Origin of the sequence: Bradyrhizobium yuanmingense, from assembly GCF_900094575.1 — a bacterium.
Classification (GTDB): domain Bacteria; phylum Pseudomonadota; class Alphaproteobacteria; order Rhizobiales; family Xanthobacteraceae; genus Bradyrhizobium; species Bradyrhizobium yuanmingense.
The window spans coordinates 110,616-165,848 of the sequence record NZ_FMAE01000006.1; the positions used below are offsets into that span (position 1 = coordinate 110,616).

At 64.9% G+C, this 55,233-nt stretch carries 55 protein-coding genes, 1 pseudogene and 1 riboswitch (1 of these 57 cut by a window edge); of the genes and pseudogenes, 34 read left to right on the forward strand and 22 right to left on the reverse strand.

All coding sequences use genetic code 11. The features are described 5' to 3' along the window. Positions 1-108: 108 nt before the first annotated feature. Positions 109-723, forward strand: coding sequence for a hypothetical protein (locus GA0061099_RS21840; RefSeq protein WP_036027171.1), 615 nt, complete (start codon positions 109-111; stop codon positions 721-723). Positions 724-917: 194 nt separating this feature from the next. After that, positions 918-1,871, forward strand: a complete 954-nt coding sequence (locus GA0061099_RS21845; protein ID WP_036009398.1) for a ribose-phosphate pyrophosphokinase — start codon at positions 918-920, stop codon at positions 1,869-1,871. A 123-nt stretch (positions 1,872-1,994) separates the two neighbouring features. Here GA0061099_RS21845 and GA0061099_RS21850 read toward each other — a convergent pair whose 3' ends face one another. Then, positions 1,995-2,552 carry a 6,7-dimethyl-8-ribityllumazine synthase gene (locus tag GA0061099_RS21850; protein WP_036027167.1) on the reverse strand — a complete coding sequence of 186 codons (558 nt, stop codon included), beginning with the start codon at positions 2,550-2,552 and terminating at the stop codon, positions 1,995-1,997. Between the two features lie 78 nt (positions 2,553-2,630). Further along, positions 2,631-2,789, reverse strand: a riboswitch (FMN riboswitch). Positions 2,790-3,221: 432 nt separating this feature from the next. On the opposite strand from GA0061099_RS21850, the gene GA0061099_RS21855 reads away from it, so the two are divergent. The 3 genes from GA0061099_RS21855 (at position 3,222) to GA0061099_RS21865 (ending at position 6,224) form a co-directional block, all read left to right on the forward strand. Beyond that, positions 3,222-3,722, forward strand: a complete 501-nt coding sequence (locus GA0061099_RS21855; RefSeq protein WP_036009392.1) for a type III secretion system chaperone family protein — start codon at positions 3,222-3,224, stop codon at positions 3,720-3,722. A gap of 248 nt (positions 3,723-3,970) precedes the next feature. Continuing rightward, on the forward strand, positions 3,971-4,795 hold the full coding sequence (gene proC, locus GA0061099_RS21860; RefSeq protein WP_036027164.1) for a pyrroline-5-carboxylate reductase: 825 nt from the start codon (positions 3,971-3,973) through the stop codon (positions 4,793-4,795). A 67-nt stretch (positions 4,796-4,862) separates the two neighbouring features. Further along, positions 4,863-6,224, forward strand: coding sequence for an NAD(P)H-dependent oxidoreductase (locus GA0061099_RS21865; protein ID WP_036027138.1), 1,362 nt, complete (start codon positions 4,863-4,865; stop codon positions 6,222-6,224). 18 nt (positions 6,225-6,242) lie between these two features. Here the strand turns inward: GA0061099_RS21865 and GA0061099_RS21870 are convergent, their stop codons facing one another. The 5 genes from GA0061099_RS21870 to GA0061099_RS21890 form a co-directional block, all read right to left on the reverse strand. After that, the gene (locus GA0061099_RS21870; RefSeq protein ID WP_036009365.1) at positions 6,243-6,635 is read right to left on the reverse strand and encodes a thioesterase family protein; all 393 of its coding nucleotides are present in this window, start codon (positions 6,633-6,635) and stop codon (positions 6,243-6,245) included. Between the two features lie 185 nt (positions 6,636-6,820). Continuing rightward, positions 6,821-7,075, reverse strand: a complete 255-nt coding sequence (locus GA0061099_RS21875; protein WP_275498569.1) for a tautomerase family protein — start codon at positions 7,073-7,075, stop codon at positions 6,821-6,823. A gap of 67 nt (positions 7,076-7,142) precedes the next feature. Beyond that, the gene (gene hisS / locus GA0061099_RS21880; protein ID WP_036027136.1) at positions 7,143-8,663 is read right to left on the reverse strand and encodes a histidine--tRNA ligase; all 1,521 of its coding nucleotides are present in this window, start codon (positions 8,661-8,663) and stop codon (positions 7,143-7,145) included. Between the two features lie 40 nt (positions 8,664-8,703). Then, the gene (locus GA0061099_RS21885) at positions 8,704-9,228 is read right to left on the reverse strand and encodes a YegJ family protein (RefSeq protein WP_036009354.1); all 525 of its coding nucleotides are present in this window, start codon (positions 9,226-9,228) and stop codon (positions 8,704-8,706) included. Positions 9,229-9,533: 305 nt separating this feature from the next. Further along, complete coding sequence (locus GA0061099_RS21890) at positions 9,534-10,616, reverse strand: branched-chain amino acid aminotransferase (RefSeq protein WP_036027134.1); 1,083 nt, start codon at positions 10,614-10,616, stop codon at positions 9,534-9,536. 337 nt (positions 10,617-10,953) lie between these two features. On the opposite strand from GA0061099_RS21890, the gene GA0061099_RS21895 reads away from it, so the two are divergent. Genes GA0061099_RS21895 through GA0061099_RS21905 form a run of 3 tightly spaced genes read left to right on the forward strand, consistent with a single transcriptional unit; the run spans position 10,954 to position 13,633 of the window. Next, positions 10,954-11,496 carry a MarR family winged helix-turn-helix transcriptional regulator gene (locus GA0061099_RS21895; protein ID WP_050991840.1) on the forward strand — a complete coding sequence of 181 codons (543 nt, stop codon included), beginning with the start codon at positions 10,954-10,956 and terminating at the stop codon, positions 11,494-11,496. Further along, the gene (locus tag GA0061099_RS21900; protein WP_036027131.1) at positions 11,493-12,224 is read left to right on the forward strand and encodes a response regulator; all 732 of its coding nucleotides are present in this window, start codon (positions 11,493-11,495) and stop codon (positions 12,222-12,224) included. The genes GA0061099_RS21895 and GA0061099_RS21900 overlap by 4 nt, the downstream gene beginning before the upstream one ends. Positions 12,225-12,244: 20 nt before the next feature. Next, positions 12,245-13,633: an ATP-binding protein gene (locus tag GA0061099_RS21905; RefSeq protein WP_036027128.1), complete on the forward strand. Its 1,389-nt coding sequence runs from the start codon at positions 12,245-12,247 to the stop codon at positions 13,631-13,633. Positions 13,634-13,800: 167 nt separating this feature from the next. Here the strand turns inward: GA0061099_RS21905 and GA0061099_RS21910 are convergent, their stop codons facing one another. Next, positions 13,801-14,331: a DUF3617 domain-containing protein gene (locus GA0061099_RS21910; RefSeq protein WP_036009304.1), complete on the reverse strand. Its 531-nt coding sequence runs from the start codon at positions 14,329-14,331 to the stop codon at positions 13,801-13,803. A gap of 46 nt (positions 14,332-14,377) precedes the next feature. After that, positions 14,378-14,677, reverse strand: a complete 300-nt coding sequence (locus GA0061099_RS21915; RefSeq protein WP_036027125.1) for a hypothetical protein — start codon at positions 14,675-14,677, stop codon at positions 14,378-14,380. A gap of 183 nt (positions 14,678-14,860) precedes the next feature. Between GA0061099_RS21915 and GA0061099_RS21920 the strand changes: the two genes are divergently transcribed. The 4 genes from GA0061099_RS21920 to GA0061099_RS21935 all read left to right on the forward strand — a co-directional run bounded on the left by GA0061099_RS21920 (position 14,861) and on the right by GA0061099_RS21935 (position 17,608). Beyond that, a complete protein-coding gene (locus tag GA0061099_RS21920; RefSeq protein WP_036027123.1) occupies positions 14,861-15,322 on the forward strand; it encodes a hypothetical protein in 462 nt (153 codons plus the stop codon). Between the two features lie 115 nt (positions 15,323-15,437). Then, positions 15,438-16,130, forward strand: coding sequence for a ribonuclease T2 family protein (locus GA0061099_RS21925; protein WP_036027120.1), 693 nt, complete (start codon positions 15,438-15,440; stop codon positions 16,128-16,130). A 123-nt stretch (positions 16,131-16,253) separates the two neighbouring features. Next, positions 16,254-17,114: a 23S rRNA (adenine(2030)-N(6))-methyltransferase RlmJ gene (locus tag GA0061099_RS21930; RefSeq protein WP_036027118.1), complete on the forward strand. Its 861-nt coding sequence runs from the start codon at positions 16,254-16,256 to the stop codon at positions 17,112-17,114. A 278-nt stretch (positions 17,115-17,392) separates the two neighbouring features. Beyond that, positions 17,393-17,608 carry a cold-shock protein gene (locus GA0061099_RS21935; RefSeq protein WP_008544396.1) on the forward strand — a complete coding sequence of 72 codons (216 nt, stop codon included), beginning with the start codon at positions 17,393-17,395 and terminating at the stop codon, positions 17,606-17,608. A gap of 70 nt (positions 17,609-17,678) precedes the next feature. Here GA0061099_RS21935 and GA0061099_RS21940 read toward each other — a convergent pair whose 3' ends face one another. Further along, positions 17,679-18,302, reverse strand: coding sequence for an outer membrane protein (locus GA0061099_RS21940; RefSeq protein ID WP_036009293.1), 624 nt, complete (start codon positions 18,300-18,302; stop codon positions 17,679-17,681). Positions 18,303-18,552: 250 nt separating this feature from the next. On the opposite strand from GA0061099_RS21940, the gene uvrC reads away from it, so the two are divergent. The 7 genes from uvrC to GA0061099_RS21975 all read left to right on the forward strand — a co-directional run bounded on the left by uvrC (position 18,553) and on the right by GA0061099_RS21975 (position 24,819). Continuing rightward, complete coding sequence (gene uvrC / locus GA0061099_RS21945; RefSeq protein ID WP_036027115.1) at positions 18,553-20,619, forward strand: excinuclease ABC subunit UvrC; 2,067 nt, start codon at positions 18,553-18,555, stop codon at positions 20,617-20,619. Positions 20,620-20,716: 97 nt separating this feature from the next. After that, on the forward strand, positions 20,717-21,334 hold the full coding sequence (gene pgsA / locus GA0061099_RS21950; protein WP_036009286.1) for a CDP-diacylglycerol--glycerol-3-phosphate 3-phosphatidyltransferase: 618 nt from the start codon (positions 20,717-20,719) through the stop codon (positions 21,332-21,334). Further along, positions 21,331-21,582: a molybdopterin converting factor subunit 1 gene (gene moaD, locus GA0061099_RS21955; protein ID WP_036009285.1), complete on the forward strand. Its 252-nt coding sequence runs from the start codon at positions 21,331-21,333 to the stop codon at positions 21,580-21,582. Before pgsA ends, moaD begins: the two co-directional genes overlap by 4 nt. Positions 21,583-21,586: 4 nt before the next feature. Then, entirely contained in the window at positions 21,587-22,054 is a 468-nt protein-coding gene (locus GA0061099_RS21960; protein ID WP_036027112.1) for a molybdenum cofactor biosynthesis protein MoaE, read from the forward strand. Next, a complete protein-coding gene (prmB, locus tag GA0061099_RS21965; protein ID WP_036027110.1) occupies positions 22,054-23,013 on the forward strand; it encodes a 50S ribosomal protein L3 N(5)-glutamine methyltransferase in 960 nt (319 codons plus the stop codon). The genes GA0061099_RS21960 and prmB overlap by 1 nt, the downstream gene beginning before the upstream one ends. Before the next feature lie 91 nt (positions 23,014-23,104). Continuing rightward, a complete protein-coding gene (locus GA0061099_RS21970; protein WP_036027108.1) occupies positions 23,105-23,689 on the forward strand; it encodes a phage holin family protein in 585 nt (194 codons plus the stop codon). Further along, positions 23,689-24,819, forward strand: a complete 1,131-nt coding sequence (locus GA0061099_RS21975) for a YihY/virulence factor BrkB family protein (RefSeq protein WP_036027106.1) — start codon at positions 23,689-23,691, stop codon at positions 24,817-24,819. Before GA0061099_RS21970 ends, GA0061099_RS21975 begins: the two co-directional genes overlap by 1 nt. A 48-nt stretch (positions 24,820-24,867) precedes the next feature. On the opposite strand, the gene GA0061099_RS21980 is transcribed toward GA0061099_RS21975, so the two are convergent. After that, the gene (locus tag GA0061099_RS21980; protein WP_036027105.1) at positions 24,868-25,707 is read right to left on the reverse strand and encodes a class I SAM-dependent methyltransferase; all 840 of its coding nucleotides are present in this window, start codon (positions 25,705-25,707) and stop codon (positions 24,868-24,870) included. A 295-nt stretch (positions 25,708-26,002) separates the two neighbouring features. Between GA0061099_RS21980 and GA0061099_RS21985 the strand changes: the two genes are divergently transcribed. After that, positions 26,003-27,481: an EAL domain-containing protein gene (locus tag GA0061099_RS21985; RefSeq protein ID WP_036027102.1), complete on the forward strand. Its 1,479-nt coding sequence runs from the start codon at positions 26,003-26,005 to the stop codon at positions 27,479-27,481. A gap of 15 nt (positions 27,482-27,496) precedes the next feature. Further along, positions 27,497-28,351 carry a TIGR01459 family HAD-type hydrolase gene (locus tag GA0061099_RS21990; protein WP_036009268.1) on the forward strand — a complete coding sequence of 285 codons (855 nt, stop codon included), beginning with the start codon at positions 27,497-27,499 and terminating at the stop codon, positions 28,349-28,351. Between the two features lie 225 nt (positions 28,352-28,576). On the opposite strand, the gene GA0061099_RS21995 is transcribed toward GA0061099_RS21990, so the two are convergent. Then, positions 28,577-28,972, reverse strand: a complete 396-nt coding sequence (locus GA0061099_RS21995; protein WP_008567674.1) for a response regulator — start codon at positions 28,970-28,972, stop codon at positions 28,577-28,579. A gap of 230 nt (positions 28,973-29,202) precedes the next feature. Here GA0061099_RS21995 and GA0061099_RS22000 point away from each other — a divergent pair, with 230 nt between their 5' ends. The 7 genes from GA0061099_RS22000 to arfB all read left to right on the forward strand — a co-directional run bounded on the left by GA0061099_RS22000 (position 29,203) and on the right by arfB (position 38,214). Next, positions 29,203-30,174 carry a bifunctional riboflavin kinase/FAD synthetase gene (locus GA0061099_RS22000; protein ID WP_036027101.1) on the forward strand — a complete coding sequence of 324 codons (972 nt, stop codon included), beginning with the start codon at positions 29,203-29,205 and terminating at the stop codon, positions 30,172-30,174. 202 nt (positions 30,175-30,376) lie between these two features. Continuing rightward, positions 30,377-33,385 (forward strand): isoleucine--tRNA ligase, encoded by a 3,009-nt coding sequence (gene ileS, locus GA0061099_RS22005; protein WP_036027099.1) that lies wholly within the window; start codon positions 30,377-30,379, stop codon positions 33,383-33,385. A gap of 10 nt (positions 33,386-33,395) precedes the next feature. Continuing rightward, positions 33,396-33,890 carry a signal peptidase II gene (lspA, locus tag GA0061099_RS22010; protein ID WP_036027098.1) on the forward strand — a complete coding sequence of 165 codons (495 nt, stop codon included), beginning with the start codon at positions 33,396-33,398 and terminating at the stop codon, positions 33,888-33,890. Between the two features lie 96 nt (positions 33,891-33,986). After that, positions 33,987-34,715 carry a hypothetical protein gene (locus GA0061099_RS22015; protein ID WP_036027096.1) on the forward strand — a complete coding sequence of 243 codons (729 nt, stop codon included), beginning with the start codon at positions 33,987-33,989 and terminating at the stop codon, positions 34,713-34,715. A 204-nt stretch (positions 34,716-34,919) separates the two neighbouring features. Further along, a complete protein-coding gene (locus GA0061099_RS22020; protein WP_420886543.1) occupies positions 34,920-36,314 on the forward strand; it encodes a M16 family metallopeptidase in 1,395 nt (464 codons plus the stop codon). Continuing rightward, entirely contained in the window at positions 36,311-37,678 is a 1,368-nt protein-coding gene (locus GA0061099_RS22025; protein ID WP_036027095.1) for a M16 family metallopeptidase, read from the forward strand. The genes GA0061099_RS22020 and GA0061099_RS22025 overlap by 4 nt, the downstream gene beginning before the upstream one ends. Positions 37,679-37,797: 119 nt before the next feature. Further along, entirely contained in the window at positions 37,798-38,214 is a 417-nt protein-coding gene (gene arfB / locus GA0061099_RS22030) for an alternative ribosome rescue aminoacyl-tRNA hydrolase ArfB (RefSeq protein ID WP_027575820.1), read from the forward strand. A gap of 56 nt (positions 38,215-38,270) precedes the next feature. On the opposite strand, the gene GA0061099_RS22035 is transcribed toward arfB, so the two are convergent. Continuing rightward, a complete protein-coding gene (locus GA0061099_RS22035; protein ID WP_036027161.1) occupies positions 38,271-38,579 on the reverse strand; it encodes a hypothetical protein in 309 nt (102 codons plus the stop codon). A 317-nt stretch (positions 38,580-38,896) separates the two neighbouring features. On the opposite strand from GA0061099_RS22035, the gene mutL reads away from it, so the two are divergent. Next, the gene (mutL, locus tag GA0061099_RS22040) at positions 38,897-40,711 is read left to right on the forward strand and encodes a DNA mismatch repair endonuclease MutL (protein WP_074448042.1); all 1,815 of its coding nucleotides are present in this window, start codon (positions 38,897-38,899) and stop codon (positions 40,709-40,711) included. Between the two features lie 82 nt (positions 40,712-40,793). On the opposite strand, the gene rsmD is transcribed toward mutL, so the two are convergent. Beyond that, the gene (gene rsmD, locus GA0061099_RS22045; protein ID WP_036027091.1) at positions 40,794-41,351 is read right to left on the reverse strand and encodes a 16S rRNA (guanine(966)-N(2))-methyltransferase RsmD; all 558 of its coding nucleotides are present in this window, start codon (positions 41,349-41,351) and stop codon (positions 40,794-40,796) included. A gap of 2 nt (positions 41,352-41,353) precedes the next feature. Further along, positions 41,354-43,369 carry a pseudouridine synthase gene (locus GA0061099_RS22050; RefSeq protein WP_036027090.1) on the reverse strand — a complete coding sequence of 672 codons (2,016 nt, stop codon included), beginning with the start codon at positions 43,367-43,369 and terminating at the stop codon, positions 41,354-41,356. 117 nt (positions 43,370-43,486) lie between these two features. Here GA0061099_RS22050 and tadA point away from each other — a divergent pair, with 117 nt between their 5' ends. Beyond that, entirely contained in the window at positions 43,487-43,945 is a 459-nt protein-coding gene (gene tadA, locus GA0061099_RS22055; RefSeq protein WP_036027087.1) for a tRNA adenosine(34) deaminase TadA, read from the forward strand. A gap of 104 nt (positions 43,946-44,049) precedes the next feature. Here the strand turns inward: tadA and GA0061099_RS22060 are convergent, their stop codons facing one another. The 6 genes and pseudogenes from GA0061099_RS22060 to GA0061099_RS22080 form a co-directional block, all read right to left on the reverse strand. After that, complete coding sequence (locus GA0061099_RS22060) at positions 44,050-44,952, reverse strand: alpha/beta fold hydrolase (RefSeq protein ID WP_036027085.1); 903 nt, start codon at positions 44,950-44,952, stop codon at positions 44,050-44,052. A 204-nt stretch (positions 44,953-45,156) separates the two neighbouring features. Continuing rightward, positions 45,157-46,440 (reverse strand): phosphoribosylamine--glycine ligase, encoded by a 1,284-nt coding sequence (gene purD, locus GA0061099_RS22065; RefSeq protein WP_036027083.1) that lies wholly within the window; start codon positions 46,438-46,440, stop codon positions 45,157-45,159. A 161-nt stretch (positions 46,441-46,601) separates the two neighbouring features. Beyond that, complete coding sequence (locus tag GA0061099_RS40185) at positions 46,602-47,066, reverse strand: hypothetical protein (protein ID WP_141697654.1); 465 nt, start codon at positions 47,064-47,066, stop codon at positions 46,602-46,604. A 189-nt stretch (positions 47,067-47,255) separates the two neighbouring features. Then, the gene (locus tag GA0061099_RS22070) at positions 47,256-48,008 is read right to left on the reverse strand and encodes a DUF5131 family protein (protein WP_036027082.1); all 753 of its coding nucleotides are present in this window, start codon (positions 48,006-48,008) and stop codon (positions 47,256-47,258) included. Then, positions 48,008-48,841, reverse strand: coding sequence for a three-Cys-motif partner protein TcmP (gene tcmP, locus GA0061099_RS22075; RefSeq protein ID WP_036027081.1), 834 nt, complete (start codon positions 48,839-48,841; stop codon positions 48,008-48,010). The genes GA0061099_RS22070 and tcmP overlap by 1 nt, the downstream gene beginning before the upstream one ends. 76 nt (positions 48,842-48,917) lie before the next feature. Further along, positions 48,918-49,170, reverse strand: a pseudogene (locus GA0061099_RS22080) (winged helix-turn-helix domain-containing protein). A 151-nt stretch (positions 49,171-49,321) separates the two neighbouring features. On the opposite strand from GA0061099_RS22080, the gene GA0061099_RS22085 reads away from it, so the two are divergent. The 4 genes from GA0061099_RS22085 (at position 49,322) to GA0061099_RS22100 (ending at position 53,328) form a co-directional block, all read left to right on the forward strand. Continuing rightward, complete coding sequence (locus GA0061099_RS22085; protein WP_036027080.1) at positions 49,322-50,086, forward strand: IclR family transcriptional regulator; 765 nt, start codon at positions 49,322-49,324, stop codon at positions 50,084-50,086. A gap of 425 nt (positions 50,087-50,511) precedes the next feature. After that, entirely contained in the window at positions 50,512-51,450 is a 939-nt protein-coding gene (locus GA0061099_RS22090; RefSeq protein ID WP_420886544.1) for a PhnA-like protein, read from the forward strand. Between the two features lie 455 nt (positions 51,451-51,905). Next, complete coding sequence (locus GA0061099_RS39400) at positions 51,906-52,679, forward strand: YsnF/AvaK domain-containing protein (RefSeq protein WP_157786013.1); 774 nt, start codon at positions 51,906-51,908, stop codon at positions 52,677-52,679. A gap of 379 nt (positions 52,680-53,058) precedes the next feature. Next, complete coding sequence (locus tag GA0061099_RS22100; RefSeq protein WP_081492967.1) at positions 53,059-53,328, forward strand: nuclear transport factor 2 family protein; 270 nt, start codon at positions 53,059-53,061, stop codon at positions 53,326-53,328. On the opposite strand, the gene GA0061099_RS22105 is transcribed toward GA0061099_RS22100, so the two are convergent. Both GA0061099_RS22105 and GA0061099_RS22110 read right to left on the reverse strand, forming a co-directional pair. Further along, the gene (locus GA0061099_RS22105) at positions 53,325-54,080 is read right to left on the reverse strand and encodes an SDR family NAD(P)-dependent oxidoreductase (protein ID WP_036027079.1); all 756 of its coding nucleotides are present in this window, start codon (positions 54,078-54,080) and stop codon (positions 53,325-53,327) included. The genes GA0061099_RS22100 and GA0061099_RS22105 overlap by 4 nt on opposite strands. After that, on the reverse strand, positions 54,077-55,233 hold the 3' portion of the coding sequence (locus GA0061099_RS22110; RefSeq protein ID WP_036027078.1) for an ABC transporter substrate-binding protein. It continues 85 nt past the right edge of the window; 1,157 of the gene's 1,242 nt are visible here — the last part of the coding sequence; the start codon falls outside the window, past its right edge; the stop codon is at positions 54,077-54,079. Before GA0061099_RS22110 ends, GA0061099_RS22105 begins: the two co-directional genes overlap by 4 nt.

Genomic DNA, 55,233 nt, shown 5'->3' on the forward strand with positions numbered 1-55,233 from the left:
AATGGATTCCGGGTTCGATGCTTGCGCATCGCCCCCGGAATGACAGTGGGGATGTGTCGCGCCTGCCCTAGACCTTAATCGATTTTAACGATATCGCTGCCCTCCATAATGAGGGACGCGTCATTCATCTTCCACCGCGCGGGTTCGCGCGTGCTGGCGGTCATGCTGCTGGCAGCGGCGGCCGCGCTGGGCGGCTGCGCCGGCGGCGGCAGTGCCGTCAATTCCTATGCGATGGCGCCGAGCGCCGGCAGCGGGGCCACTATCGCCTTCGAATCGATCGACGGGCCACCTCCGCAAGTGTTCGACCGCATGGTCGGCGTGCTCGACAGCGAATCCAAGCTGCGCAGCCTGTCCGTGGTCTCCCGCGAAGGTACGGCTGCCTATCGCGTGCGCAGCTACCTCTCCGCCCAGGTGGTGCGCGGCAAGACCGTGATCGCCTGGGTCTGGGACGTCTACGACGCCAACCAGCAGCGCGCGCTGCGTCTCTCCGGCGAGGAACCGACCTCGGCCAAGGGCGGGCGCGACGCGTGGTCGGCTGCCGACGACCTCGTGCTGCGGAAGATCGCCCAGGCCGGATTCAGCGGACTTTCCAACATGATCAACGGAACGCCGGATGCACCCGGCGCGGCTCCGGCATTGCGGGGACCGGCGGTGGCCAGCGTCGTCAAGGACGCTCCCGCGCAGGACATGCCGGCATCAGCGCTCGGCTATGCCGAGCAATAACCCCCGCTAAACCACGGCCTCAACTTGCGGCCAAGCCGTTGGCCCGACTCAGGATTTTCGAAGGGAAAACGTAGCATCCCGGGTTGCCATCGCGGCCTTCCGCCTGATATTTCCTCGCCCGTCGTAACCGTGCTGCCAGCGGGTATTCTCAGATGTTGAAGGTCGTATCCAGCAAAGCGCGGGAGGAAGCGTCCATGTCGGCCAAAAACGGCTCCATCAAGCTCGTCGCCGGCAACTCCAATCCGGCCCTCGCCCAGGCGATCGCGCAAGGGCTCGACCTGCCGCTGACCAAGGCGGTGGTGCGGCGCTTCGCCGACATGGAGATCTTCGTCGAGATCCAGGAGAACGTCCGCGGCTCGGATGCCTTCGTCATCCAGTCGACCTCGTTCCCCGCCAACGACCATCTGATGGAATTGCTCATCATCACCGACGCGCTGCGCCGCTCCTCGGCGCGCCGCATCACCGCAGTGCTGCCCTATTTCGGCTACGCCAGGCAGGACCGTAAATCAGGCTCGCGCACGCCGATCTCGGCCAAGCTCGTCGCCAACATGATCACGCAGGCCGGCGTCGACCGCGTCATGACGCTCGACCTGCATGCCGGCCAGATCCAGGGCTTCTTCGACATCCCGACCGACAACCTGTTCGCCGCGCCGCTGATGGTGCGCGACATCAAGGACAAGTTCGACCTGACCAAGACGATGGTGGTCTCGCCCGACGTCGGCGGCGTCGCCCGCGCGCGCGGCCTCGCCAAGCGCATCAACACCCCGCTCGCGATCGTCGACAAGCGCCGCGAGCGGCCGGGCGAGTCCGAGGTCATGAACGTGATCGGCGACGTCTCCGGCCACACCTGCATCCTCGTCGACGACATCGTCGATTCCGGCGGCACGCTGGTGAACGCGGCCGATGCGCTGCTCGCCAAGGGCGCCAAGGACGTCTACGCCTACATCACCCACGGCGTGCTCTCCGGCGGCGCGGCGGCGCGCATCGCCGGCTCCAGGCTGAAGGAGCTGGTGATCACCGATTCGATCCTGCCGACCGACGCGGTGACCAAGGCGCCGAACATCCGCACCCTGCCGATCGCCAGCCTGATCTCGGATGCGATCGCGCGCACGGCGGCGGAAGAATCGGTGTCGAGCCTGTTCGACTGATTTGATCTAGCACCGTCATTCCGGGCGGCGCGTCACCGCCGAACCCGGAATCCATCTTGCAGCAATCCGTGTCGATCAATGGATTCCGGGCTCGCGCTGCGCGCGCCCCGGAATGACCATTGCCTACCCCACGATCCCCGCCGCGACCTGGCCGCGCAGGCGCTCCAGGCCGTGCAACGTCTCCGCGCAGGCGGTCGCGACTTCGACGCCCTTGATCGCAAAGTGCTTGCGGAAGAAATCGTAGTGCACCTCGGTCTCGTGGAATTGCTGCGGCGTCAGCACGGCCGAGAACACCGGCACCTCCGTCCGCAGCTGCACGTCCATTAGCGCCTTGATCACGGTGTCGGCGACGAATTCGTGGCGGTAGATGCCGCCGTCGACGACGAGACCGGCCGCGACGATCGCGGTGTAGCGCCGCGTCTTGGCGAGGACCTGCGCGTGCAGCGGGATCTCGAACGAGCCCGGCACCTCGAACACGTCGACATGGGTGAGGTGGCGGGCTTCCGCCTCCTTCATGAAGGCGATGCGGGCTTCCGCGACCACGTCGCGGTGCCAGCAGGCCTGCACGAAGGCCACCCGCTGCGGCTTCGCGAAGCGCGGATGCGCAGGGGCCGGATCCACGGGAACCGGCGGCGGCGTTTGGGACGTTTCGGTTTGGGGGTCTTGCAGCATCTGATTCATGGCTTTCCTCGGTTTAAGGACCAGAATCAGGGCACACGGAACGACAAACAGCCGCATCGTCTCGATGCGTCTGCCAGCGACCGTTCTCTTTCATCCGGACTTTAACCGTCGGCTTCGGAGTTGCACCGAATCTGCTGACCCTTCCGTTCGGGATAGCCCTCGCGGAAGGCGCTCGCGGGCTTGGGCCGTTCGGCCCTTACCGCCGGTGGGGACTTTCACCCCGCCCTGAGAACATCGGCCGTCCGGGATGAACGGCCTATCAGGAAATATGCCGCCGCCGGGCAGTCGCGGCAAGCATGTTCCGCATGGGCCAAGCGCATGGTCCCATGCCCGCACGGCGGTCCGGCCCTCGCCTCACGGAATTTGCGGCGAGCTTTTTTGCCGAATCCGATTCCGGTTTGTTCTCGTCCGTTAAGAATTGTGGCGGAGATGAGCTGTGGACGAACGAGTCCTGGCTTGTGGACGGACTCGCGACCCCGTTGCGCAGATTCCGCAAATCACATCACTTGATCCGCGACAGGCCTGCGCTGATCCGAGGGATCGCAACAGCGACTCCGAGGGGATTGCAAAGGCTGATCCGAGGGACGCCGCAGCGACGTTTAGGGAGTGCGCGCCGGGCCCAACCGCGTGCGTATCAAAGACAACAAGAAGGCAAGAGGTCGAGACGGCATGTCCCTGCTCGAAGGCACTATCGATTCCAGAAACCATCCGCTCGCGGTGGTCGAGGACATCGCCGCCAGCAACAACTGGCCGTTCGAACGCTCCGGCGAGGACGAGCTCACGATTGTCTCCAAGGGACAATGGACCGACTACCAGCTCTCCTTCACCTGGATGGGCGAGATCGAGGCGCTGCATCTGGCCTGCGCCTTCGACATGAAGATTCCGCCCGCGCGCCGCGGCGAGGTGCAGCGGCTCGTTGCCGCCGTGAACGAACAGCTGTGGGTCGGCCATTTCGACCTGTGGACCACCACCGGCATGGTGATGCACCGCCAGGCCCTGGTGCTGCCGGGGGGCCTCACCGCCTCGCCGGCGCAATGCGAGGTCATGCTTGCCGGCGCCATTCATGCCTGCGAGCGCTACTTCCCCGCGTTCCAGTTCGTGGTGTGGGCCGGCAAGAGCACGGCGGAGGCGATGGACGCGGCAATGTTCGATACGGTGGGCGAGGCGTAGGGCCTCCCAAGGCGCGAGGGCGGCAGCTCCCTCCCCACGTCATCCCGGACAAGCGCGCCCAAAGCGCGCGCCGATCCGGGATCCATACCGCGTGATGGCCACTTGTGGCACGCGGCTTGTTGCCGACACCTCGATCCACTAGAACCGCCTTGTGGTTATGCGACGAGCAATCGCTCGCGCAGGGATCCCCGCCCCCCGTGCGCAATTGCGCACTAGGCGGGGATGACAGCAAACGCGTGGCAACGGCGATGGCAAACAACCCTCTTCAAAACGTCACCGGCACAATCCTGCTTGCCGGCGCCGGCAAGATGGGCGGCGCGATGCTGACCGGATGGCTTTCGGGCGGACTCGATCCGCGCCGCGTCGCGGTGATCGAGCCGCACATTGCGCCCGAGATCTCCGCGCTGGCCGCCAAGGGCGTCGTGCTCAATCCTGATGTGAGCGCCGCCGGCGCCGTCGAGACGCTGGTCGTGGCGGTGAAGCCGCAGATGTTCCGCGAGGCCGGCGCCAGGCTGAAGCCGTTCGTCTCGGACAAGACGTCGGTGGTCTCGATCATGGCGGGCACCACGATCGCCTCGCTCCAAGAGGTCTGTGGCGGCGCCGTGGTGCGCGCGATGCCGAACACGCCGGCAGCGATCGGCCGCGGCATCACCGTCGCTGTTGCCGCGAACAACGTCAGCGCCGCGCAGCGCGCGGTGGCGGATGCGCTGCTGCGCGCCACCGGCTCGGTCGAATGGGTAGAGGACGAAGGATTGATGGACGCGGTCACCGCCGTGTCCGGCTCGGGCCCGGCCTATGTGTTCCTGCTCGCCGAAGAGCTCGCCCGCGCCGGCGTCGAAGCGGGATTGCCGGAGGCGCTGGCGACCAAGCTCGCCCGCGAGACCGTCGCCGGCTCCGGCGAGCTGCTGCACCAGTCGGAGCTGCCGTCCAGCGCCCTGCGCCAGAACGTCACCTCGCCCGGCGGCACCACGGCCGCCGCGCTCAGTGTGCTGATGGGCGAGCCGGGCCTGCGCGAACTCATGATCCGCGCCATCGCCGCGGCCACGCAGCGGTCGAAGGAATTGGCGAAGTAGACGGATCAGAGCGCTTCGGCGGCCGAATGCGCGGCGATCCCGGTCGTTGCCGATAGGGAGAGCAATCGTGAACCTCTACGCGAAACTTCTCGAACGACAGGCCGAGCGGCGCCCCATCAAAATCGGACTGATCGGGGCGGGCAAGTTCGGCGCAATGTATCTCCATCAAGTCCTGCGTACGCCGGGCGTCCATCTCGTTGGAATTGCTGACCTGTCCCCATCGCGTGCCCGCGAAAACCTGTACCGGGTGGGGTGGCGCCCGGAGCAGTTCGCCGCGACCTCACTCGGGGATGCTCTCAAGTACGGCACGACCTTCCTGACCGACGACTGGGAAGCGCTTGTGAAGTGCGAAGGCATCGAGGTGATCGCAGAGTGCACCGGCAATCCTGTCGCGGCGGTCGAGCACTGCCTCGGCGCCTTTTCTGCAGGCAAGGCCGTCATCAACGTGACCGTCGAAGCCGACGCCTTCTGCGGACCGATCCTCGCGCAGAGAGCCAGGCAGGCCGGCGTGATCTACAGCCTGGCCTATGGCGATCAGCCGGCTCTCGCTTGCGACCTCGTAGATTGGGCGAGGGCCTGCGGTTTTCCCGTCGTGGCAGCGGGCCGTGGCCACAAATGGCTGCCGCATTACCGGGAATCGACGCCCGAAACGGTCTGGGATCACTGGGGATTGTCTGCAGAGCAAGCTGCGCGCGGGGGCATGAATCCAAAAATGTTCAACGCGTTCCTCGACGGCTCCAAGCCTGCGATTGAATCTGCCGCGATCGCGAACGCAACCGGCCTGGAGGCGCCCTCGCATGGCCTTGCATTCCCACCGGGATCGGTCGACGACATCCCCACGCTGATGCGCCCCCGTTCGGAGGGCGGCATCCTGGAATCCAAGGGCCAGGTCGAGGTCGTATCCTGCCTGACGGCCGAAGGCAGGCCCATCCCCAACGACATCCGCAAGGGCGTGTGGGTCTGTTTCGAAGGCGACAGCGATTACATCCGCAACTGTTTCCAGGAATACAGCGTCGTCACCGATCCGAGCGGTCGTTACATGAGCTCCTACAAGAAGTGGCATCTCATAGGGCTGGAGCTTGGAATTTCAGTTGCCTCGATCGCTCTGCGCAATGAGGCGACAGGCGTCGCCACGACGTTCAACGCCGATGTTGCTGCCACAGCCAAGAAGGACTTGCGCGAGGGAGACATGCTCGACGGAGAAGGCGGCTACACCGTCTTCGGCAAACTGACGCCCGCCAGCACCTCCCTTGAAAAGCGCTATCTGCCACTCGGGCTTGCGCACAATGTGCGATTGACCAAGGCGGTAGCCAAAGACACGTGCATCACCTGGGCGGATGTGGCGATTGACGAGAGGCTGTCTGCCGTGCGTCTCCGCAGGGAGCAGGAAACGTCGTATTCGTCTCCAAAAGCGCGGAAGGTGGATTAGGCGAAATCCACAGCCGCGTTAAGCCCCGAGCCGCTTGTTGAACATCTCGACATTGACGAGCCCGCGGGCGTGGCGGCCTTCGCCGAGCTTGCGCGGGCCCTCGAATGCCTCAACCTCGAAGCGAATGACGCGGCGCTCGACCGCGACCACCTTTGCAGTGGTCCGCACGGTCGCACCGACGAGCGCGGCGGCAAGATGGCGGATGTCGACCTCGGTACCGACAGTGACCCAGCCCGGCTGAAGCGCTGAGCGGATCGCATCACCCGATGCCATCTCCATCTCCAGGATCATCATCGGCGTCGCGTAGACAAAAGGCATGCCTGACACGAAATGCCCGACGGTGCGCTCCACCGGGACCACCAGCGTGCGCTCGGCGCTCATGCCTGTTGTGATGAAGTCGCGTGCGTCCATGGACCCCTTACACTCAGTGTCGTCCCGGACAAGCGCGCCTTAAGCGCGCGCAGATCCGGGACCCATAACCACAGGATCAAGTTTGGCGAAGGCTCGGAGTTACCAGCTGGCCCAATACCACTCCCTGTGGTTATGGGTCCCCGCCTTCGCGGGGACGACAGCGGTGAATGCAGAACCGTCGACCGCTACTTCTTCGCCGCCGCCGCACGCTCCACGAAGGTCTTGCCGCCCTTCATCTTGTGACGGAGCGGGGCTTCGTTGATCTGGATGACGACGGCATCGGCATCGACGCCGAGATTCTTCACCAGCGCCTGGGTGATGTCGCGCATCATGCCGGCCTTCTGCTCGTCGGTACGGCCCTCGGCCATGCTGATGGTGATCTCAGGCATTGTTCTCTCCCTGCTGCTGTCGTCATGCCCGGGCTTGTCCCGGCCATCCACGTTCTCTTCTATCAAACAAGACGTGGATGCCCGGGACAAGCCCGGGCATGACGCGGCCTGCGAATAGCTAGCCCCACTTCACGTCATGGCGGGCCAGAACCTCGCGCACTTTTGCGACGAGATCGGCTTCGCTGCACGAGAACTGCGCCGGCCGGGTCTCGCGCCATTCCTGATTGGAGGCGATCGCGGCGGCCGCCTTGGCGCCCTCGATCAGGTCCTTGACCTGCACTTCGCCGCGCGCCTTTTCATCCGAGCCCTGGATGATGACGCAAGGTGAGTTGCGGCGATCGGCATATTTGAGCTGGTTGCCCATGTTCTTGGGATTGCCCAGATAGAGCTCGGCGCGGATGCCCGCGGTACGCAAGCTCGCGACCATCTTCTGGTAGTCGGCCACGCGGTCGCGGTCGAACACGGTGACGACGACCGGGCCGAATTCGGGCCGCGTGTCGAGCTTGCCGAGCAGCGTCAGCGCCGCCTGCAGCCGCGACACGCCGATCGAGAATCCGGTTGCCGGCACCGGCTCGCCGCGGAAGCGCGAGACGAGGCCGTCATAACGCCCGCCGCCACCGACCGAGCCGAAGCGCACAGGGCGGCCCTTCTCGTCCTTGGTATCGAGCAGGAGTTCGACCTCGTAGACGGGACCGGTGTAATATTCGAGGCCGCGCACGACCGAGGGATCGATCTTGATACGATCCGCACCATAGCCCGAGGCCGTGACCAGTTTTGCAATCTCTTCCAGCTCGCTGACGCCGGCCTGACCGACTTCGCTCTTGGTGAGATAGGTTTCTGCCGCGGCAATTGCTTCTTTCCAATCTTCGCGCGGCTTGGTGATAGCGAGAACAACATCGGCTTCCGCCGCGCTCAAATTGGCGCCTTTGGTGAAGTCGCCCTTGCCTTCCTCGCCGCCATCCCAGCGTCCGGGACCGAGCAGCTTGCGCACTTCATCGGCGGAAAACTTGTCGAGCTTGTCGATCGCACGCAGCACGGTCAGTCGGCGCGCCGCATTCTCTTCACCCGCGAGGCCAATGGCTTCCAGAACGCCGTCGAGCACCTTGCGATTGTTCACCTTCACCAGGTACTGGCCGCGCGCGATCCCGAGCGCCTCCATCGTGTCCGCCGCCATCATGCAGATCTCGGCGTCCGCCGCTGGCGTCGCCGAGCCGACCGTGTCGGCATCGAACTGCATGAACTGGCGGAAGCGGCCGGGGCCGGGTTTCTCGTTGCGGAAGACGTAGCCAACGCGGTAGCTGCGATAGGGCAGCACCAGACCATCGGTGCCGTAGCGCTCACCGACGTAGCGGGCGAGCGGCGCGGTCAGATCGTAGCGCAGGCTGATCCATTGCTCGTCGTCGTCCTGGAACGAGAACACGCCCTCGTTCGGACGATCCTGATCCGGCAGGAATTTGCCGAGCGCGTCGGTGTATTCCATCGCCGGCGTCTCCACCGGCTCGAAACCGTAGAGCTCGTAGACGGCGCGGATCTTCTCGACCATCTCGCGCGTCGCCCGGATCGCGGCGGGGTCGCGATCCTCGAGCCCGCGCGGCAGACGCGCCTTCAGTTTCTGGGGTTTTTTGGGTTTCTCGGCCATGCGCGGCGTTTACCAGCCGGGGCGCAAGGCGGCAACTGCCCTAGGGCTGCTCCATTCGCGCCCGGAGCGCGTCCGCGTCGGCCTTCGGCAGCGATTTCAGCGTCGGCTTAATAGTCTCGCCGCCCACGATCTTGCCGTTGCGCATGAACATCCAGTCCGAGATGTCGGCCTCCGCGAACTTGACCTTATCGCCGGCTCGCTTGCCCGGCAAATCGCGCGGCTCGTTGGCGAAGACGCCGGTCAAGGTCCCGTCGGGCAGCTTCTTCACCTCACCGATCCAGATGTGCTCCCCGCCCTTGCGGGTCGTAAAGCGCACCTTCAAAGCGTGACCAGACTCGGACGGCTTGGGCGATTCATAGGAGGCCCAGAAAGTCGGCAGCGAGCCGCGGGCGCGAGCGATCGCGGTGTTCATCTCGGGATCGCCGGTGCGCACATCGACGATCGGCGAGCGGTCTTGCGCAGCAACCTCGTGGGTCGGGCCGACGGTCAGGATGCCGAAAACGCAAACGCCGGTGATGGCGGCGAGAACGACCCATTTCATGGGTTGGGAGAGCTTTGTTGCCATGATCGCGATGTCCGGGACGCTTGTTGTGTCCTGGCTTTGTCGCACGTCGGCAGCAGCACGTTCAGTGCGCAATAAGCCACAAACGTTGCGCTTTTTACCCTCCCCTGGCGGGGGCCCGGGACGAGCGTAGCTCGCCCGTGGTCGGCTCGCATCTGAGCGTAGCGAAGATGAGAGACGGGGTGGGGTGAGGGTCTCTCCACATCGAACACTGCCCGTGTTGAGAGATCACCCCACCCCGCTCGCGCTGCGCGCGATCGACCCACGGGCGAGCTACGCTCGTCCCGGACCCCTCCAGGGGAGGGTGATCAAAACACCTTGCGGATCCAGTTGTGGGGATCGTTGGTGCGGCCGTACTGGATGTCGACGAGCTGCTTGCGCAGGCCCATGGCGACGGGGCCGGCGGCGCCGCCCGAGATGTCGAAATCGCCGCTGACCGAGCGCACCTTGCCGATCGGCGAGATCACCGCGGCGGTGCCGCAGGCGAAGGCTTCCTTCAGCCTGCCTGAGGCCGCGTCCTTGCGCCACTGCTCGAGCGTATAGGGTTCTTCGCGCACCGTCTTGCCGGCGTCGCGGGCGAGCGTGATGATGGAGTCGCGGGTGATGCCGGGCAGGATCGTGCCGAGCGGCGGCGTCGACAGCGAGCCGTCCTCAAACACGAAGAATACGTTCATGCCGCCGAGCTCCTCGATGTAGCGGCGCTCGACCGCGTCGAGGAAGACGACCTGGTCGCAGCCGTGCTGGATCGCTTCGGCCTGGGCGCGCAGGCTCGCGGCATAATTGCCGCCGCATTTGACCGCGCCGGTACCGCCGATCGCGGCGCGCGTGTAGTTCTCCGACACCCAGATCGAGACCGGCGCGGGCCCGCCCTTGAAGTAGGAGCCGACCGGCGAGGCGATCACCGCAAAGATGTATTCGGACGATGGCTTGACGCCGAGGAAGGTCTCGCTCGCGATCATGAACGGCCGCAGGTAAAGGCTGCCCTCGCCGCCCGGCATCCAGGCGCGGTCGATGCGCACGACCTGCTCGACCGCCTCGATGAAGACGTCTTCGGGCAGCTGCGCCATCGCCATGCGATCGGCCGAGTCCTTGAAGCGGCGCGCATTGGCGTCGGGACGGAACAGGTTCACCCCGCCGTCGTCGCGCTTGTAGGCCTTCAGGCCTTCGAAGATCTCCTGGGCGTAGTGCAGGACCGCGCCGGCGGGATCGAGCTGGAAGTTGGCGCGCGCCTCGATTTTCGCCTCGTACCAGCCGCCCTTGGCCTGGTTGTAGCGGACGATTGCCATGTGATCGGTGAAGACCCGCCCGAAGCCGGGATCCACCAGCTTGGCGACGCGGTCCTTCTCGGGCGTCGGATTGGATGCGGGCTGGATGTCGAATATCATGCTCATGTCCTTGCCTCCCGCTGCCGGTGGCGGCGCTGTTTCTCGCGCCCGCCTGCCCGTTCGGGCCCGGCTGGCTTGATTGGTTTCTGGCCGGACCGCCGCCAGCCATGTTACGGCCGGTTTCCGCAGCCAGCATGTCATCGAGGACATGCTTTTGCGGAAGGCGGAAGTCCAGTATGTTTTGCCGAAATGCCGCTCGACAATCGCACGGTAGATCTGCTTCGGCCGTCGCCGCCTGTCCGGCTCTCTCCGGCCGTCCTGCTCCGACGCCACCCGGCGCGAAACGATCTAAAATTTCGTGCGGGTCGATCGTTTTGTAACATTGAACCCAAGATACGTCAATATGCCTGACATAAATTTCGCGACTCCTTCTCAAGACGCTGCCGCGCCCCGGCCGGCCGCAGGCGATGGAGGCAATTTGCGCTGGGATATCATCGAGCTGCTGTTCTTCGCCTATCGCGATTTCGTCGGCGATCCCGACCAGGAGCTGGAGGCGTTCGGCTTCGGCCGGGCCCATCACCGGGTCATGCATTTCGTCTACCGCTATCCCGGGCTCAAGGTCGCCGACCTGCTCGACGTCCTGCGCATCACCAAACAGTCGCTCGGCCGGGTGCTGAAGCAGCTCCTGGACGAGGGTTATATCGTGCAGAAGACCGGCGACAACGATCGTCGCCAGCGCCTGCTCTACGCGACGCCGAAGGGCGAGGCGCTGGTGCAGAAGCTCGCCGGGCTGCAGACCACGCGGATCACCAGGGCGCTCGCGGAGATGGGTCCGCAGGACGCCGAGACGGTCAAGCGCTTCCTGCGCGCGATGATCGACCGCGACGATCCGGACAAGGTGCTGGAGACGATCTTCGCTGCCGTCAAACAAGACGCCAAGGAGTGACCGTGCCGCTCGCAGCCACGCTCGCGCGCCCGCCGGTGCAACCGGCCGACGATGCCCCGCATCTCTTGCTGGTCGACGACGACCGCCGCATCCGCGACCTGCTCTCGCGCTTTCTTGCAAGTGAAGGCTACCGCGTCACCACCGCGGCGAGCGCCGGTGATGCGCGCTCGAAGCTGATGGGCCTGCATTTCGATCTCCTGATCCTCGACGTCATGATGCCCGGCGAGACCGGCTTCGACCTCGCCCGCTTCATCCGCACCTCGTCGTCGGTGCCGATCGTGATGCTGACGGCGCGCCACGAGGCGGAAGCCCGCATCGAGGGCCTGCAGATCGGCGCCGACGATTACGTCGCAAAGCCGTTCGAGCCGCGCGAGCTGGCGCTGCGCATCAACAACATTCTCAAGCGCGCCGCGCCGCCGCCGCAGGCCACGACGCTCGAGAAGATCGCCTTCGGCCCCTATGTCTACCATCTCGAACGCGGCGAATTGCGCCAGGGCGAGGAGGTCATCCACCTCACCGACCGCGAGCGCGAGATGCTGCGGATTCTCGCGGAGACGCCGGGCGAGACCGTGCCGCGCAGCGCACTGACCGGCAATGGCAGCGTCAACGAGCGCGCCGTCGACGTGCAGATCAACCGCCTCCGGCGCAAGATCGAGACCGATCCCGCCAATCCGCTGTTCCTGCAGGCGGTGCGCGGCATCGGCTACCGCCTGGTGGCCTCGCCCTGAACCGCAGTGAAGCGCGCCAGATGAGCACGATCGATACCGGCCTGACGCTTCTGAAGAGCGCCGCCGGCCGCGTCTCCGCCGCGAACGGCTGGATGGGCAACGCTTTCAAGGGCTGGATGCCGACCGGCCTCTACGCCCGCGCGCTCCTCATCATGATCGTACCGATGGTGGTGCTGCAATCGGTCGTCGCTTTCGTGTTCATGGAGCGGCACTGGAACACGGTGACGCGCCGCCTGTCGGCCGCGGTGGTTCAGGACATCGCCGCGCTGATCGACGTCTACAAGGGCTATCCGCAGGATAAGGACCGCAACGAGATCCGCCGCATCGCGCAGCAGCGGCTCGGCCTCGTCGTCGATTTCCTGCCTGCCGGCGACATGCCGCCGCCGGGACCAAAACCGTTCTTCTCGCTGCTCGACCAGACGCTGTCGGTGCAGCTCGGCCGCCAGATCGGCCGCTCGTTCTGGATCGACACGGTCGGCCGCTCCAACCTGGTCGAGATCCGCATCCAGCTCGACGACGCCGTGATGCGCGTGTTCGCGCAGCGCAGCGCCGCCTATGCCTCGAACTCGGAGATCTTCCTGTTCTGGATGGTCGGCACGTCCTCGATCCTGTTGATCGTCGCGGTGCTGTTCCTGCGCAACCAGATCAAGCCGATCCTGCGCCTTGCCGATGCCGCCGAGAGCTTCGGCAAGGGCCGCGAGGCGCCGAATTTCCGCCCGCGCGGCGCGCGCGAGGTGCGGCGCGCGGCGGTCGCCTTCCTGGAGATGAAGTCGCGCATCGAGCGCACGATGGAGCAGCGCACCGCGATGCTCGCCGGCGTCAGCCACGATCTGCGCACCATCCTGACCCGCTTCAAGCTCGAGCTGGCACTGATCGGAGACAGTCCCGAGCTCGAAGGCATGCGCAAGGACGTCGACGAAATGTCGATGATGCTGGAGGATTACCTTGCGTTCGCCCGCGGCGATTCCGGCGAGCAGTCGCAGCCGACCGACATGGCGCAGGCGCTCGAGGAGCTGCGCAGCGATGCCGAGCGTCACGGCCATACCGCGACCGTCGCCTTCAACGGCCTGCCCGTGGTGACGGTGAAGCCGGCTTCGTTCAAGCGCTGCCTCGCCAACCTCGTCACCAACGCAGCGCGCTACGGCAAGAACATCGCCATCACCGGCCAACGCGATCACCGTTATTTGACCGTCACCGTCGACGATGACGGCCCCGGCATTCCCGCCCACTTGCGCGAAGAGGTATTCAAGCCGTTCCTGCGGCTGGACAACGCCCGCAACCAGGACGAAGGCGGCACCGGCCTGGGGCTCGCGATTGCCCGCGACATCGCCCGCTCGCACGGCGGCGACATCACGCTCGGTGACAGCCCGATGGGAGGATTGAGGGCGAGCGTGCGGATACCGGTGTAGGTGCGGTTTTCCCTTCTCCCCTTGCGGGAGAAGGGCGCGAAGCGCCGGATGAGGGGTATCTCTCCGCGCGTCCAAGTCTCATTGAATTCGCGGAGAGAAACCCCTCACCCGTCTCGCCGCTTTGCGGCGATCCACCTCTCCCACAAGGGGAGAGGGAAAGAGCACACCTACTTCGGCAGCAGCGCCTTCAGCTTGTCCATGTCGCGCGTGTTCATCTTGAAGCCGCCGGGCATGACGATGTCACCGGGCTTCTGATCCGGCTTGCAGGCCCCGAGCCACTTGGCTTGCAGCGTCGTCGTGCTATCGCGCCCCGCCGCACCAGCAACGCCGCCTTTGGCGTGTGAGGTCGTCTTCACCGTGTAGGCCGAGTTGAAGTCTCCGGTGATCTCGGCATGCGAGGTCGTGCTGACGCCGGCGACGCTGCACTCGGAATCGCTGACATAGCCGGTCGCGGTCTTCTTGATCTCCTGCTTGGCGCAGATCTGCTTGGCCATCGGGGAGACGTTGTTGCTCATCTCCTTGTCGACGGTCTCGTCGGTGCAGTGCTGCATGGTCATCTCGGGCATGGGCGAGCCCGATGTGACCAGCTTCATCTCCCAAAGACCGGCCTTGCGCAGCGGCAGTTCGTCGGCGCTGGCGCTGCCTGCCGACAACGCGAGGCAAAGCATCGAGCCGAGCAAAGCGAGTTTGCGCGTCATGAGGGAAGCTCCCGGCTGAGAGAGGTGCGGCGCCTACGACAGCGCCTCAGTACAGTGTGCGGATCGGCCGGTCGGCGGCGCCATAAGGCACCCAGCGGCACGAGAACGAGATGTAGCCGCCCTCATAGCCCTGCACGGCCAGGAATTTCGCCACCTTGCCGTAGCGGGCGCAATGATCGACCGCGACCTGGCGCGCATCGACCCGGGTCGCCATCGAATAGGCGATGATGCCGCCGGTGTCGTTGCCCTTGAACGGCGGCACGTAATCGGCGCGCGCCGACTGGCTCGCCATCATGCCTGAGACAACCAGGCTGGCAAGAAGGCCCGCGGCCGCAATGATTCGCATTCCCGTCACTCCAATTGGCTGGCGCCAGTTTACGGTGCCGCGACGCACGTGAAAAGAACTGAACCCCTGTTGGCCGCGACACTTGGTCAAGTCCTTGCGAAGTGTTGCCGCGCTGCACTTGACCTCCTCCAACCTTCGCGGCACCGTCCGGCCTTCGCAAGACCTTAGCTGCCCGGATTGATCATGCGCGCCCCCTTCGAGAAATCGCTCCGTTTCGCCGCCGTGCTCGGCCTCATGTTCGGAGCATTGTCACTCGGCGAGGCCAGGGCCGCCAATCCGCTGGAGCTGAATTTCTGGCTGAGCGGGCCGCGCTATGACGGCGCCGTCGCCCCTTGCGACTGGGCTCTGCCGAGGATCGTGCACGAATTCGCCGAAAAGGAATCCAAGTTCTGGAATTCTTCGTTGCAGATCACCGGCTTCTCCGCCGTTCGCGAAACCGCGTTCCGGCCCTGGCAGTCCGACAACATTCCGCGCCGCTATTGCACCGGCGAGGCCATGCTCAATGACGGCAAGCCGCGCAAGGTGCATTTCTCGATCATCGAGGATGGCGGCTTCGCCTCCTACGGCAACGGCGTCGAATGGTGCGTCGTCGGGGTGGATCGCAACTGGGCCTATAACCCGGCGTGCCGCGCCGCCAAGCCCTGATTCCAGCAGCGGCTGGCTGGGCTGATCAGCCGGCCGACGACAGCTCCAATTTTGTTCTTGAAATGTTCCCATCGCCTGCTAGGCTGTTTGCACAGTCTAGTTGAGGGGCGTCGCCATGTTTCACTTCAGATTGCGTTCGTTGTCCCGTTTGATGATTTCGCTCACTCTTGCTGCGGGGTTGGCTAGCCTCGCCGGCGGTGCGAAGGCACAGGACAAGCGGCAGAACGCCCCGGGCGAGTTCGATTTCTATGTGCTGGCGCTTTCATGGTCGCCCTCGTTCTGCGAGGAAGCGGCCGAACGCGGCGGCCGGTCCCAGATGCAATGCGGCGGACGGCCCTACGCCTTCGTGGTGCATGGGCTGTGGCCGCAATACGAGAACGGTTTTCCGGAATACTGCCAGCGGCCGGCGCCGCGGCTGAACCGCAATATCGTTTCCTCGATGCTCGATTTGATGCCGGCGCCGGGCCTGATCTTTAACGAATGGGACAAGCACGGCACCTGCTCCGGGCTGGAGGGCCGCGGCTATTTCGAGATGATCCGCAAGGCGCGCGCTGCGATCAAGATCCCGCCCGAATATCTGGATCTGGCGCAGGCCAAGACCGTCGCGCCGGCGGAGGTCGAGGAGGCCTTCGTCAAGGCCAATCCGGGTCTCAGCAATGCCGCCGTCTCGGTCACCTGCAACCGGACACGGCTGTCCGAGGTCCGCATCTGCCTCAGCAAGGACCTGCAATTCCGCGCCTGCGACGAGATCGAGCGCCGCGCCTGCCGCCGCGACCAGGTGACGATGCCGCCGATCAGGGGCGGGTAGCTCAGTCATTGCGAGCGCAGCGAAGCAATCCAGAGTGCCTCCGCGGACGCATTTCTGGATTGCTTCGCTGCGCTCGCAATGACAGGGGTTAGGATCGCGCCAGACAACGTAGTCCTCTCCGCCATGAACTACCGCCACGCCTTCCACGCCGGCAGCTTCGCCGATGTCATCAAGCACATCGTGCTGGCGCGCATCCTTACTTATCTGCAGGACAAGCCGGCAGCGTTCCGCGTCATCGACACCCACGCCGGCGCCGGCCTCTACGATCTCGACAGCGACGAGGCGCGCCGCGGCGGCGAATGGCTGACTGGCATTGCGCGGCTGCTACAGGCCCGTCTGTCGAACGAGAGCGCGGCGCTGACGAAGCCTTATCTCGACATCGTCCGCGCCTTCAATCCGAAGGGGGAGCTCAAGGCCTATCCGGGCTCGCCGTTGATCGCGCGCGGCCTGCTCAGGCCGCAGGACCGGCTCGTCGCCTGCGAGCTCGAGCCGAAGGCCCGCAAAGCGCTGATCGATGCGCTGCGCCGCGACGAGCAGACCCGCGTGGTCGATCTCGACGGCTGGGTGGCGCTGCCGGCCTTCGTGCCGCCGAAGGAGCGGCGTGGCCTCGTGCTGATCGATCCGCCCTTCGAGGCCAAGGACGAGTTCGAGCGGCTCGGCGAAGCCTTCTCGGCAGCGTTCGCGAAATGGCCGACCGGTATCTACGTAATCTGGTATCCCGCCAAGAACCGGCGCGCCACCGACACGCTGGCGCAAACCGTGGCGCGGCTCGCAGCTGCAGCAAAGCCGCCTGGAAAATGCCTGCGCCTCGAATTCAGCGTCGCGCCGCAAGCCGACAGCGCCGCCCTCACCTCCACCGGTCTCCTGATCGTCAACCCGCCCTACACGCTGCACGGCGAGCTCAAGACCATTCTGCCGGAGCTGGAAATACCGCTCGGCCAGGGCGGTGCTGCCAGATTCCGGCTGGAGGTGCCCAAGCCTTAGCGCCAAGCATTGACGCCAAGCCGTAACACTCCGGCATTCTTGGGAAAAATATGCAGGACCGGTAGTCAATCTGCAAAGAACCGTATTATGCTATTTCCGTGACTGGCTTTACGTTCCGCTTCCGCGAATGGTTGCGGCGGAGTGAAGGCCCTAAGAAAGATCCCGCCGGACCGATCAGGTCCGTCCAAGGATGGCCAGCTCCCGGGCTCCGTAAGGCCCGGTCATGTCGCGACGTGAGTCTGCGTCGCGACGGAGGAGCAATGAGGGGGAGTTTCCCGATGGCCATGACGGGAACGGTCAAGTTCTTCAACGGCGAGCGCGGCTACGGCTTCATCAAGCCTGACGACGGCGGTCGCGATGTCTTCGTTCACATCACTGCTGTGGAGCGGGCGGGACTGAAGGACCTTGCCGAAGGACAGCGTATTACTTTCGAAGTCGAACCGGACAAGAAGGGGAAGGGACCGAAGGCGGTCAATCTGGTGATCCTCTCCTAGCAAGCCTGGCGAAAACAAATCCCGGCCGCGAGCGGCCGGGAGGCTGGTCCGGTATTTTCTTCTTTGGATGTCAGAAGCGATAGTTCACGCCTGCGCGGACAACGTTGGCGCTATAGCCGTTTGACACGCCCGTGATTGCGAACTGGCTGGTCGACAGATCGATGTAGAGATATTCGAGCTTGGCGCTCCAGTTCGGCGCGAGGCCGACTTCCGCACCGGCGCCGATGGTCCAGCCCGCGGTGGTGTGCGACTCCGACCAGCCGAAGGTCTGCGCGCGCAGCTCGCCGAAGGCGAGACCGGCGGTGCCGTAGAACAGCACGTTGTTGAACGCATAGCCGGCGCGGCCGCGCAGGGTGCCGAACCACGGATTGGAGAACTTCCACGGCGCGAACGTGTCGTCGGCGCCGGCGGCCTGGATGTCGCCCTCGACGCCGAACACCCACGGGCCGTTCTGGAAATTGTAGCCGGCCTGCACACCGCCGACGAAGCCGGACGGCTTGGTGGGGTTGTTGTCGACCGAGCCCCATTCATAGCCGATATTGCCGCCGAGATAGGGACCCGCCCAGCTATAGGCATTGAGCGGCTGATTGACGGTATAGGGCGCACGCTGCCCGTAACTGAGATCGGCGGCCTCTGCCGAAGCTGTCCAGCCGGCTGCAACCAACGCGGCTGCGCCCACAACGAGCCTCTTCATCACTCACTCCAACGCCACTGTCGCAACCCGAGCGATGCCCGCGCCGCGGCGCGAGCAAAACCGCATGGTTACGGAACCAAGAGCTTTTCGCGTAGGATTTATCGAGAGTTTTAAGTTAAAGGGCTGTTAAGCCGGGTTACCGCCCGCTTAACAGACTTAAGGAAGCGTTACCGGGAGCTGCCCGCCATCCTCTGTGCGTGCCGCATGGCCGGAACTTCAAATCAGTCCCCCCAGCGCCTAAATTCGTCCCATGGTTCACGATTCCCCCGACAATCCGGACGACCGCGCGCGCAAGGCGCCGCCGGCTGCGAGCGACACGCCGCCCGAGCGGCTGGCCGGGCCGGACGTAGATCCCGCGGCGGCAGGGGGCGATGACGAGGACGATGCCCTGCTGCCGGACATCCTGGAAGAGAGCGGCGCCGTCGGCGAAGGCCCGCTCGCGACCGGTCACGAGGCGATCGAGCGCGCGGTCCGCCTCGCACCGACCTCGCCCGGCGTCTATCGTATGCTCAATGCGAACGCCGACGTGCTCTATGTCGGCAAGGCCAAGAACGTCAAAAAGCGCCTGTCCAGTTATGCGCGCCAGAGTGCGCCGCTGCCGGCCCGCATCCTGCGCATGATCGCGGCCACCGTCACGGTGGAGATCGTCTCGACCACGACCGAGACCGAGGCGCTGCTGCTGGAAGCCAACCTCATCAAGCAGCTGCGGCCGCGCTTCAACGTGCAGCTTCGCGACGACAAGTCGTTCCCCTACATCCTGATCACCGGCGACCATTGGGCGCCGCAGATCCTGAAACATCGCGGTGCGCAGACCCGGCCCGGGCGCTATTTCGGCCCGTTTGCCTCCGCCGGCGCGGTCAACCGCACCATCACGGCGCTGCAGCGCGCGTTCTTGATCCGCTCCTGCACTGATTCCTTCTTCGAGAGCCGCACCCGGCCCTGCCTGCTCCACCAGATCCGCCGCTGCGCCGGACCCTGCACCCGGGAGATCGATTTCGGCGGCTATTCGACGCTGGTGCGCGAGGCCAGCGACTTCCTCTCCGGCAAGAGCCATGCGGTGAAGCAGGAGCTCGCCGGCGAGATGGAGAAGGCCTCGAACGAGCTCGAATTCGAGCGCGCCGCACTGTACCGCGATCGCCTCGCCGCGCTGTCGGCGATCCAGTCGCAGCAGGGCATCAATCCGCGCACGGTGGAGGAAGCCGACGTGTTCGCCATCCACCAGGAGGGCGGCTTCTCCTGCGTCGAGGTGTTCTTCTTTCGCACCGGACAGAACTGGGGCAACCGCGCCTATTTTCCGCGCGCGGAGAAGAGCTTTACGCCCGAGGAGGTGCTGGGGTCCTTCCTGGCGCAGTTCTACGACGACAAGCCGCCGCCGAGGAACATCCTGCTCTCGCACGATATCGAGGAGAGCGAGCTGCTCGCCAACGCGCTATCGATCAAGGCTGGCCACAAGGTCGAGGTCACCGCGCCCAAGCGCGGCGAGAAGAAGGAGCTGGTCACCCACGCGCTGACCAATGCGCGCGAGGCGCTCGGCCGCAAGCTCGCGGACACCGCGACGCAAAGCCGGTTGCTCGAGGCCATGGCCGCGACGCTGAGCCTGCCGCACGTGCCCAAGCGCATCGAGGTCTACGACAACAGCCACATCCAGGGCACCAACGCGGTCGGCGCCATGATCGTCGCGGGCCCAGATGGCTTCGTGAAGAACCAGTACCGCAAGTTCAACATCAAGTCGGAAGGGATCACGCCCGGCGACGACTTCGCCATGATGCGCGAAGTGCTGGAGCGCCGCTTCAAGCGCCTGATCAATCCGCCCGAGGATGCCGCCAAGGAAGGCAACAAGGCCAAGGACGACGATTTCCCGCAATGGCCCGACCTCGTGATCATCGACGGCGGCCGCGGCCAGCTCAACGCCGTGCGCGAGATCTTCGCCAATCTCGGCCTGACCCAGGTGTCGCTGATGTCGGTCGCCAAGGGACCGGACCGGGATGCCGGCCGCGAGACCCTGTTCATGCCGGAGCGCGAGGCGATCAAGCTGGAGCCGCGCGATCCCGTGCTCTATTTCATCCAGCGCCTGCGTGACGAAGCCCACCGCTTCGTCATCGGCTCGCACCGCAAGCTGCGCAAGAAGGACATCCGCGAGGCTGGTTTGCAGGAGATTCCGGGCATCGGCCCGTCACGCAAACGTGCCTTGCTGCACCATTTCGGAACCCTGAAGGAGATCGAACGGGCCTCGATCGCCGATCTCGGCAAGGTTCCGGGGGTGAGCGCCGAGAGCGCGCGCAGGATTTTCGAGTATTTCCATCCCCAACCGGGATGAACTAAAGGGGGACCGCAGTCATATGATCGTCGTGTCCGCACCTCATTTGGGGCGCGGGACGGTTGACGTTCAGGCAGCAGCGGTATTGGTAGGACGGATGAACATCGCCACCACACGAGGGACGACCAGCCGCGCGATGTCCCTCCCCAACATCCTGACCTATGGCCGGATCGCCGCGATCCCGGTCGTGGTCGGATGCATCTATGCGCAGTCGATTCTGGATCAGCCGCTCTGGCTGCGCTGGCTCGCGGTCGCCCTTTTCATCGCCGCAGGGGTGACGGATTACCTCGACGGCTACTACGCGCGGATCTGGAATCAGCAATCGGCTTTCGGCCGCATGCTCGATCCGATCGCCGACAAGCTGCTGGTCGCCTCCTGCCTGTTGATGCTGGCCGCGGACGGCATCATTCACGGCTGGTCGCTATGGGCCGCCATCGTGATCCTGTGCCGCGAGATCCTGGTCTCGGGCCTGCGCGAATATCTGGCTGCGCTCCGTGTCAGCGTGCCCGTGACCAAGCTTGCGAAGTGGAAAACCACGGTCCAGCTGGTTGCGATCGGCTTCCTGATCGCCGGCCCAGCCGGCGATCAGGTGGTGCCGGTGGTCTCGATGATTGGGCTCGCACTGCTGTGGGCTTCGGCGATCCTCACCATGTACACCGGCTACGACTATTTCCGCGCCGGCATCCATCACCTCATCAAGGAGGACGAGGGATGAAGGTGAAGTATTTCGCCTGGGTGCGCGAGCGCGTCGGCAAGGCCGAAGAGACGATCGAGCCTCCCGCGAGCGTGCGCACCGTCGAGGAGCTGATCGCCTGGCTCTCCGGCCAAAGCGAAGCCTATGCGTACGCGTTCGAGAAGCCGAAGGTGATCCGCGCCGCGATCGACCGCGCTCACGTCAAGCAGGACGCCGCCATCGCAGGCGCCCGCGAGATCGCGTTCTTCCCGCCCATGACCGGCGGCTAGCCTCATGACCTGCCCCGTCACCATCCGTATCCAGGAAGACGATTTCGACATCGCGCGCGAGATCTCGGTCCTGACGAGCAGCCGGACCGATATCGGCGCTGTGGTGACATTTTCCGGCATCTGCCGCGCCGACGAGGACAGCGCCACGGTCGCCGCGCTGACGCTCGAACATTACCCCGGCATGGCGGAGGAAGAGATCAGGCGCCACGCCGACGAGGCCGTCTCGCGCTGGCCGCTCAACGGCATCACGGTGATCCACCGCGTCGGCCGCTTGATGCCGGGCCAGAACATCGTGCTGGTGGTGACCGCCTCGCAGCACCGACAGGCGGCGTTCCAGGCCGCCGAGTTCCTGATGGACTATCTCAAGACCAGCGCGCCGTTCTGGAAGAAGGAAGAGAGCGCCACCGGCACCGGCTGGGTCGAGGCCCATGCCCGTGACGACGAAGCCGCCGCACGCTGGACCAAATCCTGATGGCCAAGCCAACGAAAAAGACCGCGCGCGGCCGCGCCGCGCCTAACCTCGCGAAGGTGGGACCCGGCGAGCTTCTCACGCTGCTCGACTTCGTCCGCTATGCGGTGAGCCGCTTCGTCGAGGCCAAGCTTTCCTTTGCTCATGGCACGACCGATCCCGTCGCGGAAGCCGCGTTCCTGGTCTGCGAGGCGCTGCATCTCAATCCCGACCAGTTCGAGATCTTCGCCAACGCGCGCGTCAGCGCCGCGGAAGGCAAGACCCTCCTTGACCTCATCCATCAGCGCGTCACGACGCGCAAACCGGCCGCCTATCTCGTCAACAAGATCTACATGCGCGGCCTGCCCTTCTATGTCGACGAGCGCGTCATCGTTCCGCGCTCCTTCATCGGCGAGCTCCTGGAGTCGCATTTCGGCGCCCACGGCGAGGCCGGATCGCTGATCGACGACCCGACGGCGGTCGAGCGCGTGCTCGATCTCTGCACGGGCTCGGGATGCCTCGCGATCCTCGCCGCGCATCATTTCCCGAACGCCGCCATCGACGCCGTCGACATCTCCAAGGGCGCGCTCGAGGTCGCTGCGCGCAATGTCGGCGAATATGGGCTCGAGCACCGCATCAGCCTGTATCGCGGCGATCTGTTCGCCCCGCTCGGCGGCAACAGATACGACCTGATCATCACCAACCCGCCCTACGTCGACGCCGAGGGCATGGCGGCATTGCCGCCGGAGTGCCGGGCCGAGCCGAAGCTCGCCTTCGATGGTGGCGCCGACGGTCTCGACGTGGTGCGCCGGATCCTGCGCGATGCGCCCGACCACCTGACGGCGGATGGCGGGCTGATTTGCGAGATCGGCCGCGGCCGCGAGCTGGTCGACGAGGCCTTTCCGGAACTGCCGCTGCTCTGGCTGGACACCGAAGATTCCGAGGGCGAGGTGTTCTGGATCGCGGCCGCCGATCTCGGCTGATTCATCGCGGCCGATCACGCTCCGTCGGAACAAGTCAAATATCGCCACGTTCATCCCCCGATGAATTTTCTCGTCTTGGGAGGATGTCCGCATGCTCGCGCCATCGGGCGAATTGCTGCGCGCCGGGATGGCGCTCAAGCTCAATCACGTCAAACGCGCTGCTCAATCCTATCTGCGTGACCAGACCAGCCAGGCCACAGGCAAGGTGACATCCTACGCGGTGGCCGGCGGGCTGTTCGCGGTTGCCGGCCTGTTCGTTGTCGCGGCATTCTTCGTCGGCCTGATCGCCTTGTACCGTTGGGTCGGGATCACCTACGGGCAGTTCTGGGGATTTGGCGCCGTCGCCGCAGTGCTGCTGGTGCTGGCTGCGGTCTGTGCCGGGGTGGCCATGGCCCACATGAAACGCAAGGCCAAGCCGGTCGTGCCGCTCGCGAGCCGTCTGCGCGTGGCGATCGCCACGCCCCGGATCCCGCGTGGAACGGTCAAGGAGGCGGTGAAGGAGGTCGCAACGACGATTCCCCTCGCGCCGCTCGCACCGGGCGAGCGCGGTGGCATCAAGACCTGGCCGGCTCGCGCCAACCGTCCCGTGCAGCTCGGCCTGATGCTCGCGGCAGTCGGCCTGGTCGGGCTGACGGCCGCCCGGCGGCGACGCAACAGGCATAGTCTGGAGGCGTGATGTTGGCGCGGCGCCCCGAACAGATCGACTCCTGGCTGCTGGTGGCGGCAACGGCCGTGTTCGTGCTGACCGCGGAGCGCTACTTTCAGGATTCCGGCCTGGCGAGGCCCGGGCCTCCGCAACACCACCGCAAGGGCGAAGCGAATTCCCCGGAAACGCACCCGGCCGGTGCGGCGATGCAGCCGGGCCGCGGCCGCCGGGCGAAAAGCCCGTTCGAGATCCCCTGGGCTGGCTGGAAGGACATTTTCTGGCGGACCTATCAACGCATCGACGAGGATCGCCTGCTCGCGACGGCGGGCGGCGTCGTCTTCTTCGGGCTGCTCGCGCTCTTTCCCGCAGTCACCGCGCTCGTCTCCTCTTATGCCCTGTTCGCCGATCCCGCCACGATCAGCGCCAATCTGCACACGCTTGCGACCATGCTGCCGGAGGGCTCGTTCCAGATCGTCGAGGACCAGGTCGCGCGCGTGGTGTCGAACGGCAATGCGACGCTCGGCGTCACCTTCCTGGTCGGCCTGCTGCTTGCGATCTGGAGCGCCAATGCCGGCGTCAAGGCGATCTTCGACGCCCTCAACGTCGCCTATGAGGAACGCGAGAAGCGCAGCTTCATCCGGCTGAACATGGTCTCGCTGGCCTTCACCGTCGGCGGCATCGTGGCGCTGCTGTTGATGGTGGGAGCCGTCGTCGCCTTCCCGCTTGCGCTCAATCATCTCGGCATGGCGCCGGAAAGCAAGCTGATCGTGGCGCTGGCACGATGGCCGCTGCTGTTCATCATCCTGCTGGTCGCACTCGCCATCCTCTATCGCTTCGCGCCGAGCCGCGATGCGCCGCGCTGGCAATGGCTGAGCCTCGGCGCCGTGATTGCCGCGATTCTCTGGATCGCGGGCTCTGCCCTGCTGTCCTGGTATCTCTCGGAATTCGCCAATTACAACGCAACCTACGGCTCGCTGGGCGCGGCGATCGGCCTGATGACGTGGATGTGGATGTCGGCGATCGTCATCATGTTCGGCGCCGAGCTGAATTCGGAGATCGAGCGGCAGACGCTGCGCGATACCACCACCGGGCGGGCGAAGCCGCTCGGCACCCGGGACGCCGTCTCCGCCGACACCGTCGGCGCCACCGCGCCATTTTGATCGGTGGCGGTCGGGCCGAAGCTGGGCCCGACCGCATCCCAGGCGCGATCAGCGCTTGGTTATCACGGCTTCCAGATATTCGCTGTGCACCACGATCGTGCCGTCATCGGCGTGGTTGAACTCTTCGAGCAGCGTCAGGAGATCGCGCGTCAGCGCGGCCTGGCCGCTTGCGTCGAGCGCGGCAAACGCCTTCAGCGTGGGACCGTAGTAGGTCTTGAAGATGTCGAGCCAGTGGTCCGGCGAACGATAGCGGAACACGAACATGCGCGGCTCGGCGGCGATCTCCGCGGCCACGCCGCCGAACATCTCCTCGAGCCGTGCCGGTGTGCCCCACATGGCGGGCGATTTCACCCCGGCCGGCGGCGGCAAATGCTTGCCGATGGTCTTGAACAGCTGGCCGATAAAGCCTTGCGGCGTCCAGTTGGCGAGACCGATCTTGCCGCCGGATCTGCAGACCCGCGCGAGCTCGGAGGCCGCCCTGTCCTGATCCGGCGTGAACATCACGCCGAAAGTGGAGAGCACGACGTCGAATGCGGCATCCGCAAACGGCAGCGCCTCGGCATCCGCCTCGCGGAACTCGACGGCGAGGTGTTCGGCCATAGCGCGCTCGCGCCCGCGCTTGAGCAGCGCCGGCACGTAGTCGGTGGATGTGACGTCACACCAGCGCCGCGCCGCCGCCAGCGTCGCATTGCCGTTGCCGGCTGCGACGTCCAGCACCTTGCTGCCGGCGCGCAGGTCGATGGCCTCGCAGAGCTGTTCCCCGACGATCTGCAAGGTGGTGCCGACCACGGCATAATCGCCGGACGACCAGGCGCCGTGCTGGCGCTGCTTGACGGCGGCAAGATCAGGTTGGGGGGCGGCTGGCTTGAGCGCGGCGGATGTCGACATGGCAATCTCCTGCGGTTGAAAACGCCGGGACGATAGGGCGCATGCGGCGCGCTGGCCTTGAGGGCGGCATGATTTTCCGCTGAGAGCGTCTTGATTTCCGCACCTGAGCCGGCAGACGTGTGACGAAACGCTTTGGGCGCGCGGGCCTGAATAGGCTCCGACACAGTCCTATCCCCTCGAATCAACAATGATGTTAGGCTGATCGAAGCTTGGGGGAGCATGAGGCGTGACGAGGTCGAGCGACCCGTGTTTTCCCCGGGTGAGGCAGTCAGCTCTTAAAGGCATAACGCGCGGCATGATTCGCATTTCGACGATCTTCATCGCCATCTGCATGGTCCTGGTCGCGGCCTCGCTCGGGCTCGTGCTCTATTCGGTCGCCGGCATCAGCGGAACGGAATCGGCGATCGTGGCGCTGACCGCGCTGACCTTCCTGATCCTCTACAACGCGGTGTCGATGCGGCTGCGCGACCGCAGCGACGTCGGCGGCCAGATCGCCGATCTCTCGCGCGGCACCGCCGACCTCGCCCGCCAGGTGGCCGAGTTCGGCCGCCGGCTGGCTGCGGTCGAGAGCCGCATCGCCGCGTCCAATTCGACCAATTCCGACCGCATCCAGTCGGTCATCGGCGAGATTAACGAACTCGGCGGATTGGTTAGGCAGCTCGCCACCACAGTGGCGGCCCATGAGGATCTGCTCGCCGGTAACGCGCCGGCGCCGGCCCCCGCTCCAGTCGCAAGGCCCGAGCCGGAAACCCCGATCGATCTGGCGGCCCCGTTCGAGGAGAAGCCGCTCGCTCCTCCTCCGCTTCCGCAGCCCCCGCCACGACCGGCGCCGCCGCCGGTGCAGGTCCAGGCCGCCACCCCGGTTCAGACCGCCAATGGGCGCAACCAGACGCAGTTACTGGCGACGCTGCGCAATGCGGTCGACGAGAACCGCATCGATATCTTCCTGCAGCCGATGGTCACGCTGCCGCAGCGCAAGGTGCGGTTCTACGAGGCGGTGACGCGCCTGCGCGACGAGCGCGACCAGCTGATCGCCGCCGAAGAGTTCATCAGCATCGCGGAAGCCTCGGGCCTGATCGGGCGCATCGACAACATGGTGATGCTGCGATGCGTGCAGGTGCTGCGGCGCCTGATGGTGCGCAACAAGGACGTCGGCGTGTTCTGCAACGTCGCGGCGTCCACGCTGGGCAATTCCACCACCTTCGCGCAATGTCTCGATTTCCTGGAAGCCAACCGCGCGCTGGCGCCCTCGCTGGTGCTGGAGTTCAAGCAGTCGACCTTCCGCAATCTCGGCCCCGCCGAGACCGAGAACCTCGCGGCGCTCGCCCAGCGCGGCTTCCGTTTCTCGATCGACCATGTCACGGATTTGCGCATCGAACCGCGCGAGCTGGCCGATCGCGGGGTCCGCTTCATCAAGGTGCCTGCCGCGCTGCTGCTCGATCCCAAGCAGGCCTCCGCCTCCGACATCCACCCGTCCGACCTCTCCGACCTGCTCGGCCGCTTCGGCATCGATCTGATCGCCGAACGGATCGAAGGCGAGCGCGCCGTGGTCGACCTGCTCGACTATGACGTGCGGTTCGGCCAAGGGTTCCTGTTCGCGCCGCCCCGGCCATTGCGGCCGGAGGGGGCATCTGCTACCGGCGGGGCCTCGCCGAACCAGGCGCAGGACATTCAGGGATCCAATGGCTCCGCCACACCCAGCTCAGGCGCGACCTCTTCGGCGCCTCCGCCCCAACGCATCACCGGAAACGCAGCGCTCGCGCGCCGCATCTGATCGGCCGCGCACGTCATGACCGCGCTGCATTTTGCCGAAGGCCTGCGCGAGCTCGTGGGCGGCGTGGAGGTCGTGCTCAGCGATATCTGGGGCGTGGTCCATAACGGGCTGGAATCCTTCCCCGAAGCCTGCGAGGCGCTGCACACCTATCGCAGCCGCGGCGGTACGGTAATCCTGATCACCAACGCACCGCGCCCTGCCGACTCCGTGCAGCGGCAATTGCGCAAGCTCGGCGTCCCCGATGAGACCTATGACGCGATCGTATCTTCAGGCGACCTGACCCGGCTCTACGTCGCCGAGCATCCCGGCCGCAAGATGTTCTGGCTCGGCCCCGAGCGCGACAACTCGATCTATCGCGGCCTCGATGCGGTGACCGCGCCGCTGGAGCAAGCCGATTACATCGTCTGCACCGGCCTCTACGACGACGAGACCGAGACGGCGGAAGACTATCGCGGCATGATGCTGCAGGCGCGCGAGCGCAAGCTGACGCTGGTCTGCGCCAACCCCGACATCGTGGTGGAACGCGGCGACCGGCTGATCTATTGCGCCGGCGCCATCGCCGAGCTCTACCGTGAGCTCGGCGGCGAGGTGATCTTCTACGGCAAGCCGCACCGGCCGATCTACGAGCGCGCCATGGCGCTCGCCGGCGAACGCCAAGGCTACCAGATCGACCGGAAAAAGGTGCTGGCGATCGGCGATTCCGTCCGCACCGACTTAACCGGCGCCCGCGAATTCGGCATCGACTGCCTGTTCGTCACCCGCGGCATCCATGCCGAGGAGTTCGAGGGCCTCGACCAGCTCGACCCGAATTCGGTCATGGAGCTGTTCGGCCACCCGCCGAAGGCGCTGATGCGCGAATTGAAGTGGTGACGGCGGAGCGCGCGCAGCTGCAATGGACTTAGACCAAAGGGCAAGCCTCAGACGCCGTCATGGCCGGGCATAGCCGTCCGAAGGACGGCGTCGCTTGCGCTCGCCTATGACCCGGCCATCCACGTCTTCCTTTTTTTCTTTTTTTGCATCCAAGAACGTGGATGCCCGGGACAAGCCCGGGCATGACGTTCCAAATGGAAAATTGTTGTCCGGCGAAGAGCGCCCTTACGCGCTCGCCATGTCCGGGAAGACCGCCTCGATCTTGGTCTTCAGCGTCGCCGCGTTGAACGGCTTGACGATGTAGTTGTTCACGCCGGCCTTCTTGGCCGCGATCACGTTCTCGGTCTTGGATTCGGCCGTGATCATGATGAAGGGCGTGGTGGCGAGGTTCGGATCCGCGCGGACTTCGCGCAGGAGGTCGTAGCCCGTCATCGGCTCCATGTTCCAGTCGGAGATCACGAGCCCGTACTTCTTGCCGCGCATCTTGTTCAGCGCTGCCGAACCGTCGCTGGCATCATCGATGTTCTCGAAGCCAAGCTGCTTCAGCAGATTCCGGATGATACGGATCATGGTGCTGTAGTCATCCACCACCAGAACCGGCATCGACAAATCAACCGCCATCTCGACTCCCCCAACGCAAACCCAGGAATATTACGATCGGACCTGCCAGGCCGGCGCCCGGCAGTTCCACGCCTCAAGGACTAGCACCAAGGCCTTAAACAGCGCGTTAACTGCGGTCAGCTCCGAAGGCTTGAAATCGTGTTCAATGTCTGCCCGCCCCGCCGCTTGACTTCGCGGTGCCGGTCGCGCCACGGTCCGGGCCGGTCCTGCCCGGTTCGAGAATTCCCCTGATGGCTCCGCCTTTTACCGTCATCCGCGATACAACGCCGGATTCCGCGATTCCGAGGGGCGCCGTGGTTGCCATGGGCAATTTCGACGGCGTGCATCTCGGCCATCGCGCCGTCATCGCGGCTGCCCTGGAGATGGGCAGGGCGCATGGCCGGCCTGCGCTGGCCTTGACCTTCGAGCCGCATCCGCGACGGTTCTTCAGCCCCAACACCCCGCAATTCCGCCTGACGGACGAGCGGGCCAAGCTGCGGCTTCTGGCCGGTACCGGGCTTGCCGGCGCCGTGGTCATGACCTTCGACAAGGCCCGTGCCGGAACCAGCGCGCAAGATTTCATTCACCATGACCTGATCGGGCGTCTCGGCGTCAGCGGCATCGCGGTCGGCTACGACTTCCATTTCGGCAAGGGTCGCGTCGGCTCCCCGAGCCTCCTGGTCAACGAGGCGCCCCGGCTCGGCATCGAAGTCGACGTCCAGCCGCATGTCGATATCGACGAGCGGCCGGTCTCCTCCAGCGCGATCCGGATCGCCCTCGCCGAGGGCCAGCTCGACGAGGCCACGACCATGCTGGGCGCGCCCTGGTTCATCACCGGCGAGGTCATCCACGGCGAAAAGCGCGGACGCGACCTCGGCTATCCCACCGCCAACATCCGCCTGGACGCCAATTGCGGCCTCAAGCACGGCATCTACGCGGTCCGGGTCGGCCGCGGCACCGAGCGGCTGGACGGGGTGGCCAGCTTCGGCCGCCGCCCGACCTTCGACAATGGCGCCCCGCTGCTCGAAATCTTCCTGTTCGACTTCAAGGGCGACCTCTACGGGCAGGCGCTCGACTGCGCCTTCATCGGCTTCATCCGCGATGAGCTGAAATTCGATGGTCTAGAGGCCCTGATTCACCAGATGGACGACGATTCCGCCCGCGCCCGCGCCATGCTCGCCGCCGCCCCGGACGCGTTTCCGCGCCTGGGCGTGATCGATTGAGAGGCGAAACCGGGCCCCCGGACCTTTGCGCTTCCTCCGCCCCCCTGCTATGGAGAGCCCATGTTTGCGCGGCGCATCATAGGGATTAGCGGCCCGGCTTCCGCCTGAGCCTGAAGGCTCGGCGCAAGACCGGGATTTCGTCGTTTCACCCGCGATTCCGCATCGCCATCCGTTCCCGCGCCCTTCCGAGCCAGTCAGCCTCATGTCCGAAAAGCCGCAAAAGTCCCAAAAGTCTGAAGCCAAGGACTATTCGAAGACCCTGTTCCTGCCGCAGACCGAATTCCCGATGCGCGCCGGGCTGCCGCAGCGCGAGCCGGAGATCCTCAAGCGCTGGTACGAGATCGGCCTCTACGAGAAGCTGCGCCAGAGTGCGAAGGGCCGCGCCAAGTTCGTGTTGCATGACGGCCCGCCCTACGCCAACGGCAACATCCATATCGGCACGGCGCTGAACAAGATCCTGAAGGACCTCGTCACCAAGAGCCAGCAGATGCTCGGCTTCGATTCCAACTACGTGCCGGGCTGGGACTGCCATGGCCTGCCGATCGAGTGGAAGGTCGAGGAGGAGCATTATCGCAAGAAGGGCAAGCAGAAGCCCGACTTCCGCGACAGCGCCGCGATGATTGATTTCCGTCGGGAGTGCCGCGCCTATGCCACGCACTGGCTCGGCGTGCAGCGCGAGGAGTTCAAGCGCCTCGGCGTGATCGGCGATTGGGACCATCCCTACGCCACCATGAGCTATCCGGCCGAAGCCCAGATCGCGCGCGAGCTGATGAAGTTTGCCGCAAACGGCACGCTCTATCGCGGCTCCAAGCCGGTGATGTGGAGCGTGGTTGAGAAGACCGCGCTGGCCGAAGCCGAGGTGGAGTACGAGGACCACACGTCCGATACGGTCTGGGTGAAATTCCCGGTGACCTCGCCCGCGCACGGTGCGCTCGCCTCGGCGAGCGTCGTGATCTGGACCACCACGCCCTGGACGCTGCCGGGCAATCGCGCCATCTCGTTCTCGCCGAAGATCGCTTATGGCCTCTACAAGGTGACGGACGCCCCCGCCGACAATTGGGCCAGGAACGGCGATCTCCTCATCCTCGCCGATGCGCTCGCGCAAGACGTCTTCAAGCAGGCGCGCGTGACGGCTTATGAGAAGGTCCGCGACGTCCCCGGCGACACCATGGACGCGATCGAGTGTGCCCATCCGCTCAAGGGCGTCGGCGGTGGCTACGACTTCATCGTGCCGCTGCTGCCTGGCGACCATGTCACCGACGACACCGGCACCGGCTTCGTGCACACGGCGCCCGGCCATGGCCGCGAGGACTTCGATGTCTGGATGGCGGAGGCGCGCGATCTCGACGCGCGCGGCATCAACACCGCCATCCCCTATACCGTCGACGAGAATGGCGCCTACACCGATCATGCGCCGGGCTTTGCCGGCAAGCGCGTCATCACCGACAAGGGCGAGAAGGGCGATGCCAACGAGGCCGTGATCAAGGCGCTCGTCGAGAAAGGCATGCTGCTCGCCCGCGGCCGGCTGAAGCATCAATATCCGCACTCCTGGCGCTCCAAGAAGCCGGTAATCTTCCGCAACACACCGCAATGGTTCATTGCGATGGACAAGGACATCGCGGTGGGCGGCAAGACGAAGAGCGGCGACACGCTGCGCGCCCGCGCGCTGCAGGCGATCTCGGTGACGCAATGGGTGCCGCCGTCCGGCGAGAACCGCATCAACGGCATGATCGAGGCACGCCCCGACTGGGTGATCTCGCGCCAGCGCGCCTGGGGGGTGCCGATCGCCGTGTTCGTGCGCGAGAAGGGCGACGGCTCCGCCGAGATCCTCCAGGACGAGGCCGTCAATGCGCGCATCGGTGAAGCCTTCGAGAAGGAAGGCGCCGACGCCTGGTACGCGACCGGCGCGCGCGAGCGCTTCCTCGGGCCCCGCGCGAACGAGGACTGGCAGAAGGTCGACGACATTCTCGACGTTTGGTTCGATTCCGGCTCGACCCACGCTTTCGTGCTCGAAGATCCCGTGCAGTTTCCCGGGCTCGCCGGCATCAAGCGCAAGGTCGACGGCGGCGCCGACACGGTGATGTATCTGGAAGGCTCGGACCAGCATCGCGGCTGGTTCCACTCCTCGCTGCTGGAAAGCTGCGGCACGCGTGGCCGCGCGCCTTACGACATCGTGCTGACCCACGGCTTCACCCAGGCCGAGGACGGCCGCAAGATGTCGAAGTCGCTCGGCAACACCATCGAGCCGCAGGCCGTCATCAAGGAATCTGGCGCCGACATCTTAAGGCTCTGGGTCGCGTCGAGCGACTATACCGACGACCAGCGCATCGGCCCCGAGATCCTGAAGAACACCGTCGAGACTTATCGCAAGCTGCGCAACACCGTGCGCTGGATGCTGGGGACGCTGCATCATTACAGGCCGGCCGATGCAATCGCGCCGGCCGAGATGCCCGAGCTCGAGCGCTTGATGCTGCACGAGCTCTCAGGTCGCGCCGCCGCGATCGGCAAGGCCTACCGGGAGTTCGACTACAAGACCGTGGTCGCGATCCTGTCGGCCTTCCTGAACAGCGAGCTCTCCGCCTTCTACTTCGACATCCGCAAGGATACGCTGTATTGCGATCCGCCCTCGTCGCTGACGCGCAAGGCGGCGCTGACGACCATCGACCTGTTGTGCGCTTCGATCCTGAAATGGCTGGCCCCGATCCTCAGCTTCACTGCGGAGGAGGCGTGGCGCATGTACCGGCCCGACGCCGAACCGTCCGTGCACCTGACGCTGTTCCCGACCGATCTCGAAGCCTTGCGCGACGACAAGCTCGCCGCGAAATGGGAGACGATCCGCAACGTGCGTCGCGTCGTCACCGGCGCACTCGAGCTGGAACGCGCCGCCAAGAACATCGGCTCCTCGCTCGAGGCATCGCCGGTAATCTATGTCGCCGATCGCGGCATGCTGGCAACCTTGTTCGACATCGATCTGGCTGAAGTCTGCATCACCTCGAACTACGAGGTGCGGGAGGGCGAGGCGCCGGCCTCGGCGTTCCGCCTCGATGCCGTCCCCGGCGTCGCGGTCGTCGTGGAGAGGGCGATCGGCACCAAATGCGCCCGCTCCTGGAAGATCTCGCCGATGGTCGGCGAAGACGCCGAATACCCCGACGTCACCCCGCGCGATGCCAAGGCACTGCGCGAGTGGAAGGCGCTGGGGGTGAGCGTCTGATCGGTCGGCCATGACCCCGCTCCGTGCCGGCATCCTCGCGGCCATGGTCACGCTCGTGGCCGACCAGGCCTCGAAGCTCTGGCTGTTGAACGTGTTCGACCTCGCCCGTCGCGGCGCGGTGCGGGTGACGCCGTTCTTCGACCTGGTGCTGGCCTGGAATATCGGCATCAGCTTCGGCTGGCTCCAGAACGACAGCCAGGCCGCGCAGCTCGCGCTGATGGCCGTCAAAGTGATCGCGGTGGTTGCGCTGGCGATCTGGATGGCCCGCTCGCACACCATGCTCGCGACCGTCGCGCTCGGCCTGATCATCGGCGGCGCCATCGGCAACGGCATCGACCGCTTGGCCTATGGCGCGGTGGTGGATTTCGCCCTGTTCCACATCGAGATCGCCGGAAATACCTATAATTGGTATGTGTTTAACCTCGCGGACGTGGCCATCGTTGCTGGGGTGGCAGCGCTATTGTATGATTCCTTCCTGGGGGTACCCGCCGCAAAAGCGCCCTGATCCCGGCCGATACGGACCGGCAGCTGGAACCCGGCTTTTGCAAGGGTCAAGCCGCGTGTGGGCGGCAATCTGCTACAATATGAAACAGGTACGGTGATGCGCAGCTCGAAGACCAGCGGTTCGATGGTTCGGGGCTCCCAATCGGGGGGCTGGCGGGCACTGAAATTGGCCGCCGTCGCGCTCGGCATCGGCCTCGTCATGTCGATCGGTGGCGCCCGTGCTGCCGACGATGACGACGACGACGACATGACCTTCGAAGAGAAGCTCATCGACAACCTGATGACCGGCCTTGGCGCCCGGAGCATGGAAAAACCCGGCATCGAATACCGCGAGCGTTCGCCGCTGGTCGTGCCGCCCAAGCTCGACCTGCCGCCGCCTGCCGCCGCCGAAGCCGCGGCTGCGCCGAACTGGCCGAAGGACCCCGACGAGAAGCGCCGCAAGGAGGCCATCGCCCAGCGGAAGAAGTCCGGTAACAAGGCAACGGAGTACTGGAAGAACGCCCAGCCGCTGTCGCCCGCCGAGTTGAACGCCCATAGGACGGCCGCCGCCGACAGGACGAGCAATGACCCGGTCCAGCCGGGCACCAACGTGGCCAATCCGACGATGAGCCCTGCCGAACTCGGATATACCGGAGGGCTGTGGAAACTCTTCAAAGGGAACGGGCCCGAGTCCAAGCAGTTTACGTCGGAACCGCCACGCCAATCGCTGGTGGAGCCGCCGCCGGGATATCAGACGCCGTCGCCGAACTACGCCTACGGCGCCGGCCCGGATAATTCGAAGCGGACCTATTTCGACGTCCGATCCGGCAAGGAGAAGGAACAATAGCGTTCCTGTCCTGTCGCGACATTCTGACCCACGCGAAGCGAGGGTCGGCGGTGCATGTCCGCCCACCTCGTTCAAAATTGCTTATCAGTAACTTGCCTAATCGTTGAGTTCTCTGCTTCGTGACGCGAAGCCTCAGCCGCACGGTGTAGCCTGCCGTGCCCTCCGAGCCGGAGATCCGGGCTCGGCACCTCACAACCAGGGATCATGATGTCCTCTTACCGATCGGCTGCCTGCCTCCTTGCCGCGCTGCTTTCGACGAGCGTCCTTTCGGCCAGCGCCGCCCTTGCCCAGACCACGGTGACATCGGCTCCGCCCGCCAGCTTCACGCTCGCCAACGGCATGCAGGTCGTGGTGATCCCGGACCGCCGCACCCCCGTTGTCACCGAGATGATCTGGTACAAAGTCGGCTCGGCCGATGAGACGCCCGGCAAGTCCGGCCTCGCGCACTTCCTCGAGCACCTGATGTTCAAGGGCACCGCGAAGCATCCGGCAGGCGAATTCTCCCAGACCGTGCTGCGTGTCGGCGGCAACGAGAACGCTTCGACCTCGGTCGACTACACCAACTACTATCAGCGCGTGCCGAAAGAGCAGCTGCCGACCATGATGGAGTTCGAGGCCGACCGCATGACGGGCCTCGTCCTCAAGGACGAGAACGTGCTGCCCGAGCGCGACGTCGTGCTCGAAGAGTACAACATGCGCGTCGCCAACAATCCGGATGCGCGGTTGAACGAGCAGATCATGGCCGCGCTCTATCTCAACCATCCCTACGGGCGGCCGGTGATCGGCTGGCATCAGGAGATCGAGAAGCTCGATCGCGAGGATGCGCTCGCCTTCTATCGTCGCTTCTACGCGCCGAACAACGCGATCCTGGTGATCGCCGGCGACGTCGACGCCGCCGAAGTCCGCCCGCTGGTCGAGCGCAATTTCGGCTCGATCCCCGCACAGCCCGCGATCCCGGCGCGGCGCGTTCGTCCGCAGGAGCCGGAGCCCGCCGCCCCGCGCACCGTCACGCTGGCCGACCCGCGCGTCGAGCAGCCGAACATGCGGCGCTATTATCTCGTGCCCTCGGCGACCACGGCCGCGGCCGGCGAGAGCGCGGCCCTCGACGTGCTGGCGCAGCTGATCGGCAGCGGCAGCAATTCCTATCTCTACCGTGCCCTCGTGGTCGACAAGCCGCTCGCGGTCTCCGCCAGCGCCAGCTATTCGAGCATCTCGCTCGACCCGACCCAGTTCGCGATCTCGGCTGCACCGAAACCCGGCGTCAGTTTTTCGGAGGTCGAGCAGGCGGTCGACGGGGTCCTCGCCAACGTCGCGCAGAACCCGATCCGCGCCGAGGATCTGGAGCGGGTCAAAACCCAGCTCATTGCCGAAGCGATCTACGCCCAGGACAACCAGGCTGTGCTGGCGCGCTGGTACGGCGGCGCGCTGACCACCGGCCTGTCGATCGAGGACATCAGGAGCTGGCCCGATCGCATCCGCGCCGTCACCGCCGAGCAGGTTCGCGCCGTTGCGCAGAAATGGCTCGAGAAGAAGCGCTCGGTGACGGGCTACCTGATCAAGGACACTGCAACCGCCAAGCGCGAGGAGAAGCGCTCGTGACCTATTCCTTCGTTCGCCGCATTGCATTCTCCGTTGCCGCCGGCGCGGTCCTCGCATTCTCTGCGGTCTCGCCGTCGCAGGCCGCCGCAAAGATCCAGCACCTGATCTCGCCGGGCGGCATCGAAGCCTGGTTCGTGCAGGACGCAACCGTGCCGCTGATTGCCATGGAATATTCCTTCGCCGGGGGCTCGGCGGAGGACCCCAAGGACAAGCCGGGCGTTGCCAATCTGGTCGGCTCTCTCCTCGACGAAGGCTCAGGCGATCTCGATTCCAAGACGTTCCATGAACGGCTCGACCGCCGCGCCATCGAGCTGTCCTTCAACGCCACCCGCGACACCCTCCGGGGCAGCCTTCGCATGCTGCGCGACAACAAGGACGAGGCCTTCGACCTGCTCAGGATGGCGCTGACCTTGCCGCATTTCGACACGGCCGACGTCGAACGCATCCGCTCGCAGGTCATCTCGGGCCTGCGCCGCGAGACCACCAATCCGACCTCGCTGGCGAGCCGCAAGTTTCTGGAGCTCGCGTTCGGCGATCACCCCTACAGCCGGCAGAGCAACGGCAACCTCGACAGCGTGCCGACCATCACAATTGCCGACCTGAGGAATTATGTCGGCCGTGTCCTCGCCAGGGATGGCCTCAAGATTGCGGTCGTCGGCGACGTCGATCCGGCTACGCTCGGAAAGCTGCTCGACCACACCTTCGGCAGCCTGCCCGCCAAAGCCAATCTGACGCCAGTCCCCGACGTCGAGGCTGCAAAGCCGCCGCAACGCGCCTTCGTGACCCTCGACGTGCCGCAGACGGTGATCACCTTCGGCGGACCCGGCGTGAAGCGGAGTGATCCGAGCTTCATGGCGGCCTACGTCGTCAACCACATCCTCGGCGGCGGCGGCCTATCGTCCCGGCTCTATCGCGAGGTGCGCGAGAAGCGCGGACTGGCCTATTCGGTGTACGAGTCGCTGCTCTGGATGCAGCACTCGGCGATTTTCATCGGCAATACCGGCACCCGCGCCGACCGCGCCGGCGACACCATCGAGGCCATCGAACAGGAGGTGCGCCGCATCGCCGAGGAGGGCCCGACGCAGAAGGAGCTCGATGAGGCCAAGTCCTATCTCAAGGGCTCGCAGATGCTGGCGCTCGACACCTCGTCCAAGCTGGCACAGGCGCTGCTGCAATATCAGCAAGACAAGCTGCCGATCGACTATATCGAGAAGCGCAACGCCATCGTCGACGCCGTGACGCTGGACGATGCCAAGGCGGCCGCCAAGCGGCTCTGGGGCCAGGGGCTGCTGACCGTCGTCGTCGGCCGGGCCCCGCAGGCCGCCGTGCAACCGGCGGCTGCACCGGCGACGAAGTCGAACTGATCTCTTTTCTCGACGTTTCCTGAATGGCCGGGGCCATCCCGGCCATTTGCGTTTCACGGCAGCGCCATTGCTGACGACGGATGTCCGCGGTATGTCCTGACATCACGAATGGTGCCAGCATGCTGCGGATATCCCGCGATCTCGTCATCGACGAGGACGACATCGAGATCGGCTTTGTCCGCGCCTCCGGCCCGGGCGGGCAGAACGTCAACAAGGTCGCGACCTCCGCGCAGCTGCGCTTCGACACGCGCAAGCTGACCTTGCCCGAGGACGCGGCGCTGCGCCTTGCCCGCATTGCCGGCCAGCGCATGACCAAGGACGGCGTGATCGTGATCCACGCTCAGCGCTTTCGCACTCAGGAGCGCAACCGTCAGGATGCCATCGACCGTCTCGTCGAGATCCTCAAGGAGGCCATGGTCCGGCCGACGCCTCGCCGTGCGACGCGGCCGACCTTCGCCTCCAAGCAGCGCCGGCTCGAGGGCAAGAAACGCCGCAGCGACATCAAGGCCGGCCGCGGCCGGAGCTTCGACGATTGATGCGAAAAACCTCCGGTCGCGCGAGCGACCGGAGATTTGCCGTTCGCGAGCTGGCGTCAGTAGCGCTTGCCGGCCGCAGCACCGCCGGTCGCCGCATCGTCTGCGGTGCCCTTGCGCGTCGCGCTGCCGGTGGTCCCGACGGACCCCTTCGTGCCTTTGCCCGACTTCATGCCGACCTTCTCGCCGGCTGCGCCCTGCTGTGCACCGAGATCCTCATCCTCGCTGCCTGACGCGCCTCCTTGCATGGGCTTGCTTTGTACGGTGCCGCCAGGCCTCGTCCCAGACGAGGTGCCTTGGGCGAGAACGGGCGTTGCAACGAGGGCCGCGAGAGCGCAAGCGATCGCAGAGGTCTTCACCAACTTCATCCATTTCTCCTGGAATGTCGCGATGAACCGTTCGGCTGCCTTCTGCACCGTTCGCCTGCACCGGACCGGTTCATCGCGAAGAGAGTTCGAACGGCGCGGTGTGATGCAAGCCGCGTCGTGTGGTGATCGTTTAGGGTTTTCGCGGCGCTTTCGCGGAATTGTGCTCCTCATATGCGGCGGCGCGGAACATGCCAAGCATTCCCGACGGACGACGCGCGCCGAAAATGTCCCCCATTTCGGGTGTGGGAAGCTCGACCTGACCCATGCATTTGTCGCTGCGCGGCATTAGACTTGAGAATATTCGCCGAGTGAGCCTCATGCCCGTCCGCCAGCTGCCAGAACAGGTCGTCAACCGCATCGCCGCCGGCGAGGTGGTCGAACGTCCGGCGAGCGTGGTCAAGGAGCTGGTCGAGAACGCTATCGATGCCGGCGCGAGCCGCATCGACGTCTTCACCGACGGCGGCGGGCGGCGGCGAATCGGCATCACCGACGACGGCAGCGGCATGATCGCAAAAGACCTTGCGCTCGCCGTCGAGCGCCATGCCACCTCCAAGCTCGACGACGAGGACCTGCTGCAGATCCGCACCCTCGGGTTTCGCGGCGAGGCCCTGCCCTCAATCGGCTCGGTGGCGCGCCTCTCCATCACCACGCGGCACGCCAGCGAGCCGCACGCCTGGGCGTTGTCGGTCGAGGGCGGCGAGAAGTCCGGGATCATGCCGGCGGCGCTGGCGCATGGCACGCGCGTCGAGGTTGGCGACCTCTTCTACGCGACGCCGGCGCGGCTCAAGTTTCTGAAAACTGACCGGACCGAAGCGGAAGCCATCCGCGAAGTGGTACGGCGCCTCGCGATGGCGCGGCCCGACATCGCCTTCACGCTCGCCGGCGAGGAGCGCGCACCGGTGACCTGGACCGCGGCGCTGCCCGGCGCGGCCGGACGGCTGACTCGGCTTGGCGACATCCTCGGCGCCGAGTTCCGCAGCCACGCCATCGAGGTCCATGCCGAGCGCGAGGGCGTCGTGGTCGCCGGCTATGCTGCGGCTCCCGCGCTGACCAAGGCCAACGCACTCGGCCAATATCTCTTCGTCAACGGCCGGCCGGTGCGCGACAAGCTCATTCTCGGCGCCGTGCGCGCGGCCTATTCCGACTATCTGCCGCGCGACCGCCATCCGGTGCTTGCGCTGTTCGTCACGCTCGATCCGCGCGAGGTCGATGCCAATGTGCATCCGGCCAAGACCGAGGTGCGCTTCCGCAATGCCGGCCTCGTCCGCGCGCTGATCGTGCATGGCTTGAAGGAAGCGCTGGCGCGCGAGGGCCGCCGCACCGCCGCCAATAGCGGCGAGAGCGCGCTGTCCTCGTTCCGCCCAGCCTTCACGCCGCCACGTCCGGCAAGCTGGGACTGGCGCGCCTCGCCAGCCGCCCCGGTGGCGCCGATGCCGTCGTTCGAAGGCGCCGCCGCGCCCGCCTTCGCCGAGCGTGCGCAGGCTGCCTTCGACGTCGGCGCGCCCAGCGCGGACGTTCGGATCGAGACGCAGCCGGTAGCTGATCTCGTCGACCGCCCGCTCGGCGCGGCGCGCACGCAGATCCACGAGACCTACATCGTCTCGCAGACCCGCGACGGCCTGATCATCGTCGACCAGCACGCCGCGCATGAGCGCATCGTCTACGAGCGGCTGAAGGCCTCGCTCGCCGCCAACGGCGTGCAGCGGCAGATCCTGCTGATCCCCGAGATCGTCGAGATGGATGAGGCCACTGTGGAGCGCCTGCTGGAGCGCAGCGAGGAGCTGGCATCGTTCGGCCTTGCCATCGAATCCTTCGGCCCCGGCGCGGTCGCGGTGCGCGAGACGCCGTCGCTGCTCGGCAAGACCAATGCCGGCGGCCTGTTGCGCGATCTTTCCGAGCACATGGCCGAATGGGACGAGGCGCTGCCGCTCGAACGCCGCCTGATGCACGTCGCCGCCACCATGGCCTGCCACGGCTCGGTGCGCGCCGGCCGCCGGCTGCGGCCGGAGGAGATGAACGCGCTGCTCCGCGAGATGGAGGACACGCCGAACTCCGGCCAGTGCAATCACGGCCGGCCGACCTATGTCGAGCTGAAGCTGAGCGACGTGGAGAAGCTGTTCGGGCGGCGGTGACGGTGCCGTAGGGTGGATTAGCCGAAGGCGTAATCCACCTCTTCAGCTTCCGCCGTGAGAGACAGTGGCGGATTGCGCTTTGCTAATCCGCCCTACGCAAGAACACAAACTCCGTGTCGTCATAGGCCCGCCGCTCCAGCTCCTCAAAACCTTGTGGCGTCACGAACTGCGCGGCCCTCGCCTCTTCCACCACCAGCAGCGCGCCCGGGGTGAGCCAGCCGCCGTCGCGCAAGGACGCCAGCGCCTTTTCCGCAAATCCTTTGCCATAGGGCGGATCGAGGAACACCAGCGAGAACGGCTCGACGGGATGCGCGGGGCCGAGATCGGTCGCATCGCGGCGATAGACTTTTGTCACCCCGCCGAGGCCGAGCGATTCCACATTGTTGCGCAGCAGCGCCCGCGCCTCCGCGCCGTTGTCCACGAACAGCGTGAACTTGGCGCCGCGTGATGAAGCTTCTATGCCGAGTGCGCCGGTGCCGGCGAAGAGATCGAGCACGCGCGCGTCCTGGATCGGATCGTCATAGGCGTGAACGAGGATGTTGAACACGGACTCGCGCAACCGGTCCGCCGTCGGGCGGATGTCACGCGAAGACGGTGAGGCGAGATTGCGCCCCTTCAAACGACCGCCGACGACGCGCAACTTCAATCCTCCCGCGGCGTCAGGTCACGCTTGCCGTGATAGCCGCGCTTGGGACGGCGCGGCGGGCCGTAGCCGCTCGCCTCCATCTCGTTGCGCTCGCGCGCCTCCTCGCTGCCGGTGCGCTGCACCAGCACGCGGCGGCCCTTGCGGTCGTTGATGACGGCGCGCTTGCTGGCGGGCTTCTTCTCGCTGGTCGCGTCGTCGCCACGCGAAGATGACTTCGAGGGCGCGTCGAACTGCGCGCCCGACTTCTCGATCACCTTGTCGCCGAGCTGCTCGCGCAGCACGCGCGCGCGGATCTCCTCGACCTGGCCTTCCGGAATCTCGCCGAGCTGGAACGGTCCGTAGGAGACGCGGATCAGCCGGTTCACCTCGAGGCCGAGATGGGCGCAGACATTGCGCACCTCGCGGTTCTTGCCCTCGCGGATCGCGAACACCAGCCAGACATTGGCGCCCTGGTCGCGCTCCAGCGTAGCCTCGATCGGACCATATTTGACGCCCTCGACCTCGATGCCGTTCTTGAGCTCGTCGAGCTGCGCCTGGGTGACGTCGCCATGGGCGCGGACGCGGTAGCGGCGCAGCCAGCCGGTGTCCGGCAGCTCGAGCGTGCGCGCGAGGCCGCCATCGTTCGTGAGCAGCAAGAGCCCTTCGGTGTTGAAGTCGAGCCGGCCGACGCTGATCAGGCGCGGCAGCCCTTCGGGCAGATTGTCGAACACGGTCGGACGGCCCTCGGGGTCGTCATGCGTCGTCATCAGCCCGCGCGGCTTGTGGTAGAGGAAAAGCCGCGTGCGCTCGCGCTCCGGCAACGGCTTGCCGTCGACCATGACGACGTCGTTCTTGGTGACGTCGAGCGCCGGCGAGTTGATCACGCGGCCATTCACGGTGACGCGGCCCTGCGTGACCATCTCCTCGGCATCGCGGCGCGAGGCAAGCCCGGCGCGAGCCAGCACCTTGGCGATGCGCTCGCCGGCCTTCTTCGGCTTCGGCGCCTCGTCGCGGCGCGGCCGGCCCTCGAAATCACGATCGCGCTCGCGATAGGCGCCGCGGCCGCCGAAGGCGGGACGCTTCTCGAAGATCCTGCTGTCGTCCTCGTTGTCGCGGCGCGGACGATCGCGGAAGCGGCCCTCGCTGCGCGGATGCTCCTGCCAGTCCATGCGGCCTTCGGGGCGCTGGCGTGGGCGATCGAACTTCGGACGGTCACCGCGTTCGCTGTCGCGGTCACGGGGCCGATCGAATTTCGGCCGCTCGCGAAACGGGCGGTCACCGGATGCGCGGTCGTCGCGCGAACGAGAGAAACGCGGACGGTCCTCGCCACGGCCACCCTCCCGCCGATCGTCGCGCTGACGCCAGGGCTTTTCATCGCCGCGATCGCGACCGCCGAAATCCTTGTCGAAGCTCTTGCGTGGGCGATCACCGCGCGGTGCGCGATCACCGCGATCGAAATTCGGGCGGTCGCCGCGCGGCTTGAAGCTGCGTTCGCCACGGTCCTCGCGCAGTCCGCGATCCCCACGGTCGCGTTGGCGATCCCCACGGTCGCGTCCGCGATCCGGCCCGCCTCGCGAAAACTTCCGTTCGCCGTCGAACTTGCGCTCTGGACGGTCGCCGCGCGGCGCGTAGGGCTTCTTGTCGCCGAACTTCCTGTCGCTGGAGCGGCCGGCCGAGCGGGCATCGTCGCGATCCCTGCGCGGCGGACGATCGTCGCGGCCAAATGTCGGGCGATCGCCGCGCGGCTTGAAGCTGCGCTCACCGCGGCCTTCACTGCCGCGGTCGTCGCGCTTGAAGCGGGGACGGTTACTGAAATCGCGGCGCGGTGCGTCGCCCTCCTCGCGGCGGCGGAATGGACGGCTGTCGCGGTCGCCACGCGGCGGGCGGCTGTCGCGCGCGCCCTTACCCCCACCCTTGCCCTCGAAGCTGCGCTTGGCGAATTTCTTCTCTGGCCCGCGCGGCTTGCCGCTACGGCCCTTGGCCGGCCCTCGCCGGCCGCGGGAATCGTTGTCTTTGTCGCTGTCGCGAGGCATGACTAATCTCACTTAAGGGGTGGCGCGAGCATTGTGCGCGCTCGTTCCGAGCCGCATGCTCAGGCAAAATCGGTATCCACTCTTGCTGAAGGCGGAGCTAGTAGCAGGTTTCTGGCGATGATACGAGGCATGAAAGCCCCTTCTTTCATGGATTTGGCGCTTCTGGCGGCCGAAAATGCCGGAAAAGCGGGCGAAGTTCCGATTGGCTGCGTGGTGGTCCGCGATCACGAGGTGATCGCCACCGGCGCCAACCGGACGCTGACCGACCATGATCCGACCGCTCATGCCGAGATCATCGCGCTGCGCGCGGCCGCCGCGAAGATTGGCAGCGAGCGCCTCGTCGACTGCGACCTCTACGTGACGCTGGAGCCCTGCACCATGTGTGCGGGCGCGATCTCGTTTGCAAGGGTGAGACGGCTCTATTACGGCGCGGCCGATCCCAAGGGCGGCGCGGTGGACTCGGGCGTGCGGTTCTTTGCCTCGCCGACCTGTCACCACGCGCCGGACGTCTATTCCGGCGTCGGCGAGAGCGAGGCGGCGCGGCTGCTGAAGGAGTTCTTTCGGGAGCGGCGGTAGGTCGGAGTCGCGTAGCCCGGATGGAGCGAAGCGCAATCCGGGACAGTGCCGCGGCGAGGAGAGAATCCCGGATTTCGCTGCGCTCCATCCGGGCTACAAGATCGTCAGGCCAAGAAGAACTCGCGCAGCGCCCTCGCTGTCACATCGGGATTCTCCTCCGTGAGGAAGTGGCCGGAATCCACCGGCATGCCGGAGGCGTTCGTGGCCCATTGCTTCCACGTGTCGAGCGGCGTCGCGGCGGCCTGGGCGATGCCGGCGTTGCCCCACAGGATAAGCATCGGGATCGTGATCTTCTTGCCGGCCTCGAAATCGGCCTTGTCGAGGTCGTAGTCGAAATAGGCGCCGGCGCGGTAATCCTCGCACATCGCGTGGATGCGGGCGGGATCGCGGAACGGGGCGAGGTAGTGCTCGAGCGCGCGCGGGTCGATCGCGTCCAGCGTCTTCGACTTGGTCTGGCTCGCCATCTTGAAGCGCAGGAAGAACTCGCCTTGGCCTGCGATCAGCGTCTCCGGCAGCGGATAGGGCTGCGCCAGGAAGGTCCAGTGATAGATCTTCAAGGCATAGGCGCGGTTCATCCGCTCCCAGTAATTATAGGTCGGCAGGATATCGAGCACCGCGAGCTTCGACAGCCGGCCGGGATGGTCGAGCGCGAGCCGATAGGAGACGCGGCCGCCGCGGTCGTGGCCGGCTAGCGCGAAATGCACGTGGCCGAGGCGCTCCATCACCTCGACCATGGCTTTCGCCATGGCGCGCTTAGAGTAGGGGATGTGCAGCGCATCGCTCGCGGGCATGTCGGACCAGCCGTAGCCCGGCAGGTCGGCGATGATCAGCGTGAAGTGCTCGGCCAGTTCAGGCGCCACCTGGTGCCACATCACGTGGGTCTCGGAGAAGCCGTGCAGGAGCAGCAGCGGCGGGCCCTTGCCGCCGACGCGGGCGAAGATGCGGCCGAACGAGGTATCGATCCATTCGGCGGCAAAGCCCGGATAGAGGTCGGCGAGATCGGACATCTTTTTGCATCCTTGTTGGTCAGTCCGGAGCCGGTCTCGACAACAAACGTCGAAAACAACCCCATGCACAGTACCGGTATTATGGTCGGGGCAACTAACCCCAACTGCTGATTGCACATTCTGGCGTGCAGATGTGGCGGCGCGGTGACGCGAACGTTGCGATTCCGGACCGGCGCGTTTGGGGGCGCCGTCCGGACTGACGCGCTAATTTTTCGCCTTTTCCGCCTCCACCGCCTGCCAGCCGATGTCGCGGCGGCAGAAGCCGTCCGGCCAGTCGATGCGGTCGACGGCTTGATAGGCGCGCGCCTGCGCTTCCGTCACGGTCGCCCCCAGCGCGCAGACATTGAGCACGCGGCCGCCATTGGCGAGGACCGCGCCGTCCTTGGCCACCGTGCCGGCGTGGAAGATCTCGACATTGTCGACCTTGGCGGCCTCTTCCAGCCCGCCGATGCGCGTGCCCTTCTGGTAGTCGCCGGGATAGCCCTTCGCCGCCATCACCACGGTCAGCGCGGATTCCTTGTGCCAGCGCAGGTCGAAATGCTTCAACTCCCCGTCGCAGGCGGCGAGCAGCGCCGGCACGATGTCGCTCATCATGCGCAGCATCAGCACCTGGCACTCGGGATCGCCGAAGCGGACGTTGAACTCGAACAGCTTTGGCCCCTGCGTCGTCAGCATGATGCCGGCATAGAGGACGCCGCGGAACGGCGTGCCGCGCTGCTTCATGCCACCGACCGTCGGCAGGATGATTTTGGCCATGATCGCGTCGTGGATGGCGGGCGTGACCAGCGGCGTCGGCGAATAGGCGCCCATGCCGCCGGTGTTCGGGCCGACGTCGTGGTCGAACACGCGCTTGTGGTCCTGGGCGGAGGCGAGCGGGATCGCCGTCTCGCCGTCGCACAGGGCAAAGAAGCTGATCTCGCGGCCGGGCAAAAACTCCTCGATCACGACCTCGGCGCCGGCCTCACCGAAGGCGCCCTCGAACATCATGGCGATAGCGTCCTCGGCCTCGCGCACGGTTTTCGCAACGACGACGCCCTTGCCGGCGGCAAGGCCGTCGGCCTTGACCACGATCGGCGCGCCCTGGCTCTGCACATAGGCACGCGCGTCATCGGCATTGGTGAATCGCTGATAGGCGCCGGTCGGAATGCCGAACTCGGTGCACAGCGCCTTGGTGAACCCCTTGGAGCTTTCGAGCTGGGCGGCCACCTTGCTCGGCCCGAACGCCTTGATGCCGGCGGCCGAGAGATCATCGACGATGCCGGCCGCGAGCGGCGTCTCCGGCCCGACCACCACGAGCTCGACCACGTTTGTCTTGCAGAAGTCGATCACGGCGGCATGGTCGGCGACATCCAGGCCTACGCATTCCGCCTCCCTGGCGATGCCGGCATTGCCGGGCGCGCACCAGAATTTGGTCACCAGGGGAGAGGCCGCGATCTTCCACGCCAGGGCATGTTCGCGGCCGCCGGAACCAAGCAGGAGAATGTGCATCGAAGGCTCAGGATGAAGGGTTTTGCTGGGGCCGGAGGTCGCATGAATCGGGGTGGGGCTCAAGGGGGGATGGGGGGCGAACTCCCCGTCATTCCGGGGGGCTTAGCCTACAGCCGCTCCACCCGCCCTCGGAGGAGAGTTGTATACTGGACGAGTTCGAGCTAGCGGCCGAGTAACCGTTTCCAAAACGGTTTCCGGATGAATTCAAGTGGCGAAGCTAGTCGCAATTGTCTCATGACCGCCTCGTGAATCTGTTGGCTTTGGGTGCCCGGACTCATCCTGGCAAGATTGCGAAGGTAATCGCCCGCGGATCGAACATAGCAGCGGTGAGAGCCCAGGCAGCGGTTATGTAACAGACCAGTAAAGAACGAATTGGAAATGGAGAAGGCGACGAGGGCGACACCAGCCCTTTCATAAGAGCTTTGTCGCTTTTCCAGCCATTCCTTTGGTGGGGGCTCTTCGTCCGGATCGCCTGTCCATAACCGACTATGTTCAAACTCCGCCAAAGCCGACGCGACGTCCTGTCGCAATTGGATGAACTTCTGAAATGGCTGAGCCAGACCCGTAGTAAACACCCATGCGATCACGCCGCCGACAAAGCCTATAATCAACGACCAAATTGTCATTTTGGCTCACATGGCTCTGGCTTAGTTTTCGCGAAACGCTCCATCAACCGCGGCAGAACGGCCTTCATGTGCGCCGATCTCGCGCGCCTTCTCAATGACGCCTTCGATGGCTTGGAAACTACGGTGCTGGACTGCACTAAATTCCAAGGCCAAAGCATCAGTTGACCCCCATTTAGTGCATCCGCGCCATCAGCAGCGTATCTCGACGCGAGGCATTTCATCGAAGGTCTGGCCGCGATAGTGCCTACCCGTGCTCTTCTTGCGAACGCCGCCCCACTGCTTGAAAAAGAAGGCCGTCCCCGCCTCACGACATGCTGCTTCAATCTCGGCGACCCATTGCTCCTCCATCGGACGCGCACGAGGCCCGCTCTCACCACCGACGATGGCCCACTGGATACCACTCAGACCGGCCCGCGCCACGGACCCGAGCAGCGGCTCGAACGACACGAACCTGATGGCGGCATCGACCTTGCGCAAATCGTCGATGCGTCCAAGAAAATCGGCGCTCTCTACACTTGTCCCGAGCCACACGTTCGGAAGCACCGGCAGCGACGCCGTGATGCCAGCCATCCGATCCGGTCGCTTCGTCAGAATTTGGTAGGTGTGCTGCGGCGTTGTCTGCATCGTCTTCCAGACAGCGGAAATGAACTCCGCTGGTACTGCATCGTGAAACAGGTCCGACATAGAGTTCACGAAAATCCGGCGCGGCTTCTTCCAGCTTGCCGGTATGCCGAGCGCAGCGCGATCAAGCCGGACCTTGCCGGCCCAGACCGCGCGCTTGCCGCTCTTACGGGTCAGCCCGCGATACTTCGGCATGCCCATCGCATCCAGGCGCGCCGCCATGCGCATGGCGTAGCAGTTCGTGCAGCCGGGCGAGAGCACCGTGCAACCAGCGACAGGGTTCCACGTCGCGTCGGTCCACTCGATTGAGGTGTCAGCCATCACAAATCCATCGTTGTCTGCCGCATCGGGTCACGGATCGCCTCCCACAGCTTTCGACCAAGGCTGTGTCCGCTGACGAACACCAGCCAGTATAGACGCTGCCGCTTTGAGCCAACGATCAGCTCTACGCCCTTTGCAGGCGTCGTGCCAAGCTTGCAGATTTCGTCGATCCAGTACTTCATCAGTGCCGCCCTGAACGATGCTATCGCCTGCTTTTGGTTGACGTGTCCCTTCCACCCCGGCGCAAACGTGTCGAACACGCCACTCTGTTTGCTGTATTCATCAAGATTGCGCTGGAGGTCCTGCACGCTAACGTGAATGAGCATGTCCACCTTCAGCTTCGAGAGCTTCCTGATGATCTCGAAAGACAGGCCTTCTAGGTTGTACGGGTCCAAGAACGCGAAGTGCAGTCCACTTGGGTTCAGCGCTGCGACGATCTTGTCAACTGCGACATCGGCTGGGTCGCTATAGCAAACAGGTCCGCCGCCGAGTGCTCGAAGGCGTTTCTCCACGGCAGCAGAGTTGCTTGGGTCGAGATCGTTGAGATGCATCTCAGTGAAGGGCACTGTCTGCTGCGCCGCCCTGTAGGCGACAAGCGGGCTCCCATCGATGATGCGTTTGGTGCCGTTGATTAACGAACGACCGGGGCCGGAGAACAGCTCGATGTATGCGGCCCCGGCGTGCCACGCAGGCGGAGGGATGTACTTCTTCCGCGCCGCACTCGAAATCTCAATGTACTGCCGCACGCGCGCATGCTTCTCGGTAGCCCACGGACCGACCTCGCTCACTTTGAGCCCGTCGTCAGGATCGATTTTGACTTCCTTCTTTGCCATCCAATCAGCTCCCCTACCGGAGTTACTACCACACGGCCAGAGGTTGAGGGTTAACGCGACAGCACTTTCTCGAAGGCTACCCCTGCCTCCCTGCAATGATCTCCTGCAACGTCGCCACATGCCGTGCGAACGCACCGCGGCCGGCGGCGGTGGCGGTCACCGTAGTCTGCGGCTTCTTCCCCACAAACGCCTTCTCCACCGAGACATAGCCCGCCTTGGCCAAGGTTCTCGATATGGGCGCCGAGATTGCCGTCGGTGGCGCCGGTGAGCTTCTTCAGGCGGACGAATTCGAGCCCCACCTCCGCAGGGAGGGCATTCAGCGCGGCCATGATCTTCAGGCGCAGCGGCTGGTGGATGATCTCGTCGAGATCGGCCGGGCGCTTGCTGGAGATCGACTTTTCGCCGCGCGAGCAATCGGCTACACGGGAATTGCATTTTCCCCCGTGTGCTCGCAAAAGCTAATCCAACAAGGCCCAAAGGATGACTGAGAAGCTGCAGCCGGGCGCGCCCGCCCTGGAAAAGGGACTGGACCTCCTGGAGGCGCTGGCGGGCGCCGCACGCGGTCTCAGCCAGAAGCAGCTCGCCGAACGCGTCGGCCGCTCCGTGAGCGAGATCTTCCGGATGCTGGTGGCGCTGGAGCGCCGGGGCTATGTCGCGCGCGACCCCGCGACCGGCGAATACACTTTGACGCTGAAGCTGTTCCGGATCGCTTCGCAATTCCCGCCGACCGAGCGGCTGCTGAAGGCGGCGCTGCCGGTAATGGAGCAGCTCGCCTCGCGCGTCCAACTGTCCTGCCACCTGACGGTGCTGCACGGCGAGCAGTTCATGGTGATCGCCCGGATCGAGCCGGAATGGTTGATGGGCTGGTCGGTCAAGGTCGGCGCGGTGTTTCCGCTCACCCAGCAATACGCGTCGGCGAAGGTTCTGGCGGCCTTTCAGCTCGAGGGGCGGCGCCAGGAGCTGGCGCAGGTCATCGCGACCAATGACCGGATCAGCACCAAGAAGGCGCTTGCGGCGCTCGACCGCATTTCCTCGGAGGGTGGAAACTTCTCCAATGACGATGGCTATACGCGCATCCTTGCCTATAGCTGCCCGATCATCGAAGTCTCCGGCCGGGCAGTGGCCGCGATGACCGTCCCGCTGGTGAGGCAGGATCAAATCCCCGCCGCGGAAGCCAGCGCCATCGCCGCGGAGCTGCGCAGCGCGGCCAGGATCGTATCCGAGAAGATCGGCGGCGTTTCCTAGGACGTGGACGCATAAACGTCGGCTTACCAGTAAAGCGGAAGCTCGGACCTTTGGGCGTGATCGGCAGCTTGTGACCCGATGGCGAAGTTCGGTTTGGTTCAGATATGGTCAGCTGATCGGGGGGACACCGGAAGTGACGCAGGGTCGTTCGAGCCGGCTCTTTTGACCAGAGCGGACATTTGCGCCTGCGTGCTACGGTCGGCTTCGCTCATTGGGAGGTGAATGAAACAGGGCAGTCTTGTGCCTTCACTTCCCCAGTCGGAGAGCCGCTCTGCTCGAACTCGGCGGAGGGACAGTTCGGAGGTGCACGCTAGCGGGCATTTGAGTGGCCGTGCTGCCAGGGCTTGCAATTGAGGTCTGCGATTTTAGGAACGTCGGACGCAAAAGCAAGTTGCGGCATCAAACAGACTTCAAGGATCAACGTCATGGCCAACTCTCCCGAAATGGTTCATTCAAGCCACCGCACGCCCCCTCAGACGAGCGATGTCGTTCCCGCCGACGAAATTCGCACAATCATGTTGAATCAGGTTGCGTGGGGCGCGGTTTTCGCGGGTGCAGCCATCGCGCTTGTGATGCAGATTATTCTAAACATGATCGGCCTTGGCGTGGGTTTATCCACGGTAGACGTTGGGGAAGGTAGCACGCCCAGCGCAAGCTCGATGTCGGTTGGTGCAGGTATCTGGTTTATAGTTTCCGGCATTCTGGCTGCGGCACTGGGCGGCTACATAGCCGGTCGGCTTTCTGGCAAGGCGTCTGCTTCAACGACGGCTTATCATGGATTAATGTCATGGGCAGTCTCAACGCTGGCGGTGATGTATCTGCTTTCTTCCGCCGCTTCCGGCTTGGCTGGTGGCGCTCTCAGCACAGCATCTTCCGCTTTGGGCGGAGCGGGCAAAGCGCTGGGAGGGTCGGTCCAAACGGCAGTTCAAGCGGCAGCGCCTACGCTGAACAATGTTAGCGACCCGATGGCTGCCATCGAAAGCAAAGTTAAAGGCGCCTCGGGAGGGCAAGATCCCGCCGCGCTTCGTGATGCCGCGGCCACAGCCGTCCGCGCGGCGCTAACGGGTGACGCTTCTCAGCAGTCAGCGGCTAACGACAAGGCCGCCGAAGCTTTAGCCAAGGCTCAGAACATATCACAAGACGAAGCAAAGGCGCAGATCAGTCAGTACCAACAGCAGTATAAAGAAGCGGTAGCCAAGGCGAAGGAGCAGGCAAAGCAGGCGGCGGATACAGCTGCCAAGCGTGTCTCACAAGGTGCATTGTTCGCGGCAGTGGCATTGTTACTGGGCGCCTTGGCCGCGTTCTTTGCAGGGCAAGCAGGGGCCGTGAATCCAACAGTGTCGGCGCAAGTCGCCCGTCGATGACAACAACGACCCGAGAAATCGACTTCAGCTCGAACAACCAAGTTCGTCAGCTCACCGAAAGGCGTCGCTTCAGCGCTTTGTCCCTCGTTCGTTGAAGCAGGCGACCTGATCATGCATCATCTCTGGCAGATGATCAGGAAGGTGGTCGCGCGCGGACGAGCGGCTCCAAACGATCGTCTTTGGCGACCGTGGCTTCATTCGCGGCATGGATGGTTACGCAATCGCTCCGGGTTTTGTCGGACTAAGGACGAGGTGAGTGTTCGATAAGCTGATTTGCAGCCTGTCGCGACAGTATGCTCGCATCGCCGCCGGTCCAAATCTAAGAGCGGTAGCTCCAAGCTCGCGTCGTTGCCCGGCAGCCCCGACTATAGCGAGCGCTTCGCAAACCTTGCGAAAAAAATTAAGAACGATGCGTTGTCTCTGACGTTGGGCGCATGTCCATAGAGGAGGCAAACATGCAAGGACAATGCGTGGTAGCAGTATACAACTCTCGTAACGATGCAGAGGAAGCGTACCGTGCTGTGGTCGGTTCAGGCGTTCCAGCAGATCATGTGAGGCTGAGCAATCAGCCATCACAGTCAAGCAGCGAAAGAGCAAGCGAAAGCTCGGATGGAGGAAGTTTCTGGGACTGGCTGTTTGGAAGCGATGTACCGGCAGACGAGCGCCGCCTGTATGAAAGCCACATGGAAAGGGGCGGCACCGCATTGTCGGTGCTAGTGGATGCTCCCACCATGGCCGATCTCGAACGCATCGAAGGTGTGCTGCAGGAGTACAATCCGGTCGAGATCCACGAAGAAAATGGGGGCGGCTCGACAGCGGTCGGAAGCGGAGTGTCAGGACCCTCAGTGAGGCAAGAAGGGTATGACTCTCAAGGCCACGAACCCGAGAAGGTTATCCCTCTCCCGGAAGAAGAATTGAAGGTGGGCAAACGGGCCACCGAAACCGTCAAGCATATAAGAACTTACGTAGTCGAGGAGCCTGTACAAAAGGACGTACAACTGCGCGATGAGCGAACTGTCATCGAGCGCCGTCCAGCTACGGGAGCTGCGACAGGGCAACCAACGGAACGGGAGTACGAGGTGCGAGAGCTGCATGAGGAGCCCGTAGTCCAGAAGGAGACTCGAGCCGGTGAAGAACTGGTGGTACGCAAAGAAGCGGCCGAACGTACTGAGAGAGTTGCTGATACGGTGAAGAAAACCAGGGCCGACATCGACAAGACTGAGCGTTGAGCTAGCTGATCAACCGCCGGCATCAAAGATCGGCAGTGGCGAGTGAGGGCGGCTTTGGGCCGCTCTCACTTGCTCGGATATTAAAATAGTCGTGCGTCAGAGCGAAAGCGCCAGCACTTCATCGGCCTTACAGCTGTTGGCTCACATGCACGGTAGATCGGACGCGGGGGCCGTGCTCACTTCGACCGCCGCTTGTGGCCCTTAGGCGAGGTTCAGGCGGCGTACACGTTGGTTGGGACAGAGCGGGAGCGACCGGCCGAGCTTCCAAACGGCGCTGATGACCCGAAGGCGACATCGACCAAACGTCTAATCGGCCCTTCAACTCACCTGTGTGCCCTTATGTTATTGTATCCCTTCCGAGAACTCGATGGAGGGAAGGATGGACATCCGATGGAAATTGACGGCGCCGGGTGAAGCGTTCAACGCGCACGACTTGGATTCCATCATGGAGTTCTTTGCTGACGATTGTATCTTGGAGATGCCGAGGGGAAGCAAGCCTTGGGGCTCCCGCTTCGAAGGCAAACGCAACGTACGAGACGGGCTCGCGACGCGCTTTGAAGGCTTGCCGGATGTTCACTACGGCGACGCCGAGCATTTTGCGGATACGATGGCAAACACGGGCATTTCAAAATGGACGCTCACGCTCTAACCGGCGGTCATGCCGGCATCGACGATCCAGGCCGCGCCGTTCACGTGAGCAGCCTCGTCGGATGCGAGGAAGGCAACGATGTTCGCGACGTCCTGCGGTCGTCCGTGCGCGCTCGCAGCATTTCGACGCATTGTGATGGCGCCCTCGCGCGCCTGGCCTTCCAACTCCCGGATCATGCGCGACTCGACCGGACCGGGCAGAACGGCGTTGACCCTGATCTTCGTTCCGGCGACATCGAGCGCTGCCGTGCGCGTCAGTCCGAGCACGGCGTGCTTGGAGGCGACGTAGCCTGCGAGCCCTGCACGTCCGCGGATCGCGGACGTAGATGCGGTGTTGATGATCGCGCCCGTCCCGCGTTGCATCATCCTGGCGATCACGTGCTTGAGGCCGAGGAAAACGCCCTTGACGTTCACCTGCAGCAATTGATCGAACGTTTCGTCGGGATATTCGTGAAGAGGAGCGACGACGCCCTCGATGCCCGCGTTGTTGGCGAAGATGCCGATCGGCCCCAGACGTGCTTCGGTCGCCTCTACGAATGCGATCGTATCCTGAGCGAGGGAGACATCCGCGCGGATGGCGAGCGCCCTTGCCCCGGCCTTCTCGACCAGCTGCGCGGTGGCGCGTGCAGCCGCTTCGTCGCGGTCGACGATCGCGACCGCAGCGCTCATCTGCGCCAACTTTAGCGCAATGGCGCGCCCGATATCGCCCCCGCCGCCCGTGACCAGCGCGACCGGCCGATCAGTGCCACTCACGACTTCAGGAACTCGCAGCCGCCATCCGCCAGCGGCCGCCAGGCCTCGGACGGCGCGATGGTCTTGACCAGCTTGTAATAGTCCCAGGAATATTTGGAATCGCTGGGGGTCTTCACCTCGAACAGATACATGTTGTGCAGCTTGCGACCGTCGGCGCGCACGCTACCCTTGCCGAAAAGAGGATCGTCGGTCGGCAGCTTCTTCATCTGTTCGACCACCGCCTTGCCGTCGCTGGAGGCGCCAAGCGCATCAACGGCCTTCAGATAATGCAGCGTCGTGGCGTAGGCACCCGCATGCAGCGCGGTCGGATAGCGGCCGTTGTTGCGCGGCGCGAATCGCTTGGTCCAGGCACGCGTATCGTCATTCAGATCCCAATAGAAAGCTTCGGTGAACTGCAGCCCCTGCGCAATCTTCAAGCCGAGCGAATGCACGTCGCTGAGATACAGCACGGTCGCCACCACGCGCTGGCCGCCTTGCGGAATCCCGAATTCGACGGCCTGCTTGATGGAGTTGATGGTGTCGCCGCCGGCGTTGATCAATGCGATGATTTCCGCCTTCGAAGACTGCGCCTGCAACAGGAAGGATGAGAAATCCTGCGTGTTGATCGGCGTGCGGACGCCGCCGAGAACCTTGCCGCCGAATTTCTGCACGACGTTCTTGATGTCGCCTTCCATGGCATGACCGAAGGCGTAGTCGGCAGTGAGCAGGAACCAGCTCTTGCCGCCGCTCTCGACGACGGCGCGCGCGACACCCGACGAGAGCGCGTAAGTGTCGTAGGTCCAGTGCACGAGATTGGGCGAGCAGGACTTGCCGGTCAGGTCCGACGACGAGGCGCCGGAGACCAGCAGCGTCTTGTTGTTCTGCTGCACGACGTTGCGCACCGCGAGGGCGACGGCCGAGTTCGGCGCATCGACGATGACATCGACGCCTTGCCGGTCGATCCACTCGCGCGCGATATTGGCGCCGAGATCAGCCTTGTTCATGTGGTCGCCGCTGATGATCTCGATCGGCCGGGTCATCCTGGGAGACGATGCCTGGAAATCCTCGACCGCCATCCTTGCCGCCAGCAGCGAGCCCGGGCCGGTGACATCGGCATAGAGGCTGGACATATCAGTCAGCACGCCGATGCGGAGCGGCTTTGCTTCTTGCGCCC

Excerpts from the sequence above, each read along its gene's own strand:
- lspA (WP_036027098.1), top strand. The coding sequence starts at position 33,396 with ATGACCCCGCTCCGTGCCGGCATCCTCGCGGCCATGGTCACGCTCGTG.
- GA0061099_RS22100 (WP_081492967.1), top strand. The coding sequence starts at position 53,059 with ATGGACATCCGATGGAAATTGACGGCGCCGGGTGAAGCGTTCAACGCG.
- GA0061099_RS21935 (WP_008544396.1), top strand. The coding sequence starts at position 17,393 with ATGGCCATGACGGGAACGGTCAAGTTCTTCAACGGCGAGCGCGGCTAC.
- GA0061099_RS21890 (WP_036027134.1), bottom strand. The coding sequence starts at position 10,616 with ATGAGCATGATATTCGACATCCAGCCCGCATCCAATCCGACGCCCGAG.
- GA0061099_RS21855 (WP_036009392.1), top strand. The coding sequence starts at position 3,222 with ATGTCCCTGCTCGAAGGCACTATCGATTCCAGAAACCATCCGCTCGCG.
- GA0061099_RS21915 (WP_036027125.1), bottom strand. The coding sequence starts at position 14,677 with ATGCGAATCATTGCGGCCGCGGGCCTTCTTGCCAGCCTGGTTGTCTCA.
- GA0061099_RS22070 (WP_036027082.1), bottom strand. The coding sequence starts at position 48,008 with ATGGCTGACACCTCAATCGAGTGGACCGACGCGACGTGGAACCCTGTC.
- hisS (WP_036027136.1), bottom strand. The coding sequence starts at position 8,663 with ATGGCCGAGAAACCCAAAAAACCCCAGAAACTGAAGGCGCGTCTGCCG.
- GA0061099_RS21930 (WP_036027118.1), top strand. The coding sequence starts at position 16,254 with ATGAACTACCGCCACGCCTTCCACGCCGGCAGCTTCGCCGATGTCATC.
- proC (WP_036027164.1), top strand. The coding sequence starts at position 3,971 with ATGGCAAACAACCCTCTTCAAAACGTCACCGGCACAATCCTGCTTGCC.
- GA0061099_RS22020 (WP_420886543.1), top strand. The coding sequence starts at position 34,920 with ATGATGTCCTCTTACCGATCGGCTGCCTGCCTCCTTGCCGCGCTGCTT.
- GA0061099_RS22000 (WP_036027101.1), top strand. The coding sequence starts at position 29,203 with ATGGCTCCGCCTTTTACCGTCATCCGCGATACAACGCCGGATTCCGCG.
- GA0061099_RS21850 (WP_036027167.1), bottom strand. The coding sequence starts at position 2,552 with ATGAATCAGATGCTGCAAGACCCCCAAACCGAAACGTCCCAAACGCCG.
- arfB (WP_027575820.1), top strand. The coding sequence starts at position 37,798 with ATGCTGCGGATATCCCGCGATCTCGTCATCGACGAGGACGACATCGAG.
- mutL (WP_074448042.1), top strand. The coding sequence starts at position 38,897 with ATGCCCGTCCGCCAGCTGCCAGAACAGGTCGTCAACCGCATCGCCGCC.
- tcmP (WP_036027081.1), bottom strand. The coding sequence starts at position 48,841 with ATGGCAAAGAAGGAAGTCAAAATCGATCCTGACGACGGGCTCAAAGTG.
- moaD (WP_036009285.1), top strand. The coding sequence starts at position 21,331 with ATGAAGGTGAAGTATTTCGCCTGGGTGCGCGAGCGCGTCGGCAAGGCC.
- GA0061099_RS21925 (WP_036027120.1), top strand. The coding sequence starts at position 15,438 with ATGTTTCACTTCAGATTGCGTTCGTTGTCCCGTTTGATGATTTCGCTC.
- GA0061099_RS21895 (WP_050991840.1), top strand. The coding sequence starts at position 10,954 with ATGCCTGACATAAATTTCGCGACTCCTTCTCAAGACGCTGCCGCGCCC.
- ileS (WP_036027099.1), top strand. The coding sequence starts at position 30,377 with ATGTCCGAAAAGCCGCAAAAGTCCCAAAAGTCTGAAGCCAAGGACTAT.
- GA0061099_RS22060 (WP_036027085.1), bottom strand. The coding sequence starts at position 44,952 with ATGTCCGATCTCGCCGACCTCTATCCGGGCTTTGCCGCCGAATGGATC.
- GA0061099_RS21985 (WP_036027102.1), top strand. The coding sequence starts at position 26,003 with ATGATTCGCATTTCGACGATCTTCATCGCCATCTGCATGGTCCTGGTC.
- GA0061099_RS21840 (WP_036027171.1), top strand. The coding sequence starts at position 109 with ATGAGGGACGCGTCATTCATCTTCCACCGCGCGGGTTCGCGCGTGCTG.
- GA0061099_RS21995 (WP_008567674.1), bottom strand. The coding sequence starts at position 28,972 with ATGGCGGTTGATTTGTCGATGCCGGTTCTGGTGGTGGATGACTACAGC.
- GA0061099_RS22085 (WP_036027080.1), top strand. The coding sequence starts at position 49,322 with ATGACTGAGAAGCTGCAGCCGGGCGCGCCCGCCCTGGAAAAGGGACTG.
- prmB (WP_036027110.1), top strand. The coding sequence starts at position 22,054 with ATGGCCAAGCCAACGAAAAAGACCGCGCGCGGCCGCGCCGCGCCTAAC.
- GA0061099_RS22015 (WP_036027096.1), top strand. The coding sequence starts at position 33,987 with ATGCGCAGCTCGAAGACCAGCGGTTCGATGGTTCGGGGCTCCCAATCG.
- tadA (WP_036027087.1), top strand. The coding sequence starts at position 43,487 with ATGATACGAGGCATGAAAGCCCCTTCTTTCATGGATTTGGCGCTTCTG.
- GA0061099_RS21980 (WP_036027105.1), bottom strand. The coding sequence starts at position 25,707 with ATGTCGACATCCGCCGCGCTCAAGCCAGCCGCCCCCCAACCTGATCTT.
- GA0061099_RS22035 (WP_036027161.1), bottom strand. The coding sequence starts at position 38,579 with ATGAAGTTGGTGAAGACCTCTGCGATCGCTTGCGCTCTCGCGGCCCTC.
- GA0061099_RS21960 (WP_036027112.1), top strand. The coding sequence starts at position 21,587 with ATGACCTGCCCCGTCACCATCCGTATCCAGGAAGACGATTTCGACATC.
- GA0061099_RS22090 (WP_420886544.1), top strand. The coding sequence starts at position 50,512 with ATGGCCAACTCTCCCGAAATGGTTCATTCAAGCCACCGCACGCCCCCT.
- purD (WP_036027083.1), bottom strand. The coding sequence starts at position 46,440 with ATGCACATTCTCCTGCTTGGTTCCGGCGGCCGCGAACATGCCCTGGCG.
- GA0061099_RS21905 (WP_036027128.1), top strand. The coding sequence starts at position 12,245 with ATGAGCACGATCGATACCGGCCTGACGCTTCTGAAGAGCGCCGCCGGC.
- GA0061099_RS21885 (WP_036009354.1), bottom strand. The coding sequence starts at position 9,228 with ATGGCAACAAAGCTCTCCCAACCCATGAAATGGGTCGTTCTCGCCGCC.
- GA0061099_RS21975 (WP_036027106.1), top strand. The coding sequence starts at position 23,689 with ATGTTGGCGCGGCGCCCCGAACAGATCGACTCCTGGCTGCTGGTGGCG.
- GA0061099_RS21920 (WP_036027123.1), top strand. The coding sequence starts at position 14,861 with ATGCGCGCCCCCTTCGAGAAATCGCTCCGTTTCGCCGCCGTGCTCGGC.
- pgsA (WP_036009286.1), top strand. The coding sequence starts at position 20,717 with ATGAACATCGCCACCACACGAGGGACGACCAGCCGCGCGATGTCCCTC.
- GA0061099_RS21990 (WP_036009268.1), top strand. The coding sequence starts at position 27,497 with ATGACCGCGCTGCATTTTGCCGAAGGCCTGCGCGAGCTCGTGGGCGGC.
- GA0061099_RS21845 (WP_036009398.1), top strand. The coding sequence starts at position 918 with ATGTCGGCCAAAAACGGCTCCATCAAGCTCGTCGCCGGCAACTCCAAT.
- GA0061099_RS40185 (WP_141697654.1), bottom strand. The coding sequence starts at position 47,066 with ATGACAATTTGGTCGTTGATTATAGGCTTTGTCGGCGGCGTGATCGCA.
- uvrC (WP_036027115.1), top strand. The coding sequence starts at position 18,553 with ATGGTTCACGATTCCCCCGACAATCCGGACGACCGCGCGCGCAAGGCG.
- GA0061099_RS21910 (WP_036009304.1), bottom strand. The coding sequence starts at position 14,331 with ATGACGCGCAAACTCGCTTTGCTCGGCTCGATGCTTTGCCTCGCGTTG.
- GA0061099_RS21870 (WP_036009365.1), bottom strand. The coding sequence starts at position 6,635 with ATGGACGCACGCGACTTCATCACAACAGGCATGAGCGCCGAGCGCACG.
- GA0061099_RS39400 (WP_157786013.1), top strand. The coding sequence starts at position 51,906 with ATGCAAGGACAATGCGTGGTAGCAGTATACAACTCTCGTAACGATGCA.
- GA0061099_RS21940 (WP_036009293.1), bottom strand. The coding sequence starts at position 18,302 with ATGAAGAGGCTCGTTGTGGGCGCAGCCGCGTTGGTTGCAGCCGGCTGG.
- GA0061099_RS22050 (WP_036027090.1), bottom strand. The coding sequence starts at position 43,369 with ATGCCTCGCGACAGCGACAAAGACAACGATTCCCGCGGCCGGCGAGGG.
- GA0061099_RS21970 (WP_036027108.1), top strand. The coding sequence starts at position 23,105 with ATGCTCGCGCCATCGGGCGAATTGCTGCGCGCCGGGATGGCGCTCAAG.